Genomic DNA, 57,671 nt, shown 5'->3' on the forward strand with positions numbered 1-57,671 from the left:
GCTCCCGCCCGGGGGCCGGCGAGCCCCGCCCCCGCCACACCGGCTCGCTGGTCTCCGACCGCAGCGGCTCGGTGACGCCGTTCGCGATGATCCAGCTGGCCGACCGCGGTCAGTTCTTCGTCGAGCCGGGCCAGGACACCTACGAGGGCCAGGTCGTGGGCATCAACCCGCGCGCCGAGGACCTGGACATCAACGTCACCCGCGAGAAGAAGCTGACGAACATGCGCAGCTCGACCGCCGACGTCATGGAGACGCTGGCGCGTCCGCTGGAGCTCGGCCTGGAGCAGGCCATGGAGTTCTGCGCCGAGGACGAGTGCGTCGAGGTCACCCCCGAGGTCGTACGCGTGCGCAAGGTCGAGCTGACCGCCAGCCTGCGTGCCCGCGCCAAGGCCCGCGAGAAGGCCCGCAACTAACTCTCACCAAGCCGAAAGGCCGGTTGCCGCACGCGTTTTCGCGACGTGCGCTAGCCGGCCTTTTCGTTCTGCTCCAGCCAGGTGACGCCGTCTTGGGCGGCCTTGATGAGCGCGCCGCGCTCACCGAAGTACGTCGACACGGCACCGACCCACGGCAGGGCACTCAGGCGCTGCCACCACTTCGTCGGCTGTGGCCGTTTGGCGATCTCGTCGAACGTCGCGCGCAGGATGCCGGCCAGCTGCCAGACGGTCTTGACGATGACCACCGGCATCGACGACGTGATGGCCTCCAGCGGCTTGAAGCCCGGCGGCGGCGTTTCGGGCAGCGGCTCAGGTTCGGGTGCCGTCACGGAGAAGTCCGCAGGCAGCTGACGATGGCACAACACCTCGGCGAGCAGACGCACCTGCTCGCGCTGATCGGTGACGCCGTATTCCCGCGCCACCGCGCACAACACGATGGCGTGGTTGACGAACCCGGCCAACTCGCTGACGGGCAGCACCCGGGCCAGCCAACCGAAGGCCCCTGGCGTCGCGACCAGCAGCGTGTTCAGCGCGCCGACGCGGTGCACCCACCAGTGGATGTGTTCGTCGCGGCTCATGCGGTCCCAGGAGGCCGTGCCGGGAAGGTCGGCGGCGTTCATCAGATGGGCGCCGGCGTTCAGCGCACGATCGGTGGTGCTGGGGCTGCGACCGGCCTCAGCGCGACGGTGCCGCACGCGCAGCCGCCGGACCAGGTCACCCAGCCCGCGCGGTGGACGCAGCAGCCGGTGTGTGCGCCTGCGTAGCCCGATCGGATCGGCTTGCGACAGCACCCCCAGCAACGGGTTGATGACCGCGACGGCGCGGCTCAGGGCATCGGCGACGTCGGCATCGGAAAGCGGTGTGTACGGCTTCGGCAGCAGGCCCATACCGCTGATTGTGGACCACGGTGATCGTGGGCGCCTGGGCGCCGGAGCCCACCCTGCCGATACCCTGACTCTCGTGCCGACCGCCCGCCGCCAGCTGATGACGACTGGCGCACTGGTGTCGGTTCTGGCGCTGACGGGCTGCACCGTCAGCCCGCCGCCGGCGCCGCGCAGCACCGAGACGACCAAGACCGTCGTCCCGCCGCCGCCCAAGATGAACCAGATCATCATGGCCATCGACTGGATCGGCCCCGGGTTCAATCCGCATCTGCAGTCCGACCAGTCGCCGGTCAACGCGGCCATCTCCGCGCTGGTCCTGCCGAGTTCGTTCCGGCCCATCGCCGATCCGGCGTCACCGTCGGGGTCGCGCTGGGAACTGGACACGTCGTTGCTCGTGTCGGCCGCGGTGACCAACCAGAGCCCGTTCACCGTGACGTACAAGATCCGCCCCGAGGCGCAGTGGACCGACAACGCGCCCATCGCCGCGGACGACTACTGGTACCAGTGGCGGCAGATGGTCAGCCAGCCCGGTGTCGTCGACCCGGCCGGCTACGACCTGGTGACCGGCGTCCAGTCGGTCGACGGCGGCAAGACGGCCGTCGTGACCTTCGCCCGGCCGTACCCGGCGTGGCGCGAGCTGTTCAACAACATTCTGCCGGCGCACATCGTCAAGGACGTGCCGGGCGGCTTCGGGGCCGGCCTGGCCCGCGCCATGCCGGTCACCGGCGGCCAGTTCCGCGTCGAGAGCATCGACCCGCAGCGCGACGAAATCCTGCTGGCGCGCAACGATCGCTACTGGAGCGTGCCGTCGGTGCCCGACCAGGTGCTGTTCCGGCGCGGGGGTTCGCCTGCGGCCCTTGCCGATTCGATCCGCAACCGCGATACCCAGGTGGCGCAGGTGCACGGCGGGCAGGCGACGTTCGCGCAACTGGCGGCCATCCCCGGCGTCCGCACGGCGCGGATCGTCACGCCGCGGGTCATGCAGCTGACGTTGCGTGCGCAGCGGCCGGGACTGACCGACACCCAGGTCCGTAAGGCGCTGCTGGGCCTGCTCGACGTCGGCCTGCTGGCGGCCGTCGGTGCCGGCAGCGACAACACCGTCACGCTGGCGCAGGCTCAGGTCCGCACTCCGTCGGACCCCGGCTACGTGCCGACGGCGCCGCCCGCGCTCGACCGCAATACCGCGATGGACCTGCTGCACCAGGCCGGCTACAACATCGAGTCCGCCGTCGCGCCACCGGCGCCTCCCGGTACGCCACCGCCACCGGGTCACGACCGCCTGGTCAAGGATGGCAAGCCGCTGGGGCTGGCCATCGGCGTCGCCGCCAACGACCCGACCTCGGTCGCGGTGGCGAACACCGCGGCCGACCAACTGCGTAGCGTCGGTATCGAGGCCTCGGTGCTGGCGATGGATCCGGTGGTGCTCTACGCGGACGGCATGGAGCGCGTCGACGCGATCGTCGGCTGGCGCCATGCCGGCGGCGATCTGGCGACGGTGCTGGCATCCCGGTACGGCTGCCCGGGGTTGGATGCGACGACGGTCTCCACCGCGACGCCGTCCGCACCTGCGCCGCAGCCCCCGTCGACCTCGACGTCCACCTCGAAAACCGTTGTGCCGCAGCCCCCGCCGCCGTCGCCCTCGGTGACATCGACCGCGCCGACCATTCCGCTGCCCAAGCCACTCGGCGGCGATCAGCTGGTGCAGGCCCCGAGTAACTTGACCGGGATCTGCGACCACGCGATTCAGCCCAGGATCGACGCGGCGCTGGCCGGCACCGAGAAGATCGCCGACGTGCTCAATGAACTGGAGCCGAAGCTGTGGGCGATGGAAACGGTGCTGCCGATCCTGCAGGACACCACAATCGTCGCGGCGGGGCCGACGGTGCAGAACGTCAGCCTCACCGGTGCCGTCCCGATCGGGATCGTGGGCGACGCCGGCAAGTGGGTCAAGATTCCCTGATCTTGTCCTGAGCAGGTTTCGGCTCAGTGGCCTTCGCCCGAGCGGCGGACTGTTCGCGCAGCAGCCGGATGCCGTGCGACGAGAACGCGGCGACCGCGAAAACCAGCAGCAGCCATATCGGTGGATGTGCGAGCTCCCAGACGAACAGCGCCGCGAATGCCGGTGCCCGCTGCGTGATCGCGAGGACGCCGGCCGCGCATGTCAGGGCCATCGCGGGCACGTGCAGGTGCGTGTCGGCGAGGCTGTTGAGAGCGAACGTGGCGACGGTGCCCGCTGCCGCGCCGGTGGCCAGGGCCGGGGTGATCAGACCGCCGACCGCGCCGACCCGCAGGTACAGCGCGGTGAGCAGTGGCTTGAGAACCAGGAGCACCGCCGCAGCGGCGAGGCTCAGCTGGGCGTCGACGCTGACGATCAACACGCTGCGGCCGTTGCCCGGCAGTTCGGGCCGGTAGATGGAGCAGAGGCCGGTGATCAGCCCGGCCAGGGCGACGCCCGGGATGAGCACCCAGGAGGTCAGCTGCGGTTTCGGCCCGGCGAGTGTCATCAACCGGTTGAAGGTCAGCCCGATCACCACCGCCAGCGGTGCGATGGCCAGCGCCAGCATGGTGAATTGGTACGACAGTGCCGGTTCCGGCCAGGTCAGGTCGCGCTCGAAATGGGTGACGGGGTGCGACACCGCGACCGCCAGGCTGGATGTGATCAGTGCCGTGCCAACGACTTTGGGATGCCAGGTGCCCATCATGACGCGCGCGGCGAAGAACGCGCCGCCCAGCGGCACGCTGTACACCGCGCCGAGGCCCGCACCGGCGGCGCAGGACAGCAGGATTTCGCGGTCGCGCGCGGTGAGTGTGCCCAGCGTCGACGAGGTCAGCCGGCCCAGCCACGTCGTGCCGTAACTGCTCAGGACGGCAGCCAATTGGCGCGGCGCCGTTTCGCGGCCCAACGAGGCACCGGAGCCGACGGCCAGGGCCTGCAGGGCCGCATCGGCCGCCATGGGGAGATGCTGCATCGGCTTTTTCCCGGCGATGGTCGCCGAGAGCGACGGCACGCCGCTCCGACGGCGCAGCAGCCACCAGCCGAGGCCGGCGAGCGCCCCGCCGATGGCCGGCGCCAGCGCGCGCCGGACCGGTGAACTGGCGCCGATGCCGTCGAGCAACAGGCCGTACGAGTAGTGGTAGGCGAGATGTTCGATCGCGTGCAACAGAGAGACGGTGATCGCCCCGGCAACCCCGGCGAGCAGGCCGGTGAGCAGCACCGCACTCCCGAACTCCAGCGCACGTCGCGTCACCCGGTGAATGTATGCCAGCCTGGGGGATATGGAGACCCCACGGCTGCTGTTCGTCCACGCCCATCCGGATGACGAGACACTGACAACCGGAGCGACCATCGCGCACTACGCGGCCCGCGGCGCCGACGTGCGGGTGCTCACCTGCACCCTGGGCGAAGAGGGCGAGGTCATCGGCTCGCAGTGGGCGCAGTTGGCGGTCGACGCAGCCGACCAGCTGGGTGGTTACCGCATCGGCGAATTGTCTTCGGCGCTCAAGGAATTGGGTGTTGATCAGCCGCGCTATCTGGGCGGGGCCGGGCGCTGGCGCGACTCCGGCATGGAGGGCAGCCCAGCGCGGCACCACGAACGGTTCGCGGACGCCGACATGGACGAGGCGGTCGCTGAGTTGGTGGCCGTGCTGCGGGACTTCCGCCCGCACGTCGTCGTCACCTACGACCCCCAGGGTGGTTACGGGCATCCTGACCACATCCAGGCGCACCGGGTGACGACGGCCGCCGTCGCCGCGTCATCGGGTGACGGGCACCCGGGGGAGCCCTGGCAGGTGCCGAAGTTCTACTGGACCGTGATGGACGGCGAGTCGATGGCCGAGGGGCTGGAGGCGCTGAACGGCATCGAGCTGCCCGAGGATTGGGTGCGGATTCCGGCGGGTGCACTGCCATTCGATCTCAGCCATCGCATCGATGCCGTCATCGATGTCCCGGAGAGCCTGCCGGCCAAGGTGGCCGCCATGCGCGCCCATCAGACGCAGGTGACGGTCGAGCCGACCGGCCGCGTCTTTGCCCTGTCCAACAACATCGCGTTGCCGATCAGCGCACTTGAGCACTACGTGTTGGTCGAGGGCGCCGCCGGCGAGCGCGACGGCCGTGGTTTCGAAACTGACCTACTCAGCGGGATAAACCTGGCGTGACACCCGGACCGGGGGTAGTAGGGTAGCCGCCATGGACTCGGATCTGGATCCCAACTTGCAGCATCAGCAGGACCGTGGCGACCGCTTCCAGTGGGTCGTGGGTTCCTTGGTGGCGCTGCTCGACAGCATCCCGACCTGACGTCTGCTCCGTCGCGCACCGATTCTGGTCGGGCGCGCACAGTGATGCTCGGTGTACTCGCGTTCGACGGCGCCTTGTCGGCTGTCGCCGGTGCACTGTTCCTGCCGCTCTATCTCGGCCCGGTGCCGTTCCCGATCAGCGCCCTGATCAGTGGGCTGGTCAATGCCGCCCTGGTCTGGGCGGCCCTGCAATGGACTTCTCATCCCCGCTTGGCTGCGCTCCCGATGTGGGTGTGGCTGTCGACCGTCGTGCTGCTGCTTCTCGGTGGCCCCGGCGATGATGTGGTGTTCGGCGGCCGCGGAATCATGCAGGCATCGCCGCTGATCTTCCTGCTTCTCGGCGCGACACCGCCCGGCGTGGTGCTGTGGCGCAATGTTCGGCGGCAGGCTGATTTGTCGGGTTAACGGCCGGCGCTCGCGTAGACGCCGTCCGTGACGCGCTTTTCTTGCACAACGCCGGGATTCGGGCCCATCACCCGGGAGTTTTCGGTGGGCAGCACCTCCGCGCGCGATCAACGGAGATCAGCGATGCCTCTCCCTCGGTACCTCTTGCCCGGAAGCGTCAGCTTTCCTTGACGGTCAAGGAAAGCTGACGCCCTCAGATCGAACATGCGACAAGAGGAGATCGGCGCACCGCGCCGGCAGGTTCAGCCCTGTGCGGCGTGGTTGTCCGCACCGCTGTTCTGGCCGGCGCCCGTCTGGGCCTTCGTGCCCTTCTCGTTCTTGGTGGCCTTGCCGCCACGCGGCTTGCCGGGCTTCGTGTCGGTCGTACCCGTGGCGTCCGTGGCCTGGTTGTCCTCGGCGTTCTTGGTGCCGGCCTTCTTGCCCGGCTTCTTGACGGGCTTGGGAGCCTTGACCTCATCCTGCGGGTCGGCCGCCGGTCCCTCGGTTTCGCCCGCGGCCGGAGCGCCGGCCTTGGGATCGGTCTTGGGCTCGTCGCCCTTGGTTTCAGCCTTCGGATCGGGCTTGGTCTCGGTCTTCGGTTCGTCGGCGTTCGGAGACGTCGGCTGCTGCTCAGCTTCGGTGGCCGCGCCCTTCTCGTCGGTCTTGCCGTTCTCGTCGGCCTTGGTCGGCGTCTCGGCGGGCTTCTCGGTCAGCGCGGCGGTCGGTGCGATCTTGGCCGTCGGGTCCGACTTGGCGGGGGCCTTTGCCGGGTTCAAAGCGGAGGCCAGGTTGGTCAGCGCGGTCTTGACGGCAGCGGCGAGGTTCGGCGGCTGCGTGGCGGCGAGCGGCCCGATGGGCGGCAGCGGCGGGATCGGCGGGATGAGCCAGCCGAAGAAGTAGTTGAACTCGGCGATACCGAAGTTGACCACGTCGGAGACCGACCAGCGGGCCGCGTTCCAGATGCCGTTGGCCCAGACGCCGAGGTTCAGCGGATTGTTCACGATCGGGACGACCGCGCCGTAGAAGATGTTGTCGGAGATCGGCCTGATCAGCGTGTAGTAGAAGATGTCGGTCTGTGCGGCGATGGTGCCCGAGAACGGCACGAACCAGCCGAGCCAGTACATGACATCGGTGGCGTAGTCCACACCCCAGTCGACCCAGGCCTGGATGTTGACGTACGCGTTGGTCAGCCAGTCGCTGGCTGCGTTCTGTACGCCGACGACGGGTGCGGAGGCCAGGGGCGCCGCCGCCAACGGGTTCGGTCCGACCTTGGGGACGACGCCCGCGCCGGGCAGCGTGGGCGGCGCCGGCGGGGTGATGTTGCTTGCCGCGGCCAGCAGCTTGACCATGGCCTCGGTCAGATGTGGTTGGACGGAGGTCGGGTGCGCAGGGACCGCGACATCGGCGGGAACCACCTGGATCGGGGTGAGTGCGACGGCTGTGGCGGTCGCCGCGGCGGCGCCGGCCATCAGATATGAACGGATAGAAACGGACACCGTGACTCCTTGAAGATTTCCCGTCCCGACGGTATGAACTTACGCGGTCGTCACTAAATCTCCTAGCCGTCTGCGTGTTTGCTGTATGTGTCGGGGTATGGGGGCCGCGACGCGCCGACGAGCTGCGGCTACTGTGGCCGGTATGCCAGGCGCAGTGGTTTCAGAATGTGAGACGCGTGGATGATCGTCGACACCATCGGGGTTACACGGAAGTGGCTCTGAACCCCCAGACCGGCGCAGACCTGCCCATCCCCGTGGTCCCACCGCTCGCCGCGCCCTCTTCGTCCGCCTTACGTCGCGTTTTGCGGCGCGCTCGTGACGGTGTCTCGCTAAATGTGGACGAGGCCGCGATCGCGATGACGGCCCGCGGCAACGACCTTGTCGACCTCTGTGCGAGTGCCGCCCGGGTGCGTGACGCCGGGCTGGAAGCGGCGGGACGCCGCGGTGCCAATGGCCGGTTGCCGGTGTCGTATTCGCGCAAGGTCTTCATCCCCGTCACCCACTTGTGCCGCGACACCTGCCATTACTGCACGTTCGTGACGGTGCCCGGCAAGCTGCGCGCCCAGGGCATGGGCATGTACATGGAGCCCGACGAGATTCTCGATGTCGCCCGCCGGGGTGCCGAGTTGGGTTGCCAGGAGGCGCTTTTCACCCTGGGCGACCGTCCGGAGGACCGCTGGGACGAAGCCAAGCAGTGGCTCGACGAACGCGGTTACGACTCCACGTTGGATTACGTGCGGGCGATGGCGATCCGTGTCTTGGAGGAGACCGGTCTGCTGCCGCACCTGAATCCGGGCGTGATGTCGTGGTCGGAGCTGTCGCGGCTCAAGCCCGTCGCGCCGTCCATGGGCATGATGCTCGAGACGACGTCGCGGCGGCTGTTCGAGACCAAGGGCCTGGCGCACTACGGCAGCCCCGACAAGGATCCGGCGGTGCGGCTGCGCACGCTCGACGATGCCGGCCGGTTGTCCATCCCGTTCACCACGGGTCTGCTGGTCGGTATCGGTGAGAATCTCACCGAGCGGGCCGAGACCATGCATGCGATCCGCAAGTCGCACAAGGAATTCGGGCACGTGCAGGAAGTCATCGTGCAGAACTTCCGGGCCAAGGACCACACCGCCATGGCCGCGACCCCCGATGCCGGGATCGACGATTTCCTGGCCACCATCGCCGTCGCGCGCCTGGTGCTCGGCCCGAAGATGCGGATCCAGGCGCCGCCGAATCTGGTGTCGCGCGAGGAGTGCCTGGCGCTGATCGGTGCCGGCGTCGACGACTGGGGCGGTGTCTCGCCGCTGACGCCCGATCACGTCAACCCGGAGCGTCCGTGGCCGGCGCTGGACGATCTGGCTTCCGTGACTGCTGAGGCCGGTTATGACCTGGTGCAGCGGTTGACGGCGCAGCCGTCGTACGTGCAGGCCGGGGCGGCGTGGATCGATCCGCGCGTGCGCGGGCATGTGGATGCGTTGGCCGATCCCGACACTGGGTGGGCGCGCGACGTCAACCCCGTGGGGATGCCGTGGCAGGAGCCCGATGAGGCGTCAGAGTCGTTGGGCCGCACCGATCTGCACACCGCGATCGACACCGAGGGCCGGCGGACCGAGACGCGCAGCGACCTCGGCAGCGCGTTCGGCGACTGGGAGTCCATTCGGGAGAAGGTCTCCGAGCTGGCGGCCCGGGCCCCGGAACGGATCGATACCGACGTGCTGGCCGCGCTGCGGTCGGCGGAACGCAACCCGGGCGGCTGCACCGACGACGAGTACCTTGCCCTGGCCACTGCTGATGGTCCGGCGTTGGATGCTGTTGCCGCGCTTGCTGATTCGCTGCGTCGGGACGTCGTCGGCGACGACGTCACCTTCGTGGTGAACCGGAACATCAACTTCACCAACATCTGCTACACCGGCTGCCGGTTCTGTGCCTTCGCGCAGCGCAAGGGTGACGCCGATGCCTACTCGCTGTCGGTCGACGAGGTCGCCGACCGGGCCTGGGAGGCGCACGTCGCCGGGGCCACCGAGGTGTGCATGCAGGGCGGCATCGACCCGGAGCTGCCCGTCACCGGGTATGCCGATCTGGTGCGTGCGGTGAAGAAGCGCGTGCCGTCGATGCACGTACACGCGTTCTCTCCCATGGAGATTGCCAACGGCGTGACGCGCAGTGGGATGTCGGTACGGGAGTGGCTGACGTCGCTGCGGGAGGCCGGTCTGGACACCATCCCGGGTACCGCCGCCGAGATTCTCGACGATGAGGTGCGCTGGGTGCTGACCAAGGGCAAGCTGCCGACCGCCGAGTGGATCAATGTGGTGACCACGGCGCATGAGGTGGGGCTGCGGTCGTCGTCGACGATGATGTACGGGCACGTGGACACCCCGAAGCACTGGGTGGGGCACCTGAACGTGCTGCGGTCGATCCAGGACAAGACCGGGGGTTTCACCGAGTTCGTGCCGCTGCCGTTCGTGCACCAGTCCTCGCCGCTGTATCTGGCCGGCGGGGCGCGCCCGGGGCCGACGCACCGCGACAACCGCGCCGTACACGCCCTCGCGCGAATCATGCTGCACGGCAGGATTCCGAGCATCCAGACCTCGTGGGTCAAGCTCGGCGTGGAGCGCACCCAGGTGATGCTCCAGGGCGGCGCCAACGATCTCGGCGGGACGCTGATGGAGGAGACCATCTCCCGCATGGCCGGTTCGGAGAACGGATCCGCCAAGACCGTCGCCGAACTGGTTGCCATCGCCGAGGGCATCGGCCGCCCGGCCCGCCAGCGCAGCACCGATTACTCGCCCCTGGCTGCTTAGCTTTTCCCGCGAGCGGGTGTGGGTGGTGCGCCCTCTCCCGCGAGCGGCCGTGTTTGTACGGGCTTTCGCGGTGTGTCGCGTGCACTTTGCGCACGCTCGCGCGCTGCGAGTGTCACGCTTTGACACGTGAACACCATTGGTGACCTGCCCGCGCATCCTCTGCTTGTGCACGCGATCGTCATCCTCACGCCGCTGACGGCCGTCTTGACGATCATGTGCGCCGTGTGGACGGCCGCCCGGGAGCGGCTGGTGTGGCTGACGCTGGCTCTGTCGGTGGTGACCGTCATCCTGACGCCGTTCGCCATCGAGGCCGGCGAGGCACTGATCCAGCAGCTGCCCAAGAACCCGGTCCTGCGTGAGCATGCCGAACTCGGTGATACCGCAGTCTTTTTCGTCATCGGCCTGCTGGTGGTGTCGGTCTTGATTGCGGTGTTGCACCGGTGGGGTGCGCGTCTCGGAGACAAAGAGAAGCTGGCTCGCGTCGTGGTGGCGGTGTTGGCCCTGGTCATCGGCCTGGCCTCGATCTACCAGATTGTGCGCATCGGGCACACCGGGGCGCGGGCGGTGTGGGGTGGCTTCAGCTTGTAGACCCTGCCCGCGAACAGACGCTGTGCTAGGTCGCGAGGGTCCTGCGCACCTTGGCTCGCGTGACCTGGCTTGTCTCGAACGTCCCCAGCCACAGCAACACTTAGGGCGGTTTTGATCAGGGCTACCAGCCACCACCCGTGCCATTGGTCCCATCAATGAGAGTTCCATTGAGGACCAGTCCGATATTCGCCCTTACCTCCGTGTATTGATTGGGCGGCAACGCCTCGAACCGGTCGCTGAGGAGGTGGCGTCAGCCCAAGCCACCGGGGTGCTGAGTGTTACGCCGAGACCGACGCCCAAAGCAGCAGCCAACGCCCCGACACGACCGATGTACCTTGCTGACCCCATCGCTGCCCTCCCCTTTGCGAGTCTCACGGTGGCGTGACGATTTCCGGAAGGGAAATCGAGCGCGTCCACTAGAGACTCAACTGCACGATCATCGGCATTTTGTTATGCGATACCAGCGGTTATGGACATGCCTGACAGCTGATTTCGTGCTGGAGATTAGCAGGGGACAGGGTGGTGTTCGGGCGCAAACCGAGCCCGACGATTCGGTTGCTGAAAATGCGTATGTTCGGATGACAGTTGGTTGTCCGTCGAACGTATGAACCCGCCGAGTACGGGATATCGACTGAAGGTTTCTGTGGTAAGAAACACCACGGGGCGGCTACCCCTCGCGAGCAGACGCAAACTGTCGAATTCGTCGGGAAATTTGACAGTTTGGTCTGCTCGCGAGGAGGGCTACAACCGCGCGGCCAGCTCCGTGCCCTGCCGGATGGCGCGCTTGGCATCCAGCTCAGCGGCCACAGCCGCGCCCCCGATCACGTGCGGTTCGATCCCAGCCTGACGCAGGCCGTCTTCGAGGTCCCGCACCGACTCCTGGCCGGCGCAGATCACCACGTTGTCGACCTCCAGCACACGCGCCCCGGACCGGTCCGACCCGAAGCTGATGTGCAGCCCGGCGTCGTCGATCTTCTCGTAGTTCACGCCGGAAAGCTGCTGCACGCCTTTGGCTTTGACCGATGCCCGGTGCACCCAGCCGCTCGTCTTGCCGAGGCCGCGGCCCTGGGCACCCTTGGTGCGCTGCAGCAGGTACACCTCGCGGGCCGGCGGCAGCGGGATCGGGGTGGCCAACCCGCCGCGCGAGTCGCCGCCGTCCGCGATGCCCCATTCGGCCCGCCACTCTTTGAGGTTCAACGTGGGGGATTCGTCGACCGTCAGGAACTCGCTGACGTCGAAACCGATGCCGCCGGCACCGATCACGGCGACCCGTTTGCCGACCGCTGCTCCCGTCAGGGCCTCCGCGTACGACAACACCATCGGATGGTCGATGCCCGGTATCGCGGGCATCCGCGGCGCGACACCGGTGGCCAGGACGACATCGTCGAACCCCGACAATTCCGACACCGAAGCCCGCACGCCCAGCCGCACGTCCACACGATGCTTGGCCAGCATCGTGGTGTAGTAGCGGAGGGTTTCATTGAACTCCTCTTTGCCGGGAATCCTTCGGGCCAAGTCGAATTGGCCGCCGATATGGTCACCGGCCTCGAACAGCGTGACCTCATGTCCACGAGAAGCAGCCGTGACAGCAGCGGCAAGGCCCGCCGGTCCGGCACCGACCACCGCCACCTGCTTCGTCACCCGTGTCTTGCCCAGCACCAACGTCGTTTCATGCCCGGCCCGCGGATTCAGCAGGCACGACACCGTCTTGTGCACGAATGCGTGGTCCAGGCAGGCCTGGTTGCAGGCGATGCAGGTGTTGATCTCGTCGGCGGCGTCGTGCTGCGCCTTACGGACCCAGTCGGGGTCGCTCAGCAGCGGCCGGGCCATCGAGATCAGTTGCACCGCACCGTCGGCCAGAATCTGTTCGGCGGACTGCGGCATGTTGATCCGGTTGGACGCCACCACAGGAATGCTGACGTGTTGCGCCACCGCGTTGCTGATGTCCGCGAACGCGCTGTTCGGCACCGACGTGACGATGGTCGGCACGCGCGCTTCGTGCCAGCCGATGCCGGTGTTGATGATCGTCGCCCCGGCGGCCTCGATTTCCGTTGCCAGCGTGAGGATTTCCTCCCACGTCTGGCCGTCCTCGACGTAGTCGGCCATGGACAGCCGGTAGCAGATGATGAAGTCGTGGCCGACGGCCTCGCGGGTGCGCCGAACGATCTCGACCGGGAACCGGCGGCGCTTCTCGGGTGACCCGCCCCAGGCGTCGGTGCGCTTGTTGGTCCGCGGCGCCAGGAACTGGTTCAGCAGATAGCCTTCGCTGCCCATGATCTCGACGCCGTCGTAGCCGGCTTCGCGGGCCAGCAGCGCGCACTTCACGAAATCGTTGATGGTTCCGTCGACATCCCGCAGCGCGCGCGGCCGGAAGGGGTTGATCGGGGCCTTGATCGACGACGCGCTGACCGAAAGCGGATGGTACGCATAGCGTCCCGCGTGCAGCACCTGCAGCAGAATCTTGCCGCCTTCGGCGTGCACCGCGCCCGTGATCCGCCGGTGCCGACGGGCGTCGGAGGACGACAACATCTCAGCGGCGAACGGCAGAAGCCAGCCGGTGCGGTTGGGGGCGTAGCCGCCGGTGATGATCAGCCCGACGCGACCGCGGGCCCGTTCGGCGAAGTACTCGGCGAGCTTGCCGGTGTCGCGGGCGCGGTCCTCCAGGCCCGTGTGCATCGAACCCATGATCACCCGGTTGCGCAGTGTGGTGAAGCCAAGGTCCAACGGCGACAACAGGTTCGGATAGGGCGTTGAATGCGGCGCAGTCATCGGGTTCCTTCTAGTGCGAGTAGAACTTCGTCCAACCAGTCCACCGATCCCTGCTCGGCGCGGATACCGCCGCGCAGCACCAGGTACTGATGTAGTGCACTGCCGGTGAGTGCGGCGGGATCGGGGAACTGACGTTTCTCGTAGCCGAGGTAGGTGTCGAGCAGTGCGGCGCGTTCGGCGCGCAGCGCGTGAATCTGGTCGTGCAGCGCGGCCACACTCTCCGCGGAGCCGTACGAAGCACCGCGCAGCTTCACCGCGAGCTCGCGGGTGCGGGCGTCGGTCACGGAGCTGCCGCGGCCGGTGAGCGGCTCGGCGATCCAGCGCTCCAGCTCGGCCCGGCCGGCTGAGGTCACCGAATAGACCTTCTTGTCCGGCCGACCGTGCTGCGCGACGACCTCCACACTGACCCAGCCGTCGGCGTCCATGGTGCGCAGCGTCTTGTAAATCTGCTGATGCGTGGCCGCCCAGAAGTGGCCGATCGACCGGTCGAAGCGGCTCGCCAGTTCATAACCGGAACCGGTTTGTTCGCACAGTGCCACCAGGATGGCGTGGGGGAGGGCCACAGCACGAGACTAGGTGCTACCGACGGTCCTATGCAACAAATTGCAAAGCCAAAAATGACACGCGTAAAAACCTGTGGAGGCAACTGGTCGAAAGTATCTGCAACGGCTAGTGTCAGTAACCACGCGCCCCGGCGCGTAAGTTAGGTAACACTGAGCCAGACGCCTCGGTACGGGCGCACCATACTGACGTCTGCTCGTTGATTCCTGACGAGCCAGCAGCCCACTGGAACAGGAGAACTACCGGTGACGTACGTCATTGCCGAACCCTGCGTCGACGTCAAAGACAAGGCATGTATCGAGGAATGCCCGGTCGATTGCATCTACGAGGGTGCACGCATGCTGTACATCCACCCCGATGAGTGTGTGGACTGCGGCGCTTGCGAGCCCGTCTGCCCCGTCGAGGCCATCTACTACGAGGACGACGTCCCCGATCAGTGGAGTGGATACACCCAGAACAACGCTGACTTCTTCGCCGAGCTCGGCTCGCCGGGTGGTGCGTCGAAGGTCGGCCAGACCGACAACGACCCGCAGGCGGTCAAGGATCTCGCGCCGCAGGGCGAGTGACCCTGTCCGCTAGAACCAGAGTCTCGGCTGCATTGCCGGTGTTCCCCTGGGACACCCTGGCTGACGCAGCCGCGACCGCGCGTGCCCACCCGGACGGCATCGTCGATCTGTCCGTCGGCACGCCCGTAGACGACGTTGCACCGGTGATCCGGGAGGCGCTGGCCGCTGCCAGTGCCTCGCCGGGTTACCCGGCGACGGCCGGTACTCCGGCCCTGCGCGCGTCGGCGGTGGCTGCCCTCGAGCGCCGCTACGGCGTCACCGGTCTGCCGGAGCAGGCGGTGCTGCCGGTCATCGGCACCAAAGAGGTCATCGCCTGGCTGCCGACCCTGCTGGGGTTGGGGTCCGCCGACACCGTCGTCGTGCCCGAGCTGGCCTACCCGACGTACGACGTCGGCGCGCGCCTGGCCGGTGCCCAGGTGCTCCGGGCGGATTCGCTGACCCAGATCGGGCCACAGACGCCCGGACTGGTCTACCTCAACTCGCCCAGTAACCCGACCGGCAAGGTGCTGGGTATCGACCACCTGCGCAAGGTTGTGGGCTGGGCGCGCGAGCGCGGTGTCGTCATCGCGTCCGACGAGTGCTACCTCGGCCTGGCGTGGGACGCGCAGCCGTTGTCGGTGCTTCACCCCGACGTCTGCGACGGTGACCACACCGGACTGCTGGCCGTGCACTCGCTGTCCAAGACGTCGTCGCTGGCGGGCTACCGCGCCGGTTTCGTCGCGGGTGACCCGGCCTTGGTCGCCGAACTGCTGGAGGTGCGCAAGCACGCCGGGATGATCGTCCCGACGCCGGTGCAGGCCGCCATGGTCGCCGCCCTCGACGACGACGAACACGAACGCATCCAGCGCGACCGCTATGCCAAGCGGCGCGACGCGCTGCTGACGGCAGTCCGCGGCGCGGGCTTCACCGTCGAGCACTCCGAGGCCGGCCTCTACCTGTGGGCCACCCGCGGCGAGTCCGGCCGTGCGACGGTCGCGTGGCTGGCCGAGCGCGGCATCCTCGTCGCCCCCGGTGAGTTCTACGGGCCGGCCGGCGAGGAGTTCGTACGCATCGCGCTGACCGCGACCGACGAGCGCGTCGCCGCCGCGGTCGCGCGGCTCGCCTGAATTCCGCGATACGTAGAACTGTCCCTTCCAAGAGAAAGGGACAGTTCTACGTATCGCGAGGTGCTCAGTACTGGCGATAGCGCCGCTGGACGTGCTTCTGCCGGATCCGGATCTGTTCACGACGCTCGTCGGCGCTGACGGTGCGGGTGGATTCGGGCAGGTGCTTGCGCACCTCGTCGCGGCTGATCACCGTCACGGTTGCGGTCGGTAACTCCGCCGGCGGCTCGCTGTACGTCCACCGGACGGTGAGGAACCCTTGCGAATGTCCGGCGGTGTCAAGCCAATTCGGCACCTGCGGGTCGACGCCGGTGATGACGTAGCGCAGCCGGCCGTCCAGGTCGGGCTCGGTCTGAAATCCGTTGAGGCTGCTGACATGATTGGCGTAGTCGAGCGATTCGCCCCACAGATTCGACAGGTGGAAGCCCAGATATGCCGGTGGCACAGGCACATTGAGCTCGACCAGTAGCGCGTCGTCAGGCCCGAGGTCATAGGTGCCGCCCGAATAGACGTTGGTGCACTGGCCGCCGCCGGTCGCGAGGTTGGCGGGCATGGGTGCGTTGAGCGCGTTGCGGGGCATGAAGGTGATGCCGTCACCGTTCTTGTCGCCGTGGGCTTCGAGGACGACGTCGTAGAACTCATTCCAGAACTTCATCTGGTTCTCGACGAGGTCACCGATCCGTCGCAGCCGGGCCGCCGTACCGGCAGGGGTCAGCGGTGCCGGATGCGCACCCTCGGCGCCGATCTGCGCGATGTGCAGGTCCGGGCAGACTTCGTGCTCCCAGTCGTGAAAAAGCATGCGCGCGATGACATATCCCGCGGTGTTCCCGTCAGACGCGGTGGCGATGAAGTTGCCGGTGTGGCCCTCCGGGCGCTGCGGCGCCAGCAGGATCTCGAACCGACCGTCGTCGTCGACGAGAAGCGCTGGGGAGTCCAGCATTCCGGTGACGACGCGTCCACCGGGCACCAGCTCGGCCAATGAGCCGGTGTCGCCCGCATACACAGTGTGCGTCTCAAAGATGAGGTAGTGCGGCGCATTTGGCCCCAATGAGCCGCGGATCACGTAGCTGCGCGCACCGTCGATGGCGGCCGACAGATACAGCGCGTCGGCGTTGTCGATGGTGGCCTTGTCGATGGGCTGGATGGCGCGACGGAAGTAGGGGAATTCGGGGTCCTCCTGGAAGGCACGCTCGATGGCACTGAACGCGAAACCCACGAGATACCGGTAACCTTCGGCGACACCGAGGGACGTCACCGGTGGTGCGTGCAGGTCGGGGGAGTCGACGGCATCGCGGGCGCGGCCCAGCGCGGCCATCATGTCGGTCCACGCCGCGCGCATGGTTTCGAGTTCAGCTGACATGAGCGTTGCTTTCTCCTTTGTCCTCTTCCAGGGTGGCCCACTGGTATTCGTCAAACAGGCCGGCCAGGCGCCGGTGGATGTCATGTGGATCGAGGCCGAATTCAGCCAGGCTGTATCGATGCGTTGTTTCGTGGCCGGGGCGGCGGTCGGCGGCGGTGAAAGCCTGGTCGGCTTCCGGGCCGACGTCGAGGCCGAGGTCGTCGTAGACGCGGCGCATGGTCACCGACGGTGAGCCGACTAGTTCGCGGTAGTCGACCACGCTGGCCCGCACCTCGGGATGACGCGCCAGGACCTCGAGCGGGTGCAGGTAGGTGTCCACCGACTGATCGGCAAGAACGCGCAGGGAGCCGGCGATCAGGCGGTCATCGCGCCCGCGCAGCGACCACTCCGTCTGCATGAGCTTGAGCAGGCTGGGGATGGTCTCGTACGGATTGCGCATCGGCACGATGAATCTCGCGTCAGGGAAGGTTTCGATCAGGGATTCCACGCGGCCGCAGAACGTCGGGTTCTTGCTCAGGTGAGTGCCTCCGCCGCCCAGGGCGATCTGGCGCCGGACGCATTCCTTGTAGAACGCCATCATGCGGCGTCGTTTCGGGGCGGGCCACCGGTCGACGTGATAGAAGTCCAGCTCGCCCATATAGGGGAACGCGACGATCCAGAACCCGGAACTCAGCGACCAGGTCAGGAACGCGTCGTCCTCTTCGGGCACGAAGAATCCGGTCTTGTGGATGTCCTCGGTGGGTGCGAACGCCCGCTCCTCGATGTCGTCGAGCCGGCGGCGCAGCCGCCCGCCGGTCGCCGCATCGATGCGAAACACCAAGCGCAGCAGCTTCTTTTCCAATAACGAGGGAAAGAACAGCTCGTACATCAGGGCATAGCTGAACTGCGGGTCTTCGGCCATCAAGCGGTGCAGGTACGTCGTCCCGCTACGGGCGTGGCCGATACAGAACGTCGGAGCGCGAACCTCGGTGCGGCGCAACGATGGAAACAGCAGCGGGTCGAGCGCGAAACAGATGGCGTGGATGCCGGCCATCAGTGGCACGCCGATGGCGAAACGCGCAAAGGGTGCCCACCGCCGCTGCTGCCGGGCGTCCCGCCGCAGTAGCCGAAGCATCGTGACGTAGTTGGACCAATCGAAGTAGAAACGTGACACGGGTGCTCCTCGGCCGTGGAATCGGAATGGGGATGGCCACAACGTAAGTAGGTTAGTTGACTTTGTCAATCAATTGACAATGTCAATCAGTCTGACTAGCGTCCCCGCGTATGCAGGTATTCGCCGCCATGTCACCTGAGATGCCGTTGACCCAGGTGCCGGCCTACGCACGCCGGGTCGAGGCGCTCGGTTTCGACGGATTGCACATCGCCGAGACGACGCACGACTCACTGGCCGTGGCGCTCCTGGCGGCCGAACACACCGAACGGCTGACCATCCGCACGGCCGTCACCCTCGCGTTCGTCCGCAGCCCCATGCTCACCGCGTATGCGGCCTGGGACTTGCAGACATTCTCCGGTGGGCGATTCGAATTGGGCCTCGGTACCCAGATTCGGCAGAACATCGAAGACCGGTTCGGTATGCCGTGGAGCGAACCGCGGGCGCGGATGGCCGAATACGTCGGTGCCCTCAAGGCGATCTTCGAAGCGTTCCGGACGGGAGGGCCCGTGCAGCACGACGGCGACGCCTACCGCATCACCCGCCTCCAGCCGTACTTCAATCCAGGGCCGAATGACCTGGCGCCGCCCCGCATCTGGCTGGGCGCGGTCAACGCCCGGATGTGTGAACTGGCCGGCGGGGTGGCCGACGGCGTCGTCACGCACTCGACCAATTCCGATCCGGACTATCTGAGAGACGTTGTGCGCCCGGCGCTTCAGCGCGGAGCGGAGGCCGCGGGCCGGTCCGGGCTACCGGAGCTCGTGGCGTCGACCGCAGTCGCCACCGGCAGCACCGACGTGCTGGTCGAGCAGGAACGTGAGCGACAGCGCCGCATGCTGGCGTTCCTGCTCTCGACGCCGGCCTATGCGGCGACGCTGAAACGCAAGGGCTGGCACGACTTGGCCGACGACCTCCGTGCCCTCATCAAGGCGCAGCGGTGGGACGATCTGCCCACAGTGCTCGGCGACGTCGTGCTCGATCAGTTGGTGACGGCCGGGCGATACGATCAACTGCCGGATCTGCTGCGCGCCAAGTACAACGGCATCGCGGACGGGGTTGTGCTGCCGCCGGTCAGTGATGACGAGAACGAGGATCAGCCGGTGCGGGCGTGCGTCCGGGACCTGCAGAGCGGAGCGCGCAGTGGCGTCGAGTAGGGCATCCAAACGCAAGATGGATTCGGTGGATTCGATCAGTGCCGCTCTCGCGCAGGTGGTGCGGTTGAGCCTGAGCCGCGTGGCCTTCAAGCGCCAGGCCATCAGTGCCGACACCGAACTGTCGCAGCCGTCCTACGCGCTGCTGCGGGTGCTGATCGATGAAGGGCCGCAGCCCGTCGGGCAGTTGGCCACCACCGCGCACATGGACGTCGGCATGACCACGCGGCGCGTGCAGGCCCTGGTCGACGCGGGCCACGTCACCCGGCACGCCGACGGCAACGACGGGCGCGTCTCCATCGTGCAGGTGACCGAGGCTGGCCGGCGGGCGGCCGATGCGCTGCAGGACGTGCGTCGCGAACACCTGGCGCGGGCTCTGGCCGACTGGACCGCGGACGATCTGCGTCAGCTCGACGTGCTGTTGAGCAGATTCGTCAACGACACCAAGGAAACGCCGATCTAGGCGTCAGTCCACGTCGAGCTGCGGCGGCACAGCCGAAGCCAGTGCCGCTCGGCACGCCACGATGGCCGGCGTCTTGCTGATGGCGGTCCGCGTCGCTGTGAACACCACCCGCCGGCGCGGATCGACGTCGACGACGCGCACATCCGGCCGGCGCCGGACCCGCATCAGGTCGGGCAGGATCGCGACCGCATTGCCGTTCTCGATCAGCGCGATCTGCGCTTCGAGGTCGTCGGTCTCGAAGCGGACATCGGGCTCGAAACCGGCTTGCCGACAAAGCTGTTCGGCCCAGTGCCGGGACGCGGTGCCTTCGGGCTCCATGGTCCACGGCAGATCGGCGGCGTCTGCGACCGAGGAGATCCGGTCCCAGGGGTCGCCGGTCGGTGGGACGGCCAGCCGCAGCAGGTCGGTGGTCAGCGGTGCCCGGTGCAGGTCGGGATACGCGCGCACGGCGTGCCCCGGATACTCCTCGGCGATCACCAGATCGAACTCGCGCAGCCAGGTCTCGTAGAGCGCCTGCTCCGGTTCGCGTTGCGACATCGTCACGCGCAGACGCGGATGGCGCGTCGCCAACTCCGTCAGCATCTGTGGCATGAAGGCCGAGGCTGCCGATTGGAAGACCGCCAGCCGGACGGTGCCGGACGCCTCGTCGCTCTGCACCGCGACATCGGAGGCGGCCTGCTCGAGCCGCGCCAGGATGACCGCGGTGTGCTCGACGAGCACCTCGGCCGCGGGGGTGAGCCGTAGCCGACGCCCGACCTTCTCCAACAGCGGCACCCCGACCTCACGCTCGAGCTGGCTCAGCGCCTGGGATATCGACGACGGGCTCTGGTGCAACGCCTCGGCGACCTCGGACAACGTGCCGCGCAGGCTCAGCTCGTGCAGCAGGCGCAGGCGTCGGGTGTCGAGCAGATCGGTCCGATGATGTTTCATTTTTGCTTAAACATTTCTGGTAGAAATCATCGCTTTATTTTAAGTGTCTTGCGTGGCCATGATGGGCAGATGACACAGCTGAGCCGTGAGAAGGACGACCTCCTCGACGAGGTAGTGACCCAGGTCCGGTACTGGCTCGACGACGCCGCGCATCTGCCCGTGCCCTCGGCCGGCCGGCGATTGGCCGATGTCCTCCGTGATCCTGATGGTCTGGATTTCACCGTCGGATTCGTCGACCGCGTGATCCGGCCCGAAGACCACAAGGTGGCGGCTGCCAACTTGCGCACTCTCGCGCGTAACGCCCCCGGCTTCCTGCCGGCGCATGAACGGCTGTTGATCAAGCTCGGTGCTCTGGTGTCGATGATCGCGCCCGGCCTGGTCATTCCCGTCGCCCGAAAGGCGTTGCGCCAGATGGTCGGCCACCTCCTTGTCGACGCGACCGATGGCCGCCTCGGACGATCCATCGCACGCATCCGCAAGCGTGGCGTGGGACTCAACATCAATCTGCTCGGTGAGGCCGTGCTGGGGCAGGCCGAGGCGGCCCGACGGCTGGAGGGCACCGAACGGCTGCTCGCCCGTCCCGACGTCGACTACGTGTCGATCAAGGTCTCGGCCACCGTGCCGCCGCACTCGCCGTGGGCGTTCGACGAAGCCGTCGACCACATCGTGACCAACCTCCTGCCGTTGTTCACCCAGGCGGCGACCGCGCCGACGAAGAAGTTCATCAACCTCGACATGGAGGAGTACCGCGACCTGGAGCTGACCATCGCGGTGTTCACCAAGCTGCTGGACCGGCCCGAACTGCTCGACCTCGAAGCCGGGATCGTCCTGCAGGCTTACCTGCCCGATGCATTGAGCGCGATGATGCAACTGCAGAGCTGGGCCCATGCCCGGCGTGAACGGGGTGGTGCGGGCATCAAGGTTCGGTTGGTCAAGGGCGCCAACCTGCCGATGGAACACGTGGAGGCCTCGCTGCACGACTGGCCCGTGGCGACCCTGCCGACCAAACGGGACACGGACACCAATTACAAGCGAGTGCTGGATTACGCCCTACAGCCAGAGCACGCCGCGAATGTGCGTATCGGTGTCGCCGGGCACAACCTCTTCGACATCGCCTATGCGTGGACGCTCGCCGGGCGTCGTGGCGTCCGGGATCGCGTGGAGTTCGAGATGCTGCTCGGGATGGCCGAGGCACAGGCGGAAGCCGTCCGGCGCACCGTCGGCGGGCTGCTGCTGTACGTACCGGTGGTGCACCCCAAGGACTTTGACGTAGCGATCGCCTACCTCGTGCGTCGGCTGGAGGAAGGTGCCAGCCAGGACAACTTCATGTCCGCGGTGTTCGAGCTGCACGACGACCAGTCGCTGTTCGAGCGCGAGAAGGACCGGTTCGTCGCGTCGCTCGCCGATCTCGTTGGCGAGAGCGTCATCCCGGTGCCCAACCGGCGCCAGGATCGCCGCACCGATGACCCGCGCGCAGCGGTGAGCCCGGCCGGCGGGTTCGCGAATGTCGCCGACACCGATCCGGCACTGCCCGGTAATCGACTGTGGGGACGGGCGATCACCGGCCGGATCGCCGCGTCGTCGGCGGGCGTGCAGCTGGTCGCCGAGCACACTGTGTCGAGCGCGGCCGCGCTCGACACGATCATCACCGACGGTGTGAGCGCGGGCGCGACGTGGGCTGCGATGTCCGGTGCGCAGCGGGCGGCAGTCCTTCGGCGTGCCGCGGGAACGCTGCAGGCAGCGCGGGCGGAATTGCTGGAGGTGATGGCGTCCGAGTGCGGCAAGACGCTGGATCAGGGCGATCCCGAGGTCTCCGAGGCCATCGATTTCGCGAATTACTATGCGGCACAAGCGGAAAACCTGGACACCGTCGACGGCGCCGTCGCGGTACCGGCCGGATTGACGGTGGTCACGCCGCCATGGAACTTCCCGGTGGCGATCCCCGCCGGATCGGCGCTGGCCGCGCTGGCCGCGGGTAGCCCCGTCATCATCAAACCTGCCATCCAGGCCAGGCGGTGTGGATCCGTTATGGTGCAAGCGCTTTGGGACGCCGGGGTACCGCGTGATGTGCTGCAGTTGGTGCACGTCGATGAGGGCGAGCTCGGCACTCAGTTGGTATCAGACCCGCGGGTTGGACGGCTGATCCTCACCGGCGCGTTCGAGACCGCCGAGTTGTTCCGCCGCTTCCGGCCCGACCTGCCGCTACTGGCCGAGACCAGCGGCAAGAACTCCATCATCGTCACGCCGCATGCCGATCTCGATCTCGCGGTGAAAGACCTGGTGTACTCGGCCTTCGGGCACGCGGGCCAGAAGTGTTCGGCAGCGTCGCTGGGCATTCTGGTGGGCTCCGTCGCCCGCTCCGCGCGGTTCCGCGACCAGCTGGTCGATGCCGTCACGTCGCTGAAGGTCGGCTACCCGACGGATCCGACGGTGCAGGTGGGCCCCATCATCGAACCCGCGCACGGCAAACTGCTGCGCGCCCTCACGCAGCTCTCGCCGGGGGAGCAGTGGCTGGTGGCGCCCCGCCAACTCGACGACACCGGACGGCTCTGGTCGCCGGGGGTGAAGACCGGAGTGCGGCGCGGCTCGGAGTTCCACCTGACCGAATACTTCGGTCCGGTTCTGGGGCTCATCGCCGCCGATGACCTCGACGAGGCGATGGCCATTCAGAACCAGGTCGACTACGGCCTGACCGCGGGCCTGCACAGCCTGGACCGCGGCGAGATCGAACAGTGGCTCGACCGCGTCGAGGCCGGCAACGCCTACGTGAACCGCTCCACGGTCGGGGCCATCGTGCGGCGCCAGCCGTTCGGCGGGTGGAAGAAGTCGGCGGTTGGTGCGGGCGCGAAGGCCGGTGGCCCGAATTACCTTATCGGGCTGAGTGATTGGCGTTCCGCGCCGGCGACCCGGACGGCTTCGGTATCACCGTCGGTACGCGCGATCCTGGACGCCGCAACGACGTTCGGGCTGGATGCCGGAGAACGGGATTTCCTCGCCCGGTCCTTCGGATCCGACGCACATGCCTGGGCGACGGAGTTCGGTGTGGCGCGCGATGTGTCGGCCCTGATGGCGGAGAAGAACGTCTTCCGGTACCTGCCCGTGCCGGTGACGGTGCGTGCCGAGAACGCTGATCCGACAGCCCTGCTGCGGGTGGTCGGGGCAGGAATCCTGGCCGGTTCCGCTGTCACCGTCTCCACGCGGGAACCGCTGGACGCGGCGATCGTCAACACGTTGACGGCAGCCGGTGTCGACTCTCGCGTCGAGGACGAGGTGTCGTGGCGGAACACGCTGCGCGACAAGGCCCCTGGACGGGTTCGACTGCTCGGCGGTAGCCGGGAACAGTTCGCCCGCGACAGTGCCGGCAACGTCGGCATCGCGCTCTACGCGGGGCCGGTTGTCGAAGCGGGGCGCATCGAGCTACTGACGTTCCTGCACGAACAGGCGATCGCGGTGACGGCGCACCGGTTCGGTTCCCCGACGCCGTTGTCCGAGAACCTGTTTGGGTGAACGCGGGCGATCACGGCGTCGATGACAACCGCAGCAGCGTCCACGCCGCCAGCGACTGGGCATCGGTGATCTCGCCGGCGCGGATCATGTCCTCGATCTGCGCGGCGGTGAACCACTCGCTGTGCATGTCCTGTTCCTCATGCTCACGCTCGTGCTCGCCTTCGGTGACGTCGGTGGCGAGGTAGGCCCAGCCGCGCTGGCTGCACATCCCTGGCGCGACGTCGAGTTGGCCCAACACCTGCCACGTCACGGCCCGTAGCCCGGTCTCCTCACGGAGTTCCTGCGCGGCCAGATCAGCGGGCGCGGGCTCGTTCCCGTCGAGCGTGCCTGGCGCCGTGCCCTGGACAAACTCCCAGCGCCGCAACCCGATTGGATATCTGAACTGTTCGACCATCCGGTACCGGTCGCCGTCCCGGGCGATCACCAGTGCGTACGTGGGTTTGTCCACCACGCCGTAGATCCCGGTGGAGCCGTCGGGACGGCGGATGTCGTCTTCGCGCACCGTCATCCAGTTGTTGCGGTACACCTCACGACTGGCCACTCTCTCGATCGGGTCCACCCGCCCAGAGTAGCCTCACGCACATGCTGCTGACCTCCCTCAACCCGGCCGTGGTGGCTGCCGGGCACGACCTCGACGACGCGGTACGCATCGACGGCACGGTGTTGTCCCGCAGCGATCTGGTCGGGGCGGCGACATCGGTGGCCGAGCGCGTCGCCGGAGCGTCATTGGTGGCGGTGCTGGCCCGGCCCACCGCCAAGACGGTCCTCGCCATCGCCGGCTGCCTCATCGCGGGGGTGCCGGCTGTTCCCGTGCCCGCCGACGTCGGCGCCGCCGAACGCCGGCACATGATCACCGACTCCGGTGCGCAGGCCTGGCTGGGGGAGGCGCCCGAGGAGAGCGAAGGGCTGCCCGTTATCCCGGTGCGGTTGCACGCCCGGTCCTGGCACCGCTACGCCGAACCGTCCCCTGATTCGACGGCCCTGATCATGTACACCTCCGGCACGACCGGACTGCCCAAGGGCGTGGTGATCAGCCGCCGCGCCATCGCCGCCGATATCGACGCGCTGGCCAAGGCCTGGGCCTGGACCCCGGCCGACACGCTGGTGCACGGCCTGCCCCTATTCCACGTGCACGGCCTCATCCTCGGCTTGCTGGGCTCGCTGCGTATCGGAAATCGGTTCGTGCACACCGGAAAACCCACGCCGGAGGCCTATGCCGCCGCCGGCGGTTCGCTGTACTTCGGGGTGCCGACCGTCTGGTCCCGCGTGGTGGCCGATACCGCCGCGGCCCAGGCTTTGCGCGGCGCCCGATTGCTGGTGTCGGGCAGCGCTGCGCTGCCGGTTCCGGTGTTCGACGACCTGGTCCGGCTCACCGGACATGCGCCGATGGAGCGCTACGGCAGCACCGAATCGCTGATCACCCTCTCCACCCGGGTCGACGGCGAGCGCCGCGCCGGCTGGGTCGGGCTCCCGCTCGACGGGGTGCAGACCCGGCTGGTTGCCGAAGACGGATCGCCCGTGCCGCACGACGGGGAAACCATTGGGCGCCTGGAGGTTTCCGCGCCGACGATGTTCAGTGGCTACCTCAACCGGCCCGAGGCGACAGCCGAGGTGCTGGGTGAGGACGGCTGGTACCGCACCGGCGACGTCGCCGTGGTCGACGAGGGTGGCATGCACCGCGTCGTCGGCCGCGAGTCGGTCGACCTCATCAAGTCCGGTGGCTACCGGATCGGCGCCGGGGAGATCGAGACCGTTCTGCTGGGTCACCCCGCTGTGGCGGAGGCCGCGGTGGTCGGCGTGCCCGACGACGACCTGGGGCAGCGGATCGTCGCCTTCGTCGTCGGGTCGGCGTCGTCGCAAGAACTCATCGACTTTGTGGCCCAACAACTCTCGGTGCACAAGCGACCGCGCGAGGTGCGCCTGGTCGACAGCCTGCCCCGCAACGCCATGGGCAAGGTCCAGAAGAAGCTGCTGACCTGATGTGACTCTGACAGCGGCGTCATCGCATATACATCCATGACGACGCTGCCAGAGTCACAGCAGGTTTGGCATCGGAGGGAATGCGCTGACTCCTCCGAGCCTTATACGCAGCATGCAACTCAGCGACGAAGCCCGCGCCCTCATCGGAAACGGCGCCAACGCAACTCTTGTGACCCTCAATACCGATGGCAGCCCACAGGTTTCGGTGGTCTGGGTGGAACTGCAGGGTGACGAGCTGGTCAGCGCGCACCTTGCCGACTACAAGAAGCTGCGCAACATGCGCCGCGACCCCCGGGTCGCGGTGACCATCATCGGCGCTGACCGGGGCGCTGCATCGGTGAATCCCTACCTCGCGATCAGCGGCACGGCCCGCGTCGTCGAGGGCGGGGCGCCCGAAGTGCTGACCCGGCTGACCAACGTGATGGCGCCGGAGTTCAACGGCCAGTTCCCACCGGCCGCCGCGCCGCCGGGATTCCTGACCCGCATCACCATCGAGAAGGTGACGGGCGTCGGCCCCTGGGCCGGGTAGTCCTGATGTGAACGTATTTCGTTCACCACCGCACCGAGGTGGTGACGTGTCCGAGCTCGGCCTGCTGTTTGCCGCTGGCGTCCTTGCATGACAGCACGACGTTGTAGGTCGTCAATGTTGGTGCCCCCGTGAATGTTTCGGTGTGGCTGCCGTTTGCGGGAACGGTGAACTGCCGGGTTGTTGTCTTGGGGACCAATGGATTGATCGTGTCGGCTGTCGCGGTGTAGTTGCAGCTTGCCGTGATGCTCGAGGTATTGGTGACGTTGAAGGCGAGTTTCGAGAGAGTGGGGTCGCCGAACGATGCCTGAATTGCGTTGGTGACATCGGGAACCGGTGCGCAGGTCTGGCCGGCAGGCACCGTCGGCGTGGGTGACCCTGCAGGACAGGTCACGGGCGGTGCGGCTTGTTTGGCCGGCGGCTGGTCCGGAACATCTTGCGGTGGCGGTGGGGCGTCCTTCGGTTGGTTGAACGTGTAGTCCGACCACGGGCCGCACCAGTCGCCTTCGAAGTCCTTCTTGCGGCACGCCTGGACATGGATCGTGTGCGGTCCGAAGTCCTTGAATGTGGTGGTGTAGGTGGCTTTACCGCCGTTGATGCACTTGAACTCTTTTTCGACCTGATAGGTGTACGCGATGATGTGCACGGCGTCGACCACGTAGTCCCCGTGCACTCGCGGGCACCCGGCGATGAGGCAGCTGGCCGTGGAGTCCTTGATGACGGTGCAGGTCACGTCGAGTCCGTTGGGCAGCACGTCAGCGCTCGCCGCCGGGACCGGCAGGAACAGCCCTGCGGAAGCCGTTGCCGCGACGACGCATCGGGTGAGTGTTCGGATGCTCATGGTGGCCCCTACGCGATCGTCAGGACGGTGCCTGATTCACCAGGCGTGTAGCTGACGCTATCGACGGCGTGAGTGCAGCGATATCAGGGAAATCCCTACGAATCAGGTGGGCGTGACAGCGAAAGGGTCGCCCGGCACAGCCGAGCGACCCTTTTCCGTTGAGAGCAGCCGTCAGTTGGCGTGCAGCGCCTCGTTGAGCGTGATGCCGGTGCCGTCGCGCTTGACGACCTCCACCGCGCCGCTGACCGAGTTGCGGCGGAACAACAGGTTGTTCGAGCCGGACAGTTCCTTGGCCTTGATGGTCTGACCGTCGGCGGTGGTCACCTTGGTGCCGCCGGTGACGTACAGGCCGGCCTCGATGACGCAGTCGTCGCCCAGCGAGATGCCCAGGCCGGCGTTGGCGCCCAGCAGGCAGCGCTTGCCCACCGAGATGACCTCTTTGCCGCCACCGGACAGCGTGCCCATGATCGACGCGCCGCCACCGACGTCGGACCCGTCGTCGACGACGACGCCCGCCGAGATGCGGCCCTCGACCATCGACGTGCCCAGGGTGCCGGCGTTGAAGTTGACGAAGCCCTCGTGCATGACGGTCGTGCCGGACGCCAGGTGCGCGCCCAGGCGGACCCGGTCGGCGTCGGCGATGCGCACGCCGGTCGGCAGCACGTAGTCGACCATGCGGGGGAACTTGTCGACGCCGAACACGGTGACCGGGCCGCGACGACGCAGCTTGGCGCGGACGGTCTCGAAGCCCTCGACCGCGCAGGGGCCGAAGTTGGTCCACACCACGTTGGTCAGCAGCCCGAAGATGCCGTCCATGTTGGCGCCGTGGGGCGCGACCAGACGGTGCGACAGCAGGTGCAGCCGCAGGTAGGCGTCGTGCGCGTCGGCGGGCTTGTCGTCCAGCGAGGCGATGGTGGTGCGCACGATCTCGGTGCGCACGCCGCGGTCCTCATCGGTGCCGACGAGGGCTTCCAGCTCAGCGGGGACCGGGCCGGCCGCGGCGTCGGCGTTCAGTTCGGGTGCCGGGAACCAGGTGTCGAGGACGGTTCCGTCGGCGGTGATGGTTGCGATGCCGATGCCAGATGCACCAGAAGAAGTAGCCACGTCGGCCAAGGTTACTGAACCAGCGCCGAGCTGGGGGCACCACCCACGAGCGGGCAGCGCCCCCAGATCGCTCACTGCAGGTGATGGACCTCCTGCAACCCGTAGACCGGCGTCGGGATGCCCTCGTAGCGGGCCTTGAGCTGCAGCGCGAGGTACAGCGAGTAGTGCCGGGACTGGTGCAGGTTGCCGCCGTGGAACCACAGGTTCTCCTGCTGCGTGGGCTTCCACATGTTGCGCTGCTCGCCCTCCCACGGGCCGGGGTCCTTTGCGGTGCCGCTGCCCAGGCCCCACACCTTGCCGACGCGGTCGGCGATCTCCTGACCCATCAGGTCGGCCGCCCAGCCGTTCATCGAGCCGTAGCCGGTCGCGTAGACGACGACGTCGGCGGGCAGTTCGGTGCCGTCGGCCAGCACCACGGCGTTCTCGGTGAGGTGAGAGACCTGGCCGTGCGCCAACTTGATCGACCCGTTGGCCACCAGCTCGCACGCGCCGACGTCGATGTAGTAGCCCGAGCCGCGGCGCAGGTACTTCATGAACAGGCCGGAGTCGTCGTCGCCGAAGTCCAGCTCGAAACCGGCGGCCTCCAAGCGCGAGTAGAAGTCCTTGTCCCGCTCCCTGATTGCGTCGTAGATGGGCCGCTGAAAGTCGGCCATGATCGCGTACGGCAGTGACGCGAAGGTCAGGTCGGCCTTCTCGGTCGTCATGCCCGCGGCCACCGCGCGCTCGGAGTACAGGTCACCGAGACCGAGATCCATCAGCGAATCCGATTTGACGACGTGCGTCGACGAACGCTGCAGCATCGTGACGTCGACGCCGTTCTCGTACAGGGCTTTACAGATGTCGTGCGCCGAATTGTTGGACCCCACCACGACGACCTTCTTGCCGACGTACCGGTCGGGGCCGGGGTGGGCCGAAGAGTGGTGCTGTTCCCCGGCGAAGACGTCCTGGCCGGGAAGCGTTGGGATGCTGGGCTTCCCGGACATCCCGGTCGCCAGGACAAGTTGCGTCGGGTGCAGGGTCAGGCGCTCGCCGTCACGGTTCACCTCGACGGTCCAGCGGCCTGCCTCGGAATCGTAAGTGGCCGAGAGGCATTCGGTGCGCGACCAGTACGGCACCTCCATCACCTTCGTGTAGAACTCCAGCCAGTCGCCGACCTTGTCCTTCGGCGCGAACACCGGCCAGTTGGCGGGGAAGGGCAGGTACGGCAGGTGGTCGTACCAGACCGGGTCGTGCAGGCACAGCGACTTGTAGCGCTTACGCCACTGGTCGCCGGGCCGCTCGTGCTTGTCGACCACGATGGACGGCACCCCGAGCTGACGCAGGCGAGCACCCAAAGCGATGCCGCCCTGGCCGCCGCCGATCACCAGTACATACGGCTGCGCCTCGCGGCCCAGCGTCGCTTCTTCCTCGGCGCGCTTCTCGGCCCACGACCGCGGGTCGGGGTCGGACCCGTGCACCGCGCCGAGCACGCGGGTCGCGCCTTTGCGCTCCTCGTGTCCCTTGAGTTCCTGCAACGTCGTCAGCAGCGTCCAGCCCTCGTCGCCGCGCAGCCGCAGGTGTCCGTAGCCGCGGCCGGTGGCCGTCTCGAACTCGATGAACGCCGACGTCACATCGCCGTCGGCGGTGGCGGGTTCGCGCGTCCGGAACCCGGACGGCGTCGTGTCGGCCAGCCTCGCCCGCAGCATGCCGGCGATCTGGTCGCGGCCTTCCACGGTCTTGATGTTCCAGGTGAAGGCGACCAGGTCGCGCCAGAAGCTGTCGACGGCGAACATCCCGACGACACGGTCGATGTCCTGCGCGGCCAGCGCCGCTTCGAAGTTCGCGAGCCAGTTCTCGACGCGCTCCTGCGGCGAGATGGCGGTGGTGGGTTCCAGTGTTGCGGTCATGTGACCCAGGACACACGCATGGAGCAACCTCCGACAAGAGTTGCACCACGTTGCAGCGTTGCAACCTCCTGCAACTCTGTCGGAGTGTGGCCGCGGTCACATACAACTGGTCGCATGAGAGCAGCTGTCTACTACGGACCCAACAAACTCGCTGTCGAGGACGTCGCCATCCCGACTCCCGGGCCGGGCCAGGTGCAACTGCAGGTCGGCTTCAACGGCATCTGCGGCACCGACCTGCACGAGTACTACGCCGGCCCCATCTTCGTCCCCACGCAACCGCACCCGCTGACGCATCAGGAACTCCCGCTGACGCTGGGCCACGAGTTCTCCGGCACCGTCACGGCCGTCGGCGCCGGCGTCACCGAGTGGCGCGAGGGCGACCGGGTGGCCGTCGAGCCCATCTACAAATGCGGCCACTGCCGCCCCTGCGCGGCGGGCAACTACAACGTCTGTCAGCAGATCGGTTTCCACGGCCTGATGTCCGACGGCGGTATGGCCGAGTACACCGTCGTGCCCACGAACATGCTGCACCGGCTGCCCGACAATGTCTCGCTGGAGCTCGGGGCGCTCGTCGAACCGATGTCGGTGGCCTATCACGCGGCGACGCTCGGCGACGTCAGCCCCGGTGACACCGCGATGGTCTTCGGCGCCGGGCCGATCGGCATCGGGTTGTGGTTTGCGTTGCGCGGCAAGGGCCTTCAGGATGTGTTCGTCGTCGAGCCGTCACCGGTCCGGCGCGCCGCCATCGAAGCGCTCGGTGCGGCGACGCTGGATCCGACGACCACCGACGTGCCCGGCTTCATCGCCGATCACACCTACGGCGCCGGAGCCGACGCGGCGTTCGACGCCGCCGGCGTCACTCCCGCCGTCGAGACGGCACTGGCCTGCATCGGGTCCCGCAAGCCGATGGTCAGCGTCGCGATCTACGAAAAGCCGCTGCAGACACCGCTTTTGAACCTCGTGATGAACGAGTCCCGCATCCAGGGCTCGTTGTGTTACACCGGTGCCGATTTCGAGGCCGTCATCGCGCTGATGGCCCAGGGCGCCTACGACACCACCGGGTGGGTGGCCCAGATTCCGATCGGTGACGTGGTCGCCGAGGGATTCGAAGCGCTGCACGCGGGGAACAAGATGAAAGTTCTGGTCGACCCGACGCGATGAGCGGAGAAACAGCAATGACACTGGCAGGAAAAGTAGCCCTGGTCACCGGGGCCGGTCGCGGCATCGGGCGCGGTATCGCGCTGCGGCTGGCGCGTGACGGCGCCGACGTCGCGCTCGTCGACGTGGAAGCCGACCCGCTGGCAGAGGTGGCCGCCGAGGTATCCGAAATCGGCTGCAAATTCACCACTTTCGTCGCCGATATCAGCAGTCGAGATCAGGTGTTCGCCGCCGTCGACTATGTCGCGACCGAACTCGGCGGACTGGACATCATGGTGAACAACGCCGGTGTCGCGCTGGTCGGCCCCATCGCCGACGTCACGCCGGAGGACCTGCAGCGGTTGTGGTCCATCAACGTCGACGGCGTGCTGTGGGGCATTCAGGCTGCCGTCGCGAAATTCAAGGAACTCGGCAACCAGGCCGAAGGCAAGATCAGCAAAATCATCAACGCCTCGTCGATCGCCGGGCACGACGGCTTCGCCATGCTCGGGCCTTACAGCGCCACCAAATTCGCCGTGCGCGCCCTGACTCAGGCCGCCGCCAAGGAACACGCCGCCGACGGCATCACCGTCAACGCCTACTGTCCCGGTGTGGTGGGCACCGATATGTGGGTCGAGATCGACAAGCGGTTCGCCGAACTCACCGGCGCCCCGGTCGGCGAGACGTACGCCAAGTTCGTCGGCGGGATCGCCCTGGGCCGTGCGGAAACCCCCGACGATGTCGCCGGATTCGTGTCGTATCTCGCCGGACCTGACGCCGATTACATGACCGGGCAGGCCGGCCTGATCGACGGTGGCCTGGTGTATCGCTGACATGCGGAGCACAATCGGCGTTGATGCAGAGCCCGGCCGTGCCTGAACCAGCGGTAGCCGTTGGCGAGGACCCGCGCAGTTACGCGCGGTTGATGTCGGCTGTCTACGACGCAACCATGTCCGGTGGGCGCGCCCCGGCGCGGCCCCGCGACGTGATCGGCGAATCCTGGCAGCGGATGCTGGCCCGCGGCGTCAACCCCGACACCCACATCCCGCCGGTCATCGAAGCCTCCGGGCTCGACGCGCTGCGCAAGTCGTCGGGCCTGCTCACGGTGCTCGACGACGTGTCGCGCGGATTGGAATCGATTGTCGCCGAAGGGGACAACATCCTGGTGCTGGCTGATGCGCGGGGCCGGGTGCTGTGGCGGTCGGGGTCGGCGGCCGTGCTGGGTAAGGCCGACCGGCTCGGGTTCGTCGAGGGTGCCAACTGGGGCGAGGGTGCCGTCGGCACCAATGCCATCGGCACGGCACTGGCGTCCAACCGGGCCGTGCAGGTGTTCTCCGCCGAGCATTTCCTGCGCAGCCACCACGCCTGGACCTGCGCGGGTGCCCCGGTCCGCGACCCGCGCACCGGCCAGGTCATCGGCGTCGTCGATGTCTCGGGGCCGGCCGCCACGGTGCACCCCACCACCGTCGCGCTGGTCGACGCGGTCGCGCGGCTCGCCGAAGCTCACCTGCGGGAACAGCATGACCGGACGCTGAACCGGCTGCGGATGGTCGCCGCGCCCATCCTGGCCCGGATCGGCAGCCCGGCGCTGGCGGTCGACGCCGACGGCTGGGTGGCCGCCGTCGACCAGATGCCGCTGCACAACCGGATTCTGCTGCCCGACGAACTGGCCCCGGGGCGGGCGTGGATCCCGACCCTCGGGCGCTGCGACGTCGAGATCCTCCCCGGCGGGTGGCTGGTCCGGCCATCGACCGCCGCGGCCGACGACGACGCGACCGCCACCCCGCGTCGTCCTGGACCTGCGCAGTGCCCCCGTCCTCGAGATGGCCGGGCAGTTCGGTGGCTGGCGCCATGACATCTCGCTGCGGCACGCCGAAATCCTGCTGATGCTGGCGATCCACCGGAACGGTCGCTCGGCATCGGAGCTTGCCGAGGACCTCTACGGTGACCGGAGCCGGGTGGTCACGGTGCGGGCCGAACTGTCCCGGATGCGAAAGCAGTTGGCGGGCTTGATTCTTGGCAAGCCCTACCGGTTCGGTGACGACGCCGTCATCGATGTGCGCTACCCGGCCGACCGCTCGACGCTGCTGGCCGCCTCGACGGCACCCGCCATCCGGGCCCTGCGCGCGGCCGCCTGAGCTTGGGGACCGACTAACCTGGCTGAATGCTGGATCTCACCGCCGACCCGATCGCTCTGACCGCAGCGCTGGTCGACATTCCCAGTGAATCGCGGCACGAACAGCTCATCGCCGACGAGATCGAGGCCGCGCTCAAGGCGCAGGCCCCGCACTTCGAAGTGATCCGCAACGGCGACGCCGTGCTGGCCCGCACCAACCTCGGCCGGCCCTCGCGGGTGCTGCTCGCCGGGCACACCGACACCGTCCCTGCCGCCGACAACCTGCCGAGCCGGATCGAGGGCGGCGAGCTCTGGGGCTGCGGCACCTCGGACATGAAGGCCGGCGACGCGGTGTTCCTGCACCTGGCCGCCACCATCGCCGAGCCGACGCACGACATCACCCTCGTCATGTACGACTGCGAGGAGATCGAGTCCAGCGCCAACGGCCTCGGCCGCATCGAACGGGAACTGCCCGACTGGCTCGAGGCCGACGTCGCGATCTTGGGCGAGCCCTCGGGCGGCCTCATCGAAGCCGGGTGCCAGGGCACCTTGCGCGTCATCATCCACGCCACGGGAACGCGTGCGCATTCGGCGCGATCATGGCTGGGGGACAACGCCATTCACAAGCTCGGCGCGGTGCTGGACCGGCTCACGTCCTACCAGGCCCGCCAGGTCGACATCGACGGGTGCGTCTACCGCGAGGGACTGTCCGCGGTCCGGATCGACGGCGGCATCGCCGGCAACGTCATCCCCGACGCCGCGTCGGTCACCGTCAACTTCCGGTTCGCGCCGGACCGCAGCGTCGAGCAGGCGCTCGCGCATGTGCACGAGGTCTTTGCCGGTCTCGACGTGCGGATCGAACTGACCGACTCCGCCGCCGGTGCCCTGCCCGGGCTGACGCAGCCGGCCGCGGCCGCGCTGGTCGCGGCCGCCGGGGGACAGGTGCGCGCCAAGTACGGCTGGACCGACGTGGCACGCTTTGCCGCCCTTGGCATTCCGGCCGTCAACTACGGACCGGGCGACCCGAACCTGGCACACAAGGTCGACGAGCGGGTGACGACGGCGGACATCACCGCGGTCACCGACATCCTGCGGCGGTACCTGACACGTTGAGTAGCGTCCGCGTCGACAGCTGGATTTTCGCCGTCCGGATCACCAAGACCCGGTCGCTGGCGGCCGCCGCCTGCCGGGCTGGACACGTCCGCGTCAACGGCGTCACCGTGAAACCGGCGCAGTTGGTCAGCCCCGGCGACGAGGTCCGGGTGCGGCTCGACGGGCGCGAGCGCATCGTCGAGGTCATCCGGCCCATCGCCAAGCGAGTGGGTGCAGCCGTCGTGCCGGAATGCCTGATCGACCGCAGTCCGCCGCCGCCGGCCAAAGAGACCATGCCCGCGGTGCCCGTCCGCGACCGGGGAGCCGGCCGGCCCACCAAACGTGAACGGCGACAGCTGGATCAACTGCGCGGATACTGACCGGAGATAATTCAGTTGCGCCCGTGAGTACTGTGGGTTCTGCAACTGCTGTCAACCGAGGTGGGCCGAAAACATGCTGGGAGAAGACATCTCCGGATAACCGGAGTACGCCCTCGCCCTGTCACTCTCACGAGAGCTTTTGCATGTCTTCCATTACCTGTTCCCACGTGTCGTTTTCCTGGCCTGACGACACCGAGCTGTTCTCGGATCTGTCGTTCACCGTCGGCGTCGGCCGCACTGGACTGGTCGCCCCGAACGGCGCCGGCAAGAGCACACTGCTCAAACTCATTGCCGGAGAACTGCAACCGACGGGCGGCAGCATCACCGTCGACGGCTCGCTCGGCTACCTGCCGCAGACGCTGACGTTCGCGACCGATCTGACCGTCGCCGAAATGCTCGGCGTGGCACCCATTTTGGCAGCATTGGCGGCGCTGGCAGACGGCGACGCCTCCGAAGCGGTGTTCGCCGCCATCGGCGACGATTGGGACATCGAGGAACGCTGCACCGCGCAGTTGGCGCGGCTGGGCCTCGACGTCTCGCTCGACCGCGTGCTCGGCACGTTGTCCGGCGGCGAGGTGATCACCCTGGGCCTGGCCGCACAATTGCTGCGGCGACCCGACGTCCTGCTGCTCGACGAACCCACCAACAATCTGGATTCCGCGGCACGACAACGGCTTTACGACGAGCTCGACCGATACTCGGGTGCGTTGCTGCTGATCAGTCACGACCGTGAGCTGCTGGACCACATGGACCGCATCGCCGAACTGCGTGACAGTGACATCCAGTTCTTCGGCGGGAATTTCTCCGCCTACCAGGACGCTGTCGCCGACGCGCAACGTGCCGCGGTGGATGAGATGCGCAACGCGGAGTCGCAACTCAAGCTCCAGAAGCGTCAGATGCAGCAGGCGCGGGAACGTGCGGCCCGCCGAGCCGGCACTGCCGCGCGGAACGTGAAGGATGCCGGCCTGCCGAAAATCGTTGCCGGACAACTCAAGCGCAATGCCCAGGAGTCTGCCGGCCGCGCCGATGAGGTTCATGCCCGCCGCGTCGATGACGCCCGGGCGCGCCTGGACGCCGCCGAACGCGCGGTGCGCGACGACGACGTCATCGCCCTTGATCTGCCCGACACGGAAGTGCCCGCGGGTCGCACGGTCTTGAGCGCGACCGGGCTGAACATCCAGCGCGACGGTCGGATGCTGTTCGCCGACAACGGCATCGACATCGACATCCGTGGGCCTGAACGCATTGCCCTGACCGGCCGCAATGGCGCGGGCAAGTCCACGCTGCTCCGGATGATCAACGGCGATCTCGAGCCCGATGCCGGCACCCTGACCCGGGGCGACGGCCGGATCGCCTATCTGTCACAGCGCCTCGACCTGCTGGACGAGCAGCGCAGCGTCCTGGAGAACCTGATGTCCTGGGCTCCGACTCTGAGCATCACCCGCAGGCGGCACCTGCTGGCGCAGTTCCTGTTCCAGGACAACAGGATTGACCTACCGGTCTCGGTGCTCTCGGGCGGGGAGCGGCTGCGCGCGACGCTGGCGTGCGTGCTGTACGCCGAACCGGCGCCGCACCTGCTGCTGCTCGACGAGCCGACCAACAACCTCGACCTGGTCAGCGTCGCGCAATTGGAGTCGGCGCTGAATGCCTACCGGGGTGCGTTCATCGTCGTCAGCCACGACGAGCGCTTCCTCGACGCGATCGGCATCGAGCGTCGGATGACGCTGGAGTGAAACCGGCGGGCACGGTCGGCGTGTCGGCTCTCCTGCGGCGCTTGCTGCAGTTGAGTGTGCGTCCTCGCTGAACTCCTGCGAGTAGGCGTCTGCGTAGACGCACGATCAACCGCCGGGTGAGGCCCGGCCCGGTCTAGATATCCTGCGGCCGGGTCTGGGCCGGACGGCGCGGCGGGGGAGTGGCGCCGTCCACGCCACCCGGTCCTGCGGCCGGGTCCGCCTCGGCCGCACCAGACTCACGGCGGTGCTCCACCGACAGAATCCGGTTGTCGTCCTCGCTCTTTTCGTGGCGCTCCGGATCCCGACGGTCCCGGTCCCTATCCTCAAGGTCCGACTTGTCATGCTCGCCAACGGAATCCGCGTCACTGAGACCATCGAGCCCCGACCCGGCCGCATGTCCGGCACCCACACCGTCGATCCCGCCCAGGCCACTGGCAATCCCGCCGAGCACTCCGGTGAGGCCCTGCGCCAATTGCCCCGGAATCTGGCCCAGCGTCTGCGCCACCCCTGCGGCGATCTGCCCGGCCTGCTGACCCACCTGCCCGAGCGTCTGTGCGACGTCGCCACCACCGGCGGCTGGCGAACCAGGCACCGCGGCGCCGAGGCCACCGGGCGTACCGGCACTGACACCCCCACCTCCAGGCATGCCCTCGGCTGCCGAGGACAGGCCACGCGCGCCCTGCTCGTCGCCGGCCCGGTACGACTCGGCGGCGCGGTGCAACTGTTCGGACAGCTGCTGGCCGGCCGCGCCTGTCGACTGCAGGATGTTGTCGCGCCGTGCCATCACGCCGCTCAGCGCCGAGTTCATGCCGAAGGCGATCAACCCGTGCGTCGTCGCGGGGCCGACCGACTGGCCGAGACCGCCACCGCTCTGGAGCTGACCGAGCCCCGCGGCGACAGCGTCGTGCGCCCGGGCCATGCCCAGTACACCCTCGGTATTGACGTGTAGCCGATCGCCCATGACCTGACCCCTCGATGACCTGTTGGGTCAATCCTATGGCGGGTCCGGCCACCCACCGTGCGGCAAATGGTCAGGCGTGATCGGAGGCGACCCCTTCGGCCAGCGCTCGGGCCTGCCGCCCGAAGGCGCAGTCGACGCCGACGCGGTCGAAGAGGTCCGCGGCCCGGACATCGCCCAAGCGCGCCGCGTCGTGCAGTGCGCGCAGGGCCACCGCCGACTGGCCACCGCGCTCGGCGGCGCGGAACGCCTCGCGCGCGGCGGCAACAGCGCCGTGCCGGTCCCGCCGGGCCGCGTTGGTCCAGGCGCGGGCCAGGGCCAACTCTGGCGCGAACAACATCGACTTCAGGCCATGCCGCGCTTCGGCACGGGCCAGTGCCCGGCCCGCGTCGGCGGTTGCGCCACGTTGCCCGAGCGCCTGCGCCAGCAACATCCATGCCAGCGGACCCCACGAATACCCGGTGGGCGCCAACACTTTCGCGGCATCGCCGAGCAATTCGATCGCCGAATCGAGCTCGCCGCGCGCGATCAGCACATCGGCCAGCAGCACCTCGCCGATGGCCCGCCCGGGCTGTTGGGACTGGGTGAAATCGATCAGCTCCTGGGCCAATGCCTGCGCCTTGTCGGGCTCGCCCGCAAGGAGTAGCGCCGTGGTCTGCCCGAAGCCACTGGTGAACCGCAACAACCCCGGTTGCCCCGCGGCGAGAGCACGTTCGGCGAAGGCGTCCACCTCGTTCAACCGGCCTGTCCGGGCGCAGCTCAATGCGGCCGCCGATGCCGCCCAACCCACGGCGGTGTCACTCGCATCAGGCACTGCCAACACCGCGTCGGCCAACTGCATGGCGCGACCGAGATTGCCCGCGTTCATCGCGAACGTCGCCGACAGCGCGTCCAGGGTGACCTGAGCTGCCGACGTCTGCACCCGGCCGCGGATGGTGCGCAGGAAGGCTGTCGCGCGTTCAGGCTCGGACAGCATCCAGAACTGGTTGGCCGCGCGGGGCAGCGCCCACGCCATCACCTCGGGCTCGGAGAGCGTCGCTGCGTCGACCTCGGCCAGCACGGCATCGGCATCCAGACCGCGACCCTGCCAGGCCAGCGCGTAGCTCAGCGTCACCCGGGTGGCCAGACCTCCTGCCGGCAGCGCCGCCCGGCCCAGCCGCTCGGCCAGCTCCAGATCGCCCAGCCGCAGCGCATCATCGGCCGCGGCGGCCAACTCGGCCACAGGCTGTGCGTCACCGGTATCGAGTGCCCGCACCGCGCGCCGCAGCCGGGCCACGACCCCGTCACCGCCCACCGGCGGCAGCTCCGGCACCTCAGGCGCGACAGGGTCGACGGGACCCTCGGTCGTCACCGGAACCACCAACCGATCCCGCACCAGGGCTGAGATGCCCTCGGGCAGAGACTGATTCGATTCCGCTGTCACGATGACGCGCGCCGCGCCCGACACCGCGAGCTGGTACACCAACGATGCCGACAGCCGGTCCAGCAGATGCCCGTCATCGACGACCAGCAGCAGGCCCGTCCCGAGCGCCTCCCGCGCCGCGCACAACACCTGCACTGTCCGGCCGGTCTCGGGCACCGTGAACAACCGCTCGAATGCCCCGAACGGCACGACCGAGTCGGGCGCGGTGCCGGTGATCCACGCCGTCCGCTCGAATTCCGGTGCCAGCTCCGCATAAGCCGCTCGCGCCCACGCGGTCTTGCCGGATCCGCGGTCGCCCGTCAGCAGCGCACCGGCCCGGGTGCCTGCTTTCAGCTGGCTGAGCACCACGGTCCGATCCTATGGCTGCGCGGCGGACGGTACCGCTCGTTTAGCGTTGTGCTGTGCTGGCCGACAACATCCCCGAAAACACTTACGCCGTGTGTGTCTACTGCGCCGCCGGTCCCCGTCATCCCGAATTGCTCACCCTGGCCGGTGACGTCGGCCGCGCCATCGCCGCGAAAGGCTGGACCCTGGTGTCCGGCGGCGGCAACGTCTCGGCCATGGGCGCCGTCGCCGAGGGTGCCCGCGAGAACGGTGGCCGCACCGTCGGCGTCATCCCCAAGAAGCTGGTGCACCGCGAGCTCGCCGACGTGAACGCCGACGAACTGATCGTCACCGACACCATGCGCGAGCGCAAACAGATCATGGAGGACCGGTCCGACGCGTTCATCGCACTGCCCGGCGGCATCGGCACGTTGGAGGAGTTCTTCGAGGCCTGGACGGCCGGCTACCTCAACATGCACGACAAGCCGCTGGTGATGCTCGACCCGCACGGCCACTACGACGGGCTGCTGACCTGGCTGCACACGCTGGTCGAGAGCGGATATGTCCAACAGGCTGCGCTCGACCGGCTGGTGGTCGCCAGGGACATCGACGAAGCCATGGCTGCTTGTGCACCCGGTCACATCGATAACTAGGCTCACCACGCATGAGTGACGACACATCACGCACCGGCGTCGGCCTGCTTGATATTGCCAAGCAACTGCCCGGCTTCCTGTCCGACGCCCCGGTGATCCTGCGCGGCCTGATCACCGGCTTCGGCGCCAGCCCGACGGCGAAGACGTCCATCGGCAAGGTGTTCCAGGAACGCGCCGAGGCCAACAAGGACAAGGTCTTCATCAAATTCGAGGACCAGCGCATCACCTACGGCCAGGCCAACGCGACGGTGAACCGCTACGCGTCGGTGCTGGCGGCCAAGGGCGTCGGCCCGGGCTCGGTGGTCGGCATCATGCTGCGCAACTCGCCGGACGCCGTCCTGCTGATGCTGGCGACGGTCAAGTGCGGCGCCATCGCCGGGATGATCAACTACAACCAGCGCGGCAACGTGCTGGCACACAGCCTGGGCCTGCTCGGCGCCAAGGTGCTGGTCACCGAGTCGGACTTCCATGAGCCCGTCATCGAGTGTGGTGCCGCTCCGGAGCTGACCGAGGGCCTCATCTCGGTCGAGGAGCTGCGCGAGCTCGCCGTCGGCCAGTCGACCGCCAATCCGGTGGGCACCAGCCAAATCCTGGCCAAGGAGAAGGCGTTCTACATCTTCACCTCGGGCACCACAGGCCTGCCCAAGGCCAGCGTCATGACGCACTACCGCTGGCTGCGCGCGCTCGGCGGCTTCGGTGGACTGGGCCTGCGCCTGAACAGCAGCGACACCCTGTACTGCTGCCTGCCGCTGTACCACAACAACGCGCTGACGGTCGCGACGTCGTCGGCCCTCAACGCCGGTGCCGCGCTGGCACTGGGCAAGTCTTTCTCCGCCTCGCGCTTCTGGGACGAGGTCATCAAGTACGACGCCACCGCGTTCATCTACATCGGCGAGATCTGCGGCTACCTGCTGAACCAGCCGCCCAAGCCCACCGACCGCGCGCACAAGGTCAGGGTCATCGCCGGCAACGGGCTGCGCCCCGCCATCTGGGACGAGTTCACCTCGCGCTTCGGCATCAAGCGCGTCTGCGAGTTCTACGCCGCCAGTGAGGGCAACACCGGCTTCGTCAACGTCTTCAACATCGACAAGACCACGGGCATCTGCCCGTCGCCGGTCGTGTACGTCGAATACGACCTGGAGACCGGCGAGCCGGCCCGCGGCCCCGACGGCCGGCTGCGCAAGGTCAAGCGCGGCGAGCCGGGTCTGCTGCTCAGCAAGGTCAACAACCTGCAGCCGTTCGACGGCTACACCGACAAGTCGGCCAGCGAGAAGAAGCTGGTGCGCAACGCCTTCAAGGACGGCGACGTCTGGTTCAACACCGGCGACCTGATGCGCTCGCAGGGCTTCGCGCACGCCGCGTTCGCCGACCGTCTCGGCGACACCTTCCGGTGGAAGGGCGAGAACGTCGCCACCACCGAGGTGGAGGCCGCGCTCGGCGCCGACGACCAGGTGGAGGAGTGCACCGTCTACGGCGTCGAGGTGCCGGGCTGCGGCGGCCGTGCCGGCATGGCGTCGGTACAGCTGCGCGACGGTGCCGAGTTCGACGGCGCCGCCCTGGCCAAGGCCGGCTTCGAGCACCTGCCCGCCTACGCGGTGCCGCTGTTCATCCGGATCGTGCCCGCCCTGGCGCACACCTCGACGTTCAAGAACCAGAAGGTCGACCTGCGCAAGCAGGGTTACGGCGCCGAGGTGACGGACCCGATCTACGTCCTGTCCGGACGCGACGAGGGTTACGTGCCGTTCTATCCCGAGTACCCGGCCGAGGTGAAGGACGGCAAGAAGCCGCGCTAGGCAGGGTTTTGTGCACGATTTTCCGCGCTTACCGCGGAAAATCGTGCACAAATCACACGGTGGCGAGGTGAGCGCTGATGGCGTCGGCGGCCACCTGGGCGCCGTCCCGTTTTCGGATGTCGGCACCCAGCACAGCCGCTGCGTGGTGGTACCCGGGCTCGGCGAGCGCCCGTTGCACGGCCGTCCGGATGCGTTCCACGCCAGCCTTTTTCGGCAACGCGATGCCGGCGCCGACACGTTCGATGGCGGCTCCGACGCCCTTCTGATCGATCAGCGGATTGGCCGGCATGATGACCAGAGGTACGCCGAAGGACAGCGCCCGCATTGTCGTGCTGTGACCGCCGTGCCCGACGACCAGCGACGCCGTCGTCAGCACTTCGTCGTGGTCCAGCCAGGCGTGCAGCGTCGCGTTGGCGGGCACCCGGAGCCCCGCGGTGTCGACGCTGGCGCCGGCGGTGACGGTCACGTCGACCGGTAGCGGGGCGAGCGCGTCGAGAATGTTCTGCAGCATCTCCCGCTGGCCGCCGAAGCCGCATGTGCTGAGGCTCACCAGGATTCGTGGCGTCTCGGCGGCGACGGACGCCGACGGTGTGCCCTGCCACACCACCCCGGTGTGGACGACGGGCGGCGTGCCGCGCATGGGGTCGAGGTCCGCGCGCGCGGCGACGATCTGCAGCGCATTCACACGCTCGGCGATCCGCGGGTCCATCCCGCGCAATCGCGCGTACCAGCCCATCGGGCCGGCCGTCATGTCCTGCACAGCGCGGTAGAAGCAGTGGACGAACACCACCATCGGGGTGCCGCTCTTCACGACGTCGGCCATCACGGAGACCAGGAGGGCGTCGATGACGATGGCGTCCGCGCTCTGCCGCCACGCCGCGGCGAGCACCTGCGGGCCGAGGCTGCGATCGGTCACCTCCCGGGTGAACATGGCCATGATCGAGGGGAGCGACTGCGGCGTGGTCGCGTCGAACGCACGCCCGGTACTGAAGGTCTCGAAGGAGAAGCCCGCCGTCTCGACGCGCTCACGCACGCCGGTGTGCCCGATGAAATGGATGTCGAAGCCGCGGTCCCGGAGCGCGCGGGCGACTGCGATCTGCGGTGGGACGTTTCCGCCGCCGTCGACGATGGCCCATAGGATCTTCATGGCTTCCTACCCTTCGGATCGCGTCATCCATCGGTGGGTGAGGCGGCTTCGCCTTGGATCGTGAAGCAAACCGCATTTCGCGTGGCCGGCGATCAGATCGAGGTGTATATAGCTGTATCCCACGATCGCGCGTCACGCAGTGATTGTCCAGCAAACGTACGAACTTTTGCCTAGAGAATGGCGACAGTGGGGCCGTCGATTGCTCAGGCTCGCTGGAACCGCAGTTCGCGGTGCCGGTCGACGCGCAGGCCGATAACCGTAGGGGTGGCGACATTGCCACCCCTACGGTCCGGCCCCGACGCCGACGGTCTGTCAACCGCCGCCGCAAAATTGTTGCGCGACAGCGCATTACGCATGCGCCGGTCGGCGCGGGCCTACCACGTCACGGACGTCTGGACGCTTCCGAGTGGCGCACTCTGCTTGCCGCTGGCGTCCTTGCACGTGAGCGTCACGTTGTACGTCGTCAATGTCGGTGCACCGTTGAAGGTTTCGGTGTGGTTGCCGTTCGCGGGAACGGTGAACTGTCTGGTGGTCTTCTTCGGGACCAGGGGGTTGATCGAGTTCGCCGTCGCGGTGTAGTTGCATGTCGCCGCGATGTTCGAGGTGTTGGTGACGTTGAAGGCGAGGCTGTTCAGGCCAGGATCTCCGAAGGAAGCCTGAATGGCGTTGGTGACGTCCGGGATCGGGGCGCATGAGCCGCCGGCCGGGACCGTCGGGGTGGGCGAACCCGGCGGGCACTGAATATCCGGCTTGGGTGCTGGGGCCTGGGGCTCAGGAGCCGGTTTCGGCGCTACCTCCCTGGGGAACGTGTACCAGGCGTCTGCCCATGGCCCGCACCAGTCCTTCTCCAGATCCTTCTTGCGGCAGGCCTGAACCGAGATTTTCGCCTTCGAATCGCCAGAGGTACTGCCGAAGTCCGCATGGGCGGGGATTCTGGCCGTCTGACCGTTGATGCACTTGAAGTCGACTTCGTGCTGTTCGAAGGTTTCGGTGGCGCTCCAGTGGAGCGCATCGACGACGTAGTCACCGTTGACCCGTGGGCAGCCACTGACGATGCAGATCGCCGTATCTTTCTGGCCGGGCTGTGGACTGCAATCGACATTCAGGCCATTGTCCAGCGGAGTCGCATTGCCGACCGCCGCCGCCATGATGCCCAGCGCGGGCAGGCCGGCAACGGCGGCCGCAATGGCCAGCGACGTGACGGTTCGGGCTCCGAACATCACGTGTCCCGATGTCACCACAGCACCGACGTCTCGACGTGCCCGAGCTCAGCCGCCTGCCTTCCGCTGGCGTCCTTGCACGAGAGCACGACGTTGTAGGTGCTCAGTGTTGGTGCGCCGCTGAAGGATTCGGTGTGATTGCCGTTGGCCGGAACATTGAACTGCCGCGTGGTCTTCTTGGGGACCAGGGGATTGATCGAGTTCGTCGTCGCGGTGTAGTTGCACGTCGCAGCGATGTTCGAGGTGTTGGTGACGTTGAAGGCGATGCTGGAGACGCCAGGTGCGCCGAAGGACGCCTGAATCGCATTGGTCACATCAGGGATCGGGGCGCAGGTCTGACCGGCCGGCACCGTCGGTGTGGGGGAGCCGGCGGGGCACTGGGTCGGGGGCTTCTCCACCGGTGGCGGAGGAATGACCGGGGGAGGCGGGGCGGCCTTGGTCGACCCGGGCATGGTGAACGTCGTATTCGCCCACGGACCGCACCAGTCGCCCTCGAAGTCCTTCTTCCGGCAAGCCTGCACCCCGATGTTCCAGTGCGCCCCGGGAAGTCCGCCGAGAGTGAAGCGGGTGGTTGCGCCGTTGATGCACTTGAAGCCCTCTTCTTGTTGCTCGCCGCCGTCGATCTTCCAGTGCACCGCGTCGACGACGTAGTCGCCGTGGACGCGCGGGCACCCGCTGATGACACAGATCGCGGTATTGGCCTCACCCGGCTCCGGGTTGCAGTTGACGTCGAGACCGTTGGGGAGGGCACCGGCGGGCGCCGGCACCAACACGGGAAAACCCGCCATCGCGGCGACGACGGCCACGCGCGTCAAATACAGTGCTCGCTTGCTCATCTGCGGCCTCCTTTGGAGTTTGCTGTCAATCCGATTGGACGTGACTCGAACCTATTGACCGGCAGGCCTCTTGGAATCGGGGATTTCCCTATACTTCGGCGGCATTTGCCGTCGCCGCAGCCGCGGAATCAGCAGATTTGCGGCAGCCCGATAGCCTGGGAGCCGTGCAGTCCTGTCCACGGGGCCAATTCCTGGGTCGCCAGGTGGCCGGCGATCGCGCGCTGATCATGGCGATCGTCAACCGCACCCCGGATTCCTTCTATGACCGGGGGGCGACCTTCAGCGACGCCGCCGCCAAGGACGCGACGCACCAGAAGATCGCCGACGGAGCCGACGTCATCGACATCGGCGGCGTCAAGGCAGGCCCGGGCAGCACCGTCGACGCCGACGAGGAGATCGCCCGCGTGGTGCCGTTCATCGAGTGGCTGCGCGGCGAATACCCCGACCAGCTGATCAGCGTCGACACCTGGCGGGCCAGCGTGGCCAAGCAGGCCTGCGCGGCCGGAGCCGACCTGATCAACGACACCTGGGCCGGCGCGGACCCTGGCCTGCCCGAGGTGGCCGCAGAATTCGGGGCCGGGCTGGTCTGCTCGCACACTGGCGGGGCAGTGCCGCGGACCCGTCCGTTCCGCGTCAACTACGGCGTCACCGAACGCGGCGTGGTCGACGACGTCATCGCCGAGGTGACTGCCGCGGCGCGGCATGCCGTCGACGTCGGAGTCTCAAAAGACGCCATCCTGATCGACCCGACCCACGATTTCGGCAAGAACACTTACCACGGTCTTAGTTTGTTGCGCCATGTAAAAGATCTTGTAAATACCGGATGGCCAGTGCTGATGGCCCTCAGTAACAAGGATTTTGTGGGGGAGACTCTAGGTGTCGAACTGACCGAGCGCCTGGAGGGGACGCTGGCCGCGACGGCACTTGCCGCCGCTGACGGCGCCGCCATGTTCCGGGTGCACGAGGTGGGCCCCACCCGACGCGTCCTGGAAATGGTCGCGTCGATCCAAGGCGGGCGTCCACCGAGCCGAACAGTGAGGGGACTGGCATGACCCAGTCAGCGAGTAGCGGGAGGCGAATCGCGCATGACCCTGTCGCCTGAGATGTCCGCGGAAACCATCGCTCGCCATGCGTGGCTGGCCGAACGCAGCTGGAGCAGGCCGACGTGGACCGTCGCCGAACTTGAGGCCGCCAAGGCCGGCCGGACCGTGTCGGTCGTGCTCCCCGCGCTGAACGAGGAAGACACCGTCGCCGATGTCATCGACAGCATCAGCCCGCTGCTCGGCGGTCTGGTCGACGAGCTCGTGGTTCTCGACTCCGGCTCGACCGACGAGACGGAACTGCGCGCCATCGAGGCCGGGGCCCGCGTCGTCAGCCGCGAACAGGCGCTGCCCGAGGTACCGGTTCAGCCCGGCAAAGGTGAGGCGCTGTGGCGCTCGCTGGCGGCCACCACCGGCGACATCATCGTGTTCGTCGACTCCGACCTGCTCGACCCCGATCCGATGTTCGTGCCCAAGCTGCTCGGCCCGTTGTTGCTCGCCGACGGTGTACACCTGGTCAAGGGCTTCTACCGGCGGCCGCTCAAGGTCGGCGGCGCCGAAGACGCGAACGGCGGCGGCCGGGTCACCGAACTGGTGGCACGTCCGCTGCTGGCGTCGCTGCGGCCCGAGCTCACCTGCCTGCTGCAGCCGCTGGGCGGCGAGTACGCCGGCACCCGGGAGCTGCTGACGTCGGTCGGGTTCGCGCCGGGCTACGGCGTCGAGATCGGTCTGCTGATCGACACCTACGACAAGCTGGGCCTCGATGCCATCGCACAGGTCAACCTCGGCGTGCGCACGCATCGCAACCGGCCCCTGACCGAGCTGGCCGCGATGAGCCGTCAGGTGATCGCCACGCTGCTGTCGCGCTGCGGCATCAGCGACTCGGGCGTCGGCCTGACGCAGTTCTTCGCCGACGGCGACGACTACATCCCGCGTACCTCGTCGGTGTCCCTGGTCGACCGTCCCGCGATGAACACCCTGCGCTGATCCCACTTGTCGGGGTGATCCGGCAGGATCGTGGATGTGACGCTGATTCTGATCTACCTCGTGGTGCTGATCCTGGTCGCGGTGGTGCTGTTCGCCCTGGGGACGGTGCTGTTCGGCCGTAGTGAGCAGCTGCCCCCGCTGGCGCGGGGCACCACAGCCACCGTGCTGCCCGCCTCCGGTGTCACCGGAGCCGACGTCGACGCCGTCAAGTTCACGCAGACCCTGCGCGGATACAAGACCAGCGAGGTCGACTGGGTGCTGGACCGGCTGTCACAGGAGCTGGACTCGCTGCGCGGCGAGCTAGCCGTGCTACGTGCGCAGACCACTCCACCTGAATCGGTCCTCACGTCCGCGGAAACCGAGCAGTGACGGCCCCCGACAGCACGGTCCGGTGCGGCTGGGTCGACATCGGCGAGTCCGCCGACGCGACGCTGTACCGCGACTACCACGACACCGAATGGGGCGTGCCGTTGCACGGTACGCAGGCACTGTTCGAGCGGGTGTCGTTGGAGGCCTTCCAGAGTGGGCTGTCCTGGCTGATCATCCTGCGCAAGCGGGAGAACTTCCGGGCGGCGTTCCACGGGTTCGACGTCGCGAAGGTGGCCGGCTTCGGGGAGAAGGACATCGACCGGCTGCTGGCCGATCCGGGCATCGTCCGCAACCGCGCCAAGATCGAGGCGACCATCGCCAACGCGCGGGTGATCGACGGCGGTCTGGACCTCGACGAACTGCTGTGGTCGTTCGCGCCGCCGTTGCGTCCGCGGCCGGCCGACCTGGCGCAGGTGCCGGCGACCACACCCGAATCGGTGGCCATGGCCAAGGAACTGAAGCGTCGGGGATTCCGGTTTGTCGGCCCCACCACGGCGTATGCGTTGATGCAGGCCACCGGGATGGTGGACGACCATGTGGAGGCCTGTTGGGTGCCCCGCCACAGCTGATCAGAGGCGTGACGGGCGGGTCTTTCACACCCTTCCGTAGCGATAGGGAACAATAGACATAGTTCAGTTGCAGTTCAGTGCCGTGAGACTACCCACTGAGTGGGTAGATCCGGCCTTGATCCGGGACCGTGGATGCGGTCCGGGCGCGTGCGGAGGGAGCACCCGATGGCGGCGATGAAGCCCCGGACCGGCGACGGTCCACTGGAAGCAACCAAAGAGGGGCGCGGCATCGTCATGCGGGTACCGCTGGAAGGTGGCGGTCGTCTGGTGGTGGAGCTGACCCCGGATGAGGCCGCGGCGCTGGGCGACGAACTGAAAAACGTCACCAGCTAGGGCCGTCGCACGACGATCAAGTGGCGAGGAACGAGCCACGTTGAGGAGTGCGACGAATGAGCTACGTGCAGACGCTCCGGTAGATGTCGAGCGTCTGCTGGGCGACCTGCATCCAGGAGAACTCCTCGATGCAGCGCCGACGGCCGGCCTGCCCGAACGTGTGGGCCCGTTCCGGATCGCGGACCAACGCATTGACTGCGTCCGCGAGCCCCGTCTCAAACCTCACCGCATCGGCGACGTCGTAGTGCACCAGTAGCCCGGTGCTGCCGTCGTCGACCACCTCGGGAATGCCGCCGACATCCGAGGCGACCACAGCAGTGCCGCACGCCATGGCCTCGAGGTTCACGATGCCCAGCGGTTCGTAGACCGACGGACAGACGAAAACCGTGGCTGTCGCGAGTATTTCGCGGATCTTCTCGATCGGCAGCATCTCCTGGATCCAGTGCACCCCGGCGCGTGTCGAGCTGAGCTCCTTCACCGCGGCCGCCACCTCGGCGGCGATCTCCGGGGTGTCGGGAGCACCGGCGCACAACACCAGCTGGACGTCGGGGTCGAACTGGTGGGCTGCCGCGATCAGGTGGCCGACGCCCTTCTGCCGGGTGATCCGCCCGACGAACGCCACGATGGGCCGCTGCGGGTCGATCCCCAGCTCGGCCAGGGTCTGGCCGGCCTCGACCGGATACCAGTCGTCGGTGTCGATCCCGTTGCGCACCACGTGCACCCGGGCGGGGTCCAGCTCGGGGTAGGTGGCGAGGACGTCGGCCCGCATGCCCGCACTGACCGCGATGACGGCGTCGGCCGCATCGATCGCCGTGCGCTCGACCCACGACGAGATGCGGTAGCCGCCGCCGAGCTGCTCGGCCTTCCACGGCCGCCTCGGCTCCAGCGAGTGCGCGGTCAGCACATGCGGGATACCGTGCAGCAGCGCGGTGAGGTGTCCGGCCATCCCGGTGTACCAGGTGTGCGAGTGCACCACCGTGGGCATCGCGGCCGGACCGGCGAACGCGTTGTTGACCATCGCGAGATCCGCCGACAGCGTCGTCAGGGCCGCGTTGGCCCCGGCGAGCAGCGGATCAGGCTGGGCCACGAAGGCATCCCGGCGGTGCACGCCCATACAGTGGACGTCGACGTCGCACAGCTTCGTGAGCTGCCCGACGAGTTCGGTCACGTGGACGCCTGCACCGCCGTAGACCTCCGGCGGATACTCCCTCGTCATCATCGCCACTCGCATGTCGATGACGTTAACGCGTGAGCGGTTCTCGCGTATGTCTGGCCGCTTCGGTTGGTGGCTATTAGGTTTGGTGCCATGAGGGAACAGCCGCAGGTGCTGGGAATCGTCTTGGCCGGCGGTGAGGGCAAACGGCTGTATCCGCTGACAGCGGACCGCGCCAAACCCGCGGTCCCGTTCGGTGGGGCCTACCGGCTCATCGACTTCGTGCTGTCCAACCTCGTCAACGCGCGGTACCTGAGGATTTGTGTTCTGACGCAATACAAGTCGCATTCGCTGGACCGGCACATCTCGCAGAACTGGCGGCTGTCGGGACTGGCGGGCGAGTACATCACCCCCGTCCCGGCGCAGCAGCGGCTGGGCCCGCGGTGGTACACCGGCTCGGCCGACGCGATCTACCAGTCGATGAACCTGATCTACGACGAGGACCCGGACTACATCGTGGTCTTCGGCGCGGACCACGTGTACCGCATGGACCCCGAGCAGATGGTGCGGTTCCACATCGAGAGCGGAGCAGGCGCGACGGTCGCCGGCATCCGGGTGCCGCGCGCCGAGGCGTCAGCCTTCGGCTGCATCGACGCCGACGAATCGGGCCGCATCCGCAGCTTCATAGAAAAACCTGCGGAGCCTCCGTCGTGCGCCGACGACCCGGACCAGACGTTCGTCTCCATGGGCAACTACGTGTTCACCACCAAGGCGCTCATCGACGCCATCCGCGTGGACGCCGAGAATCACGACTCCGACCACGACATGGGCGGCAACATCATTCCGCAGATGGTCGCCGACGGGATGGCCGCGGTCTACGACTTCAACGACAACGAGGTGCCCGGGGCCACCGAGCGCGACCACGGCTACTGGCGCGACGTCGGAACGCTCGATGCCTTCTATGACGCCCACATGGACCTGGTGTCGGTGCACCCGGTGTTCAACCTCTACAACCGGCGCTGGCCGATTCTCGGTGAGTCGGAGCATCTGGCCCCGGCGAAGTTCGTCAACGGCGGCTCGGCGCAGGAGTCGGTGGTCGGGGCGGGCAGCATCATTTCGGCAGCGTCCGTGCGCAACTCGGTGCTGTCGTCCAACGTCGTGGTCGACGACGGCGCCATCGTCGAGGGCAGCGTGATCATGCCGGGCGCCCGGGTCGGCCGCGGTGCCGTAGTCCGGCACGCCATCTTGGACAAGAACGTCGTCGTCGGGCCGGGGGAGATGGTCGGCGTCGACCTGGAGAAGGACCGCGAACGGTTCTCCGTCAGCGCCGGCGGCGTGGTCGCGGTGGGTAAGGGCGTCTGGATCTAGACGGCAACGTCGCTCACATTGCGGCGTTTTCTGCGGCGCAGCAGTGCGACTGCGGCACAGACGAGGGCCACGAGCGCGACGACAACCAGTACCGGTAGCACGATCGCGATGATCACCAGCCCGACGCTCGTGACATCTTCCACCGTGCTCAGGACCGGGGCTGCGAGCCCGCCGGTGGCGACGTTCGCGACGGGGCGCACCGTCGACTTGGTCAGGGATACGACCAGTGCGGTGACGGCTCCGATCACGACGGGAATCCACTGTCCGGAACTGGCGAAGGCCCCCGGATCGGTGACGGCCGCGGTCTGGGCCGCGGTGCCGGAGCCGAAGACGATGCCGCCGGACGTCGGCCGGACAAACGTCTGGATGGTGTCGTTGACGCTGTCGAGGGCCGGCACCTTGTCGGCGACGATCTCGACCACCAACAGCACCGCCACGATGCCGATGACCCAGCCGTTGGTCAGCCATGCCCACGGGTGCGGCAGTTCCACCAGATTGGTGAAGCGTCCCAACAGGCCCATCGCCAGGAGCGGGATGTAGGCATTGAGCCCCGACGCGGTGGCCAAGCCGAGACCGGTGAACAGTTCCACCCGTCCAGTCTGGGGGATTTGTGCACGATGTCCCGCGCTGTCCGCGGATTTTCGTGCCCAAATCCCGCGGTGTCACCAGACGTACGGCAGCAGGTAGCGCACCTTCTGGGTGTATGCGACATAGCCGGGCAGTTCGGCGCGCAACATCTGCTCCTCGTCGAAGATCCGCACCATGAGTGCCGGGGCGCTGGCGAGCACCGGGACCAGTCCCCAGTAGGAGCCCAGGGCCAGGGGAGTGGCGAGCATCATGATCAGCGCGCAGATGTACATCGGGTGCCGCACGATGCCGTACAGCCCGGTCGAGATCACCGGCTGCCCGGCCTCGACGGAGATGCTGGCGCCCGCGAAGTTGTTCTGGATCACCACCCATTGCGCCGCGACCAGCGACACCCCCACGACGACGTCGCCCAGCACCACGACCGCGGTCGGCACGTGGGACCAACCGAAGCGCCAGTCCAGCGCGCTGACCACCCCGGTCGCAACCACCGACGCCAGGATCGCCCAGATGACGAGCTTCTGGACCGGGCGCGTCTCGGCCGTCGGCCCGCCGCGCATCCGTCGGGCCAGTGCCTCGGGGTTCTTGATGGCCAGATACATGCTCGGGACCATGGTGGCGACCATGAAGACCGCGATGAAAACCCAAGCCTGCCAATAGTGCATGGTGCCGGCCGGCACGCACAGCAGCACCGCGAAGAAGACGATGCCGCCTACCGCCGAGGCGAGTGCCTGCAGAGCAAGCTTCATGATTCCTCCTACCGTAGATCGCGGCGCCGGAAAGTGAAGGCGCCCATGATGATCAGTGCTGCGTCGAGGGCCAGCAGCCAGAGCAACGGCGTCGCGGTGAAGCTGCCGGACCCGACCCTCGGGATATGGCTGAACGGATCGAGGTTCAGCACCCAGTGCGGCGAATTGGCCAGCGAGCCAAGCAGATACACTGCGATGAAGCAGACCAGCGCACCCCACGCCACCGGGGTGAACCGGGGCAGCGCGCCGAACAGCACTGTCGTCACCGCCACCAGGAGCCAGACGGCGGGCAGTTGGACGGCCGCCGAGCCCAGCACCAGCGCCAGTTTGCCGCCGATGTCGCCGGCCGCGGCGCCGTAGGTCACGCCGGCCAGCAGGCCCGACGTCAGCATCGCCACGGTGGTGCCGGCCAGGGCGATGGCCAGATAGCCTGCCAGCCAACGTGTCCGGCTCACCGCGCCGGCGAGCAGTGTCTCGGCGCGCTGGCCGGTCTCCTCCTGGTGGGGCCGCAGGGCCAGGGACACCGCGAACGCGGCGGCGACCATGCCCAGCATGTTGAAGGCGATCGCGATGAACGCCTCTTCCAGCACGCCGGTTCCGCCGAGTCGGGTGATGATGTCGTGGGCCGACGCACTGCCGCCGAGTTCGTCACCGATGCCGTGCACGACGCTGCCCACCAGCAGCCCGTACAGCCCGAGCCCGACGGTCCACACGAGCACCGAGCCGCGGGTCAGTCGCCAGGCCAATCCTGTTGGACCGCTGAGCATTCCGGTGGCCCTGGGCCGGCCGCGTCGTTCGGCGAACATGCCGGCGCCGACGTCGCGGGCGCTCTGAAGCTGGTAGGCCAGCACGACCAGCGCGATGGTCAGCGTCAGGTGCAACGCCAGCACCCCGAACCGGTCACCGGCATACGGGCGGACCAACAGCGACCAACCCAACGGCGAAGCCCAGGACAGCTCGCTGCCACTGGCGTCGCCCACCGCCCGCAATGTGAACGCGGCGCCGAGCACCCCGAAGGCAACACCGCGGGCGACCCGGGCGCTGGCGGACAGCTGTGCGGCCACCGCGGCCACGGCGGTGAACACCAGCCCTGAGGCGGCCAGGGCACAGCTGAAGGCGAGCGAACCCATAACGGGCACATCGGTTTTCAGCAGACCGAGGAATCCGATCAGCCCCGTCAGCAGCGAGGCGCCGCCGGTCAACAGCAGAGCGGCCGTGAGGCTCGCGTTGCGGCCGATGGCCGTCGAGTCGATCAACTCGGTGCGTCCGGTCTCCTCGTCGGCGCGTGTGTGCCGGATCACGGTGAGGATGACGGCGACGGCGATCAGCACGTGGAACATGCCGGCTTTCCAGATGCCGGCGGCGCCCAGGCTGTCGTTGTAGATGTTGCCGTAGATCGCGCGTTGGGCCGGGCTGGCCATGATGCTCGCGACGAATCCGGCGCGCCCCGCCGCGGTGGGGTAGACGGCCTCGATACTGCCGATGTAGACCGTCGACAGCGGCAGGGACAGCAGCAGCACCCACAGCGGCAGGATGATCCGGTCGGTACGCAGGTAAAGGCGAAGCAGCCCAAGGGTTCCGGTGAAGCTCGACGAGGACGGTACGGGCCGGGCCGGCTGAGCCGGGCGGTCCAGGACGGCGGTCATGCCCGCACCTGCTCGGGTTCGCGGCGCCCCCGGCCACTGTCGTAGTGCCGCAGGAACAGATCCTCCAGGGTCGGTGGCTGGCTGACCAGTGAGCGCACACCGGCGTCGCCGAGGGCCTTGATGACGGCGCCGAGACTTTCGGATTCCACCCTGGCGGTGAGCATCCGTCCGTCGAAGACGATGTCGGAAACCCCTGGGAGATGGTCGATCCGGCCCGGGTTGTTGATCATGTCGGCCTTGATGGTGGTGCTCGACAGGTGCCGCATCGACTCGAGTGTTCCCGTCTCGACGGTCCGGCCGGCACGGATGATCGTCACCCGCTGGCACAGTCGTTCGGTCTCGGCCAGGATGTGGCTCGACAGTAGGACGGTGGTGCCGCGGGCGGCGGCTTCGGCGACGCACTGCTGGAAGATGTTCTCCATCAACGGATCCAGGCCGCTGCTGGGCTCGTCGAGCAGGAGCAGGTCGGCATTCGAGGCGAATGCGGAGATCAGCGAGACCTTCTGCCGGTTGCCCTTCGAGTACGTGCGGGCCTTCTTGGTGGGGTCCAGGTCGAACCGCTCGGTGAGTTCGGCGCGCCGCTTTTCGTCGATGCCGCCGCGCATGCGGGCCAGCAGGTCGATGGTCTCGCCGCCGGTCAGCGTCGGCCAGAGCGTGACATCGCCTGGTACGTAGGCGATGTGGCGGTGCAGCGCCACGGCGTCGGTCCACGGGTCTCCGCCGAGCAGGCGGACAGAGCCGGAGTCGGCACGGACGAGACCGAGCAGGATGCGGATGGTCGTCGACTTTCCCGCGCCGTTGGGGCCGAGGAAGCCGTGCACCTCGCCCCGTTCGACCCGCAGGTTCAGCCCGTCGAGTGCCCGAACTGCACCGAAGTTCTTGGTCAGGGTGTCGATGGCGATGGCTTCTGTAGCGGCGTTCACATTCACTCCTCGGTGGTGGGGACGATCGGTTTGCCTGCTTCGCGTTGCGCCAGAAACGCCTCGTACATGGTCGGATCGGCCATCAGGCCCTGGGTGTAGAGCTCGAGCGAGGGCAGCAGCATGTCCTCGGCGTAGTCGTGCAGCACTTGGCGGAAATCCGTCGGGTTAGGGTGCAGCTGGATGTAGGTCAGCAGTGCGCCGCCGCCGGTCAGGGCGAGGAACCGGGCACGGGCCTTGGGGTCGCGGCTGGGTTTGAGCGTGCCGGCGCGCACACCCTCTTCGAGGTAGCCCTCGGCGTTGTCGATCATGCTCTGCCACAACGACTTCGCCAGGTCGCCGCCGGTCTGCAGGGCACGCATCAGGTACGCCGTCATCGGTGCGAAAGACTCGATCTCGGCGAGCTGCGCGAACCATGCACTCGGGCTGGCGTTCTGCATCGACTCGCTCTTGGCGACCCTGACGGTCTCGATGACGTAGGCGTCGCACGCCTCGCGCAGCTTCTCCTTGGAGCCGAAGTGGTGGATCACCAGCGCGGCGCTGACGCCCGCGGCCGCGGCGATGCTGCGCACGCTCGCCGAGAACCCGTGCTGACCGAACTGGTCGATCGCCGCGTCGCGAATTCGCGCGACGGTGGTGAGGTCTTCCACTGAACGCATGTTTAATACGCTAAACACGCGTTCAGTCGGGCGTCAAGGATCAGACCCGTCAAGAGCCCGTAAAAATTCGACAGAGACGTCAAGGGCGCGGCATCAGCTGGCGCCTGGCGCTTGTTGATCCTGTGGTGAGGGCGTTGGCTACTCGACTTTTTGCGCCGTGGATACAGAGTGAACGCCGAAAGCTGCGCGCTGGCCGTTGATCCTGCGGTGAGGGCGTTGGCTACTCGACTTTTTGCGCCCTGGATACAGAGTCAACGCCAAGGCTCGGTCAACGCCAAGGCTCGGTCAACGCCAAGGCTCGCGAAAGGTCAGTCGCGGACGGCGGCCAGCAGCCCGTCGCCCAGTGGCACCAGGACCGGCGTCAGCCGCTCGTCCTCGGCGATGGCGCGGGTGGCCTCGCGTACGGCCGTCACGTCGCGGTCGTTGGCCGAGGCGTCGCCGGCCCGGCCGCCGAGCGCTGCCCGGTGCACGACGATCACGCCCCCCGATCGCAGCAGTCGGACGCCCTCGGCGACGAACTGCGGCTGGTCGGCGGGCTCGCCGTCGATGAACACCAGGTCGTAGGACTCGTCGGCCAGGCGGGTCAGGACTTCCTGCGCGCGGCCGACGATCAGCCGGGTGCGCGACGGCCCGACACCCGCGCCGACGAACGCCTGCTTGGCCAGGCGCTGGTGCTCGGGTTCGATGTCGATGGTGGTCAGCACGCCGTCGTCACGCATGCCGGACAGCAGCCACAGCCCGCTGACGCCCGCGCCGGTCCCGACCTCGACGACGGCCTTGGCCGACGCGATCTTGGCCAGCACGCTCAGCAGCGCGCCCACGGCCGGAGTGACGGGGCTGGCCCCGCTCTCTTCGGCCCGCTCCCGGGCCGCCGCCGTGATCGGTTCCTCGGTGATGGACCGCTCGGCGTGCTTGACGATGGCCTCGGCCGTGCTGGGCTTGGGGGCCGCGGCGGGTGCAGCCGCGACGGGCTGAGTCGGCGCCGCCTGAGCGGGGGCGGCCGGAGCCGGCGCGGGCTGGCCACTGCCGGACGAAACCGTCGGGTCATCGGTGCTGGACATGTGCGCAGCGTAACGAACTGGCAGCAAGCCGCCGGTCAGCACACGCTCATCGCACCGAGGTGGCAACACGGGTGATCGGAAGGCTGAGAGTCGACCCTGAGCGACACCGCGCCACGCCCGGGAGGCAAGGTTAAGTTTTGGCGAACATTCTGTGGGTATCCCCAGGTCATGGCCCTGGAATCCGGTTTCTCAGGAAAAGTTCAGTTTGCTCATACATCAACCTCACCAGGGTGGGGAACCGTAATCGCCATGCACGCAAGTGTGAACGATCTGCAAACCGATTCCGGCCTCCGGCAGTCGCCGGATATCCGTGGCATCGGGAATATCGGACTCCAGGTGCCGGTTGGTGCTGATACGTCGTCTGCCTACGACGACGAACCTATGGAACTGGAGATTGCCACGACCGCCATGCCGGCCCCCGCGCTGCTTGCCCCGACCCACATGTCCCATGTCCCGGTCGCCGACGGTGAGTTGGATTGGGCCGAAGTCAGTGACGAGTTGACCGGGACCGCCGTCTTCGACGCCACGGGCGACGTGGCGACCATGCCGTCGTGGGACGAGCTGGTGCGTCAGCACGCCGACCGGGTGTACCGGCTGGCCTACCGTCTGTCGGGCAACCCGCAGGACGCCGAGGATCTCACCCAGGAGACCTTCA

Annotated in this window: 50 protein-coding genes and 2 pseudogenes (1 of these 52 running past the window's edge); 28 read left to right on the forward strand and 24 right to left on the reverse strand. The window is 67.7% G+C overall.

Annotated elements, in window-relative coordinates:
- Window positions 1–413: pseudogene (locus EB75_RS23255) on the forward strand (translational GTPase TypA); the annotation flags it as partial.
- Window positions 414–463: 50 nt separating this feature from the next.
- On the opposite strand, the gene EB75_RS23260 reads toward EB75_RS23255, so the two are convergent.
- Entirely contained in the window at window positions 464–1,321 is an 858-nt protein-coding gene (locus EB75_RS23260) for a hypothetical protein (RefSeq protein WP_073697631.1), read from the reverse strand.
- 97 nt (window positions 1,322–1,418) lie between these two features.
- Between EB75_RS23260 and EB75_RS23265 the strand changes: the two genes are divergently transcribed.
- Window positions 1,419–3,278, forward strand: coding sequence for an ABC transporter family substrate-binding protein (locus EB75_RS23265; protein ID WP_073697688.1), 1,860 nt, complete (start codon window positions 1,419–1,421; stop codon window positions 3,276–3,278).
- Here the strand turns inward: EB75_RS23265 and EB75_RS23270 are convergent.
- Window positions 3,265–4,566 carry a chloride channel protein gene (locus EB75_RS23270; protein ID WP_073697632.1) on the reverse strand — a complete coding sequence of 434 codons (1,302 nt, stop codon included), beginning with the start codon at window positions 4,564–4,566 and terminating at the stop codon, window positions 3,265–3,267. The genes EB75_RS23265 and EB75_RS23270 overlap by 14 nt on opposite strands.
- Before the next feature lie 28 nt (window positions 4,567–4,594).
- On the opposite strand from EB75_RS23270, the gene mshB reads away from it, so the two are divergent.
- Entirely contained in the window at window positions 4,595–5,473 is an 879-nt protein-coding gene (gene mshB / locus EB75_RS23275; RefSeq protein ID WP_073697633.1) for an N-acetyl-1-D-myo-inositol-2-amino-2-deoxy-alpha-D-glucopyranoside deacetylase, read from the forward strand.
- A gap of 90 nt (window positions 5,474–5,563) precedes the next feature.
- Window positions 5,564–6,016, forward strand: coding sequence for a hypothetical protein (locus EB75_RS23280; protein WP_073697634.1), 453 nt, complete (start codon window positions 5,564–5,566; stop codon window positions 6,014–6,016).
- 242 nt (window positions 6,017–6,258) lie between these two features.
- On the opposite strand, the gene EB75_RS23285 is transcribed toward EB75_RS23280, so the two are convergent.
- Window positions 6,259–7,491 carry a hypothetical protein gene (locus tag EB75_RS23285; RefSeq protein WP_142239779.1) on the reverse strand — a complete coding sequence of 411 codons (1,233 nt, stop codon included), beginning with the start codon at window positions 7,489–7,491 and terminating at the stop codon, window positions 6,259–6,261.
- 212 nt (window positions 7,492–7,703) lie between these two features.
- Here EB75_RS23285 and EB75_RS23290 point away from each other — a divergent pair, with 212 nt between their 5' ends.
- Window positions 7,704–10,280, forward strand: coding sequence for a bifunctional FO biosynthesis protein CofGH (locus EB75_RS23290; RefSeq protein WP_073697636.1), 2,577 nt, complete (start codon window positions 7,704–7,706; stop codon window positions 10,278–10,280).
- 126 nt (window positions 10,281–10,406) lie between these two features.
- Window positions 10,407–10,868, forward strand: a complete 462-nt coding sequence (locus tag EB75_RS23295) for a DUF2231 domain-containing protein (RefSeq protein WP_073697637.1) — start codon at window positions 10,407–10,409, stop codon at window positions 10,866–10,868.
- Window positions 10,869–11,609: 741 nt separating this feature from the next.
- On the opposite strand, the gene EB75_RS23300 is transcribed toward EB75_RS23295, so the two are convergent.
- A complete protein-coding gene (locus tag EB75_RS23300; RefSeq protein ID WP_073697638.1) occupies window positions 11,610–13,637 on the reverse strand; it encodes an NADPH-dependent 2,4-dienoyl-CoA reductase in 2,028 nt (675 codons plus the stop codon).
- Window positions 13,634–14,200, reverse strand: coding sequence for a PadR family transcriptional regulator (locus EB75_RS23305; RefSeq protein WP_073697639.1), 567 nt, complete (start codon window positions 14,198–14,200; stop codon window positions 13,634–13,636). The genes EB75_RS23300 and EB75_RS23305 overlap by 4 nt, the downstream gene beginning before the upstream one ends.
- 243 nt (window positions 14,201–14,443) lie before the next feature.
- Between EB75_RS23305 and fdxA the strand changes: the two genes are divergently transcribed.
- Window positions 14,444–14,764 carry a ferredoxin gene (gene fdxA, locus EB75_RS23310; RefSeq protein ID WP_029121628.1) on the forward strand — a complete coding sequence of 107 codons (321 nt, stop codon included), beginning with the start codon at window positions 14,444–14,446 and terminating at the stop codon, window positions 14,762–14,764.
- 2 nt (window positions 14,765–14,766) lie between these two features.
- Window positions 14,767–15,870, forward strand: coding sequence for a succinyldiaminopimelate transaminase (gene dapC, locus EB75_RS23315; RefSeq protein ID WP_073697689.1), 1,104 nt, complete (start codon window positions 14,767–14,769; stop codon window positions 15,868–15,870).
- Window positions 15,871–15,934: 64 nt separating this feature from the next.
- Here dapC and EB75_RS23320 read toward each other — a convergent pair whose 3' ends face one another.
- Together EB75_RS23320 and EB75_RS23325 are read right to left on the reverse strand one after the other, a co-directional pair.
- A complete protein-coding gene (locus EB75_RS23320; protein ID WP_073697640.1) occupies window positions 15,935–17,227 on the reverse strand; it encodes a DUF1214 domain-containing protein in 1,293 nt (430 codons plus the stop codon).
- A complete protein-coding gene (locus EB75_RS23325; RefSeq protein ID WP_073697690.1) occupies window positions 17,217–18,341 on the reverse strand; it encodes a sulfotransferase in 1,125 nt (374 codons plus the stop codon). Before EB75_RS23325 ends, EB75_RS23320 begins: the two co-directional genes overlap by 11 nt.
- Before the next feature lie 149 nt (window positions 18,342–18,490).
- Between EB75_RS23325 and EB75_RS23330 the strand changes: the two genes are divergently transcribed.
- Window positions 18,491–19,531, forward strand: coding sequence for a TIGR03617 family F420-dependent LLM class oxidoreductase (locus tag EB75_RS23330; RefSeq protein ID WP_073697641.1), 1,041 nt, complete (start codon window positions 18,491–18,493; stop codon window positions 19,529–19,531).
- 16 nt (window positions 19,532–19,547) lie between these two features.
- Entirely contained in the window at window positions 19,548–19,991 is a 444-nt protein-coding gene (locus tag EB75_RS23335; RefSeq protein WP_073697642.1) for a MarR family winged helix-turn-helix transcriptional regulator, read from the forward strand.
- A 3-nt stretch (window positions 19,992–19,994) separates the two neighbouring features.
- On the opposite strand, the gene EB75_RS23340 is transcribed toward EB75_RS23335, so the two are convergent.
- Window positions 19,995–20,921, reverse strand: coding sequence for a LysR family transcriptional regulator (locus tag EB75_RS23340; RefSeq protein WP_083612528.1), 927 nt, complete (start codon window positions 20,919–20,921; stop codon window positions 19,995–19,997).
- Window positions 20,922–20,990: 69 nt separating this feature from the next.
- Between EB75_RS23340 and EB75_RS23345 the strand changes: the two genes are divergently transcribed.
- Complete coding sequence (locus EB75_RS23345) at window positions 20,991–24,428, forward strand: bifunctional proline dehydrogenase/L-glutamate gamma-semialdehyde dehydrogenase (RefSeq protein WP_073697643.1); 3,438 nt, start codon at window positions 20,991–20,993, stop codon at window positions 24,426–24,428.
- Between the two features lie 10 nt (window positions 24,429–24,438).
- On the opposite strand, the gene EB75_RS23350 is transcribed toward EB75_RS23345, so the two are convergent.
- A complete protein-coding gene (locus tag EB75_RS23350; protein WP_073697644.1) occupies window positions 24,439–24,987 on the reverse strand; it encodes an NUDIX domain-containing protein in 549 nt (182 codons plus the stop codon).
- A gap of 23 nt (window positions 24,988–25,010) precedes the next feature.
- On the opposite strand from EB75_RS23350, the gene EB75_RS23355 reads away from it, so the two are divergent.
- Both EB75_RS23355 and EB75_RS23360 read left to right on the forward strand, forming a co-directional pair.
- Complete coding sequence (locus tag EB75_RS23355) at window positions 25,011–26,408, forward strand: acyl-CoA synthetase (RefSeq protein ID WP_073697645.1); 1,398 nt, start codon at window positions 25,011–25,013, stop codon at window positions 26,406–26,408.
- A 112-nt stretch (window positions 26,409–26,520) separates the two neighbouring features.
- Window positions 26,521–26,937: a PPOX class F420-dependent oxidoreductase gene (locus tag EB75_RS23360; protein ID WP_073697646.1), complete on the forward strand. Its 417-nt coding sequence runs from the start codon at window positions 26,521–26,523 to the stop codon at window positions 26,935–26,937.
- 22 nt (window positions 26,938–26,959) lie between these two features.
- Here the strand turns inward: EB75_RS23360 and EB75_RS23365 are convergent, their stop codons facing one another.
- From EB75_RS23365 to EB75_RS23375, 3 genes are all read right to left on the reverse strand, one after another.
- Window positions 26,960–27,775 carry a hypothetical protein gene (locus EB75_RS23365; protein ID WP_073697647.1) on the reverse strand — a complete coding sequence of 272 codons (816 nt, stop codon included), beginning with the start codon at window positions 27,773–27,775 and terminating at the stop codon, window positions 26,960–26,962.
- 171 nt (window positions 27,776–27,946) lie between these two features.
- Window positions 27,947–28,879, reverse strand: a complete 933-nt coding sequence (gene dapD, locus EB75_RS23370; protein ID WP_073697692.1) for a 2,3,4,5-tetrahydropyridine-2,6-dicarboxylate N-succinyltransferase — start codon at window positions 28,877–28,879, stop codon at window positions 27,947–27,949.
- Window positions 28,880–28,950: 71 nt separating this feature from the next.
- Window positions 28,951–30,765, reverse strand: a complete 1,815-nt coding sequence (locus EB75_RS23375) for an NAD(P)/FAD-dependent oxidoreductase (RefSeq protein ID WP_073697648.1) — start codon at window positions 30,763–30,765, stop codon at window positions 28,951–28,953.
- A 114-nt stretch (window positions 30,766–30,879) separates the two neighbouring features.
- Between EB75_RS23375 and EB75_RS23380 the strand changes: the two genes are divergently transcribed.
- From EB75_RS23380 to abc-f, 6 genes and pseudogenes are all read left to right on the forward strand, one after another.
- Window positions 30,880–31,926 (forward strand): 2,3-butanediol dehydrogenase, encoded by a 1,047-nt coding sequence (locus EB75_RS23380; protein WP_073697649.1) that lies wholly within the window; start codon window positions 30,880–30,882, stop codon window positions 31,924–31,926.
- A 14-nt stretch (window positions 31,927–31,940) separates the two neighbouring features.
- Window positions 31,941–32,735 (forward strand): acetoin reductase, encoded by a 795-nt coding sequence (locus tag EB75_RS23385; RefSeq protein WP_073697650.1) that lies wholly within the window; start codon window positions 31,941–31,943, stop codon window positions 32,733–32,735.
- A gap of 23 nt (window positions 32,736–32,758) precedes the next feature.
- Window positions 32,759–34,040 (forward strand): annotated as a pseudogene (locus EB75_RS23390) (GAF domain-containing protein).
- Between the two features lie 26 nt (window positions 34,041–34,066).
- On the forward strand, window positions 34,067–35,131 hold the full coding sequence (gene dapE / locus EB75_RS23395; protein ID WP_073697651.1) for a succinyl-diaminopimelate desuccinylase: 1,065 nt from the start codon (window positions 34,067–34,069) through the stop codon (window positions 35,129–35,131).
- On the forward strand, window positions 35,128–35,490 hold the full coding sequence (locus EB75_RS23400) for an RNA-binding S4 domain-containing protein (protein WP_073697652.1): 363 nt from the start codon (window positions 35,128–35,130) through the stop codon (window positions 35,488–35,490). Before dapE ends, EB75_RS23400 begins: the two co-directional genes overlap by 4 nt.
- A gap of 143 nt (window positions 35,491–35,633) precedes the next feature.
- Window positions 35,634–37,223, forward strand: coding sequence for a ribosomal protection-like ABC-F family protein (abc-f, locus tag EB75_RS23405; RefSeq protein WP_073697653.1), 1,590 nt, complete (start codon window positions 35,634–35,636; stop codon window positions 37,221–37,223).
- 133 nt (window positions 37,224–37,356) lie between these two features.
- Here abc-f and EB75_RS23410 read toward each other — a convergent pair whose 3' ends face one another.
- Both EB75_RS23410 and EB75_RS23415 read right to left on the reverse strand, forming a co-directional pair.
- On the reverse strand, window positions 37,357–38,184 hold the full coding sequence (locus tag EB75_RS23410) for a type VII secretion target (protein WP_073697654.1): 828 nt from the start codon (window positions 38,182–38,184) through the stop codon (window positions 37,357–37,359).
- Window positions 38,185–38,254: 70 nt separating this feature from the next.
- On the reverse strand, window positions 38,255–39,910 hold the full coding sequence (locus tag EB75_RS23415) for a tetratricopeptide repeat protein (protein ID WP_502689390.1): 1,656 nt from the start codon (window positions 39,908–39,910) through the stop codon (window positions 38,255–38,257).
- Window positions 39,911–40,005: 95 nt separating this feature from the next.
- Between EB75_RS23415 and log the strand changes: the two genes are divergently transcribed.
- Both log and fadD6 read left to right on the forward strand, forming a co-directional pair.
- Window positions 40,006–40,581, forward strand: a complete 576-nt coding sequence (gene log / locus EB75_RS23420) for a cytokinin riboside 5'-monophosphate phosphoribohydrolase (RefSeq protein WP_168176107.1) — start codon at window positions 40,006–40,008, stop codon at window positions 40,579–40,581.
- Window positions 40,582–40,592: 11 nt separating this feature from the next.
- Window positions 40,593–42,374, forward strand: coding sequence for a long-chain-acyl-CoA synthetase FadD6 (fadD6, locus tag EB75_RS23425; protein ID WP_073697656.1), 1,782 nt, complete (start codon window positions 40,593–40,595; stop codon window positions 42,372–42,374).
- A gap of 52 nt (window positions 42,375–42,426) precedes the next feature.
- On the opposite strand, the gene EB75_RS23430 is transcribed toward fadD6, so the two are convergent.
- From EB75_RS23430 to EB75_RS23440, 3 genes are all read right to left on the reverse strand, one after another.
- Window positions 42,427–43,521 carry a glycosyltransferase gene (locus EB75_RS23430; RefSeq protein WP_073697657.1) on the reverse strand — a complete coding sequence of 365 codons (1,095 nt, stop codon included), beginning with the start codon at window positions 43,519–43,521 and terminating at the stop codon, window positions 42,427–42,429.
- Between the two features lie 374 nt (window positions 43,522–43,895).
- The gene (locus EB75_RS23435; protein ID WP_142239780.1) at window positions 43,896–44,759 is read right to left on the reverse strand and encodes a hypothetical protein; all 864 of its coding nucleotides are present in this window, start codon (window positions 44,757–44,759) and stop codon (window positions 43,896–43,898) included.
- Window positions 44,756–45,577 (reverse strand): hypothetical protein, encoded by an 822-nt coding sequence (locus tag EB75_RS23440; protein WP_073697659.1) that lies wholly within the window; start codon window positions 45,575–45,577, stop codon window positions 44,756–44,758. The genes EB75_RS23435 and EB75_RS23440 overlap by 4 nt, the downstream gene beginning before the upstream one ends.
- 227 nt (window positions 45,578–45,804) lie before the next feature.
- On the opposite strand from EB75_RS23440, the gene folP reads away from it, so the two are divergent.
- The 5 genes from folP (at window position 45,805) to EB75_RS23465 (ending at window position 48,875) form a co-directional block, all read left to right on the forward strand.
- Window positions 45,805–46,629, forward strand: a complete 825-nt coding sequence (gene folP, locus EB75_RS23445) for a dihydropteroate synthase (protein WP_073697694.1) — start codon at window positions 45,805–45,807, stop codon at window positions 46,627–46,629.
- A gap of 33 nt (window positions 46,630–46,662) precedes the next feature.
- Window positions 46,663–47,604, forward strand: a complete 942-nt coding sequence (locus EB75_RS23450) for a glucosyl-3-phosphoglycerate synthase (protein WP_073697660.1) — start codon at window positions 46,663–46,665, stop codon at window positions 47,602–47,604.
- Between the two features lie 36 nt (window positions 47,605–47,640).
- On the forward strand, window positions 47,641–47,973 hold the full coding sequence (locus EB75_RS23455; RefSeq protein ID WP_073697695.1) for a DivIVA domain-containing protein: 333 nt from the start codon (window positions 47,641–47,643) through the stop codon (window positions 47,971–47,973).
- On the forward strand, window positions 47,970–48,542 hold the full coding sequence (locus EB75_RS23460; RefSeq protein WP_073697661.1) for a DNA-3-methyladenine glycosylase I: 573 nt from the start codon (window positions 47,970–47,972) through the stop codon (window positions 48,540–48,542). Before EB75_RS23455 ends, EB75_RS23460 begins: the two co-directional genes overlap by 4 nt.
- Window positions 48,543–48,707: 165 nt before the next feature.
- On the forward strand, window positions 48,708–48,875 hold the full coding sequence (locus tag EB75_RS23465) for a DUF3117 domain-containing protein (protein WP_005059648.1): 168 nt from the start codon (window positions 48,708–48,710) through the stop codon (window positions 48,873–48,875).
- A 61-nt stretch (window positions 48,876–48,936) separates the two neighbouring features.
- Here EB75_RS23465 and glgA read toward each other — a convergent pair whose 3' ends face one another.
- Window positions 48,937–50,106 (reverse strand): glycogen synthase, encoded by a 1,170-nt coding sequence (gene glgA, locus EB75_RS23470; RefSeq protein ID WP_142239781.1) that lies wholly within the window; start codon window positions 50,104–50,106, stop codon window positions 48,937–48,939.
- A 75-nt stretch (window positions 50,107–50,181) separates the two neighbouring features.
- Here glgA and glgC point away from each other — a divergent pair, with 75 nt between their 5' ends.
- Window positions 50,182–51,396, forward strand: a complete 1,215-nt coding sequence (glgC, locus tag EB75_RS23475) for a glucose-1-phosphate adenylyltransferase (protein WP_073697663.1) — start codon at window positions 50,182–50,184, stop codon at window positions 51,394–51,396.
- On the opposite strand, the gene EB75_RS23480 is transcribed toward glgC, so the two are convergent.
- The 6 genes from EB75_RS23480 to EB75_RS23505 all read right to left on the reverse strand — a co-directional run bounded on the left by EB75_RS23480 (window position 51,393) and on the right by EB75_RS23505 (window position 57,016).
- Window positions 51,393–51,986: a DUF4126 domain-containing protein gene (locus EB75_RS23480; protein WP_073697664.1), complete on the reverse strand. Its 594-nt coding sequence runs from the start codon at window positions 51,984–51,986 to the stop codon at window positions 51,393–51,395. The genes glgC and EB75_RS23480 overlap by 4 nt on opposite strands.
- 72 nt (window positions 51,987–52,058) lie before the next feature.
- Window positions 52,059–52,730 (reverse strand): methyltransferase family protein, encoded by a 672-nt coding sequence (locus EB75_RS23485; protein WP_073697665.1) that lies wholly within the window; start codon window positions 52,728–52,730, stop codon window positions 52,059–52,061.
- Window positions 52,731–52,738: 8 nt separating this feature from the next.
- Complete coding sequence (locus EB75_RS23490) at window positions 52,739–54,376, reverse strand: ABC transporter permease (RefSeq protein ID WP_142239782.1); 1,638 nt, start codon at window positions 54,374–54,376, stop codon at window positions 52,739–52,741.
- Entirely contained in the window at window positions 54,373–55,305 is a 933-nt protein-coding gene (locus EB75_RS23495; RefSeq protein ID WP_073697666.1) for an ABC transporter ATP-binding protein, read from the reverse strand. Before EB75_RS23495 ends, EB75_RS23490 begins: the two co-directional genes overlap by 4 nt.
- The gene (locus EB75_RS23500) at window positions 55,302–55,955 is read right to left on the reverse strand and encodes a TetR/AcrR family transcriptional regulator (protein ID WP_073697667.1); all 654 of its coding nucleotides are present in this window, start codon (window positions 55,953–55,955) and stop codon (window positions 55,302–55,304) included. Before EB75_RS23500 ends, EB75_RS23495 begins: the two co-directional genes overlap by 4 nt.
- A 308-nt stretch (window positions 55,956–56,263) precedes the next feature.
- Window positions 56,264–57,016 (reverse strand): O-methyltransferase, encoded by a 753-nt coding sequence (locus EB75_RS23505; RefSeq protein WP_286150304.1) that lies wholly within the window; start codon window positions 57,014–57,016, stop codon window positions 56,264–56,266.
- A gap of 381 nt (window positions 57,017–57,397) precedes the next feature.
- On the opposite strand from EB75_RS23505, the gene sigE reads away from it, so the two are divergent.
- Window positions 57,398–57,671, forward strand: the start of a protein-coding gene (gene sigE, locus EB75_RS23510; RefSeq protein WP_286150305.1) for an RNA polymerase sigma factor SigE. 428 nt of this gene lie beyond the right edge of the window; the window shows 274 of its 702 coding nt (coding positions 1–274); the start codon lies at window positions 57,398–57,400; the stop codon falls past the right edge of the window.

Origin of the sequence: Mycobacterium sp. ST-F2, from assembly GCF_001905655.1 — a bacterium.
Lineage (GTDB): Bacteria > Actinomycetota > Actinomycetes > Mycobacteriales > Mycobacteriaceae > Mycobacterium.

Excerpts from the sequence above, each read along its gene's own strand:
- EB75_RS23260 (WP_073697631.1), bottom strand. The coding sequence starts at position 1,321 with ATGGGCCTGCTGCCGAAGCCGTACACACCGCTTTCCGATGCCGACGTC.
- EB75_RS23265 (WP_073697688.1), top strand. The coding sequence starts at position 1,419 with ATGACGACTGGCGCACTGGTGTCGGTTCTGGCGCTGACGGGCTGCACC.
- mshB (WP_073697633.1), top strand. The coding sequence starts at position 4,595 with ATGGAGACCCCACGGCTGCTGTTCGTCCACGCCCATCCGGATGACGAG.
- EB75_RS23300 (WP_073697638.1), bottom strand. The coding sequence starts at position 13,637 with ATGACTGCGCCGCATTCAACGCCCTATCCGAACCTGTTGTCGCCGTTG.
- EB75_RS23320 (WP_073697640.1), bottom strand. The coding sequence starts at position 17,227 with ATGTCAGCTGAACTCGAAACCATGCGCGCGGCGTGGACCGACATGATG.
- EB75_RS23325 (WP_073697690.1), bottom strand. The coding sequence starts at position 18,341 with ATGCTTCGGCTACTGCGGCGGGACGCCCGGCAGCAGCGGCGGTGGGCA.
- EB75_RS23330 (WP_073697641.1), top strand. The coding sequence starts at position 18,491 with ATGCAGGTATTCGCCGCCATGTCACCTGAGATGCCGTTGACCCAGGTG.
- EB75_RS23335 (WP_073697642.1), top strand. The coding sequence starts at position 19,548 with ATGGATTCGGTGGATTCGATCAGTGCCGCTCTCGCGCAGGTGGTGCGG.
- EB75_RS23340 (WP_083612528.1), bottom strand. The coding sequence starts at position 20,921 with ATGAAACATCATCGGACCGATCTGCTCGACACCCGACGCCTGCGCCTG.
- EB75_RS23345 (WP_073697643.1), top strand. The coding sequence starts at position 20,991 with ATGACACAGCTGAGCCGTGAGAAGGACGACCTCCTCGACGAGGTAGTG.
- EB75_RS23355 (WP_073697645.1), top strand. The coding sequence starts at position 25,011 with ATGCTGCTGACCTCCCTCAACCCGGCCGTGGTGGCTGCCGGGCACGAC.
- EB75_RS23360 (WP_073697646.1), top strand. The coding sequence starts at position 26,521 with ATGCAACTCAGCGACGAAGCCCGCGCCCTCATCGGAAACGGCGCCAAC.
- EB75_RS23365 (WP_073697647.1), bottom strand. The coding sequence starts at position 27,775 with ATGAGCATCCGAACACTCACCCGATGCGTCGTCGCGGCAACGGCTTCC.
- EB75_RS23375 (WP_073697648.1), bottom strand. The coding sequence starts at position 30,765 with ATGACCGCAACACTGGAACCCACCACCGCCATCTCGCCGCAGGAGCGC.
- EB75_RS23380 (WP_073697649.1), top strand. The coding sequence starts at position 30,880 with ATGAGAGCAGCTGTCTACTACGGACCCAACAAACTCGCTGTCGAGGAC.
- EB75_RS23385 (WP_073697650.1), top strand. The coding sequence starts at position 31,941 with ATGACACTGGCAGGAAAAGTAGCCCTGGTCACCGGGGCCGGTCGCGGC.
- dapE (WP_073697651.1), top strand. The coding sequence starts at position 34,067 with ATGCTGGATCTCACCGCCGACCCGATCGCTCTGACCGCAGCGCTGGTC.
- abc-f (WP_073697653.1), top strand. The coding sequence starts at position 35,634 with ATGTCTTCCATTACCTGTTCCCACGTGTCGTTTTCCTGGCCTGACGAC.
- EB75_RS23410 (WP_073697654.1), bottom strand. The coding sequence starts at position 38,184 with ATGGGCGATCGGCTACACGTCAATACCGAGGGTGTACTGGGCATGGCC.
- fadD6 (WP_073697656.1), top strand. The coding sequence starts at position 40,593 with ATGAGTGACGACACATCACGCACCGGCGTCGGCCTGCTTGATATTGCC.
- EB75_RS23430 (WP_073697657.1), bottom strand. The coding sequence starts at position 43,521 with ATGAAGATCCTATGGGCCATCGTCGACGGCGGCGGAAACGTCCCACCG.
- EB75_RS23440 (WP_073697659.1), bottom strand. The coding sequence starts at position 45,577 with ATGAGCAAGCGAGCACTGTATTTGACGCGCGTGGCCGTCGTCGCCGCG.
- folP (WP_073697694.1), top strand. The coding sequence starts at position 45,805 with ATGGCGATCGTCAACCGCACCCCGGATTCCTTCTATGACCGGGGGGCG.
- EB75_RS23450 (WP_073697660.1), top strand. The coding sequence starts at position 46,663 with ATGACCCTGTCGCCTGAGATGTCCGCGGAAACCATCGCTCGCCATGCG.
- EB75_RS23465 (WP_005059648.1), top strand. The coding sequence starts at position 48,708 with ATGGCGGCGATGAAGCCCCGGACCGGCGACGGTCCACTGGAAGCAACC.
- glgA (WP_142239781.1), bottom strand. The coding sequence starts at position 50,106 with ATGCGAGTGGCGATGATGACGAGGGAGTATCCGCCGGAGGTCTACGGC.
- glgC (WP_073697663.1), top strand. The coding sequence starts at position 50,182 with ATGAGGGAACAGCCGCAGGTGCTGGGAATCGTCTTGGCCGGCGGTGAG.
- EB75_RS23485 (WP_073697665.1), bottom strand. The coding sequence starts at position 52,730 with ATGAAGCTTGCTCTGCAGGCACTCGCCTCGGCGGTAGGCGGCATCGTC.
- EB75_RS23490 (WP_142239782.1), bottom strand. The coding sequence starts at position 54,376 with ATGACCGCCGTCCTGGACCGCCCGGCTCAGCCGGCCCGGCCCGTACCG.
- EB75_RS23500 (WP_073697667.1), bottom strand. The coding sequence starts at position 55,955 with ATGCGTTCAGTGGAAGACCTCACCACCGTCGCGCGAATTCGCGACGCG.
- EB75_RS23505 (WP_286150304.1), bottom strand. The coding sequence starts at position 57,016 with ATGTCCAGCACCGATGACCCGACGGTTTCGTCCGGCAGTGGCCAGCCC.